The 57,671-nt window shown below is 43.1% G+C and carries 48 protein-coding genes and 1 pseudogene; 36 read left to right on the top strand and 13 right to left on the bottom strand.

All coding sequences use genetic code 11. The features are described from left to right. The first annotated feature begins 207 nt into the window (after nt 1-207). The 4 genes from HUJ21_RS04865 (at nt 208) to HUJ21_RS04880 (ending at nt 4,640) form a co-directional block, all read left to right on the top strand. A complete protein-coding gene (locus tag HUJ21_RS04865; RefSeq protein ID WP_291367831.1) occupies nt 208-1,128 on the top strand; it encodes an SMP-30/gluconolactonase/LRE family protein in 921 nt (306 codons plus the stop codon). A 6-nt stretch (nt 1,129-1,134) separates the two neighbouring features. Next, the gene (locus HUJ21_RS04870) at nt 1,135-2,400 is read left to right on the top strand and encodes a mandelate racemase/muconate lactonizing enzyme family protein (protein WP_291367832.1); all 1,266 of its coding nucleotides are present in this window, start codon (nt 1,135-1,137) and stop codon (nt 2,398-2,400) included. Between the two features lie 433 nt (nt 2,401-2,833). Continuing rightward, nucleotides 2,834-3,088 (top strand): DUF2442 domain-containing protein, encoded by a 255-nt coding sequence (locus HUJ21_RS04875; protein WP_291367833.1) that lies wholly within the window; start codon nt 2,834-2,836, stop codon nt 3,086-3,088. Between the two features lie 493 nt (nt 3,089-3,581). Then, nucleotides 3,582-4,640, top strand: coding sequence for a tartrate dehydrogenase (locus HUJ21_RS04880; RefSeq protein ID WP_291367834.1), 1,059 nt, complete (start codon nt 3,582-3,584; stop codon nt 4,638-4,640). A 397-nt stretch (nt 4,641-5,037) separates the two neighbouring features. On the opposite strand, the gene HUJ21_RS04885 is transcribed toward HUJ21_RS04880, so the two are convergent. After that, on the bottom strand, nt 5,038-5,166 hold the full coding sequence (locus tag HUJ21_RS04885) for a hypothetical protein (protein WP_291367835.1): 129 nt from the start codon (nt 5,164-5,166) through the stop codon (nt 5,038-5,040). A 704-nt stretch (nt 5,167-5,870) separates the two neighbouring features. Here HUJ21_RS04885 and HUJ21_RS04890 point away from each other — a divergent pair. From HUJ21_RS04890 to HUJ21_RS04935, 10 genes and pseudogenes are all read left to right on the top strand, one after another. Further along, entirely contained in the window at nt 5,871-7,124 is a 1,254-nt protein-coding gene (locus HUJ21_RS04890; RefSeq protein ID WP_291367836.1) for an APC family permease, read from the top strand. A 316-nt stretch (nt 7,125-7,440) separates the two neighbouring features. Further along, nucleotides 7,441-7,584, top strand: a pseudogene (locus tag HUJ21_RS04895) (phage tail protein); the annotation flags it as partial. Nucleotides 7,585-7,922: 338 nt separating this feature from the next. Then, a complete protein-coding gene (locus HUJ21_RS04900) occupies nt 7,923-8,513 on the top strand; it encodes a LemA family protein (RefSeq protein WP_291367837.1) in 591 nt (196 codons plus the stop codon). 11 nt (nt 8,514-8,524) lie between these two features. Then, a complete protein-coding gene (locus tag HUJ21_RS04905) occupies nt 8,525-8,959 on the top strand; it encodes a TPM domain-containing protein (protein WP_291367838.1) in 435 nt (144 codons plus the stop codon). Between the two features lie 6 nt (nt 8,960-8,965). Then, nucleotides 8,966-9,766 (top strand): YgcG family protein, encoded by an 801-nt coding sequence (locus HUJ21_RS04910; protein ID WP_291367839.1) that lies wholly within the window; start codon nt 8,966-8,968, stop codon nt 9,764-9,766. 355 nt (nt 9,767-10,121) lie between these two features. Then, nucleotides 10,122-10,688, top strand: a complete 567-nt coding sequence (locus HUJ21_RS04915; protein ID WP_291367840.1) for a dihydrofolate reductase family protein — start codon at nt 10,122-10,124, stop codon at nt 10,686-10,688. A 2-nt stretch (nt 10,689-10,690) separates the two neighbouring features. Further along, entirely contained in the window at nt 10,691-11,008 is a 318-nt protein-coding gene (locus HUJ21_RS04920) for a metalloregulator ArsR/SmtB family transcription factor (protein ID WP_291367841.1), read from the top strand. Further along, nucleotides 11,008-11,517, top strand: a complete 510-nt coding sequence (locus tag HUJ21_RS04925) for an SRPBCC domain-containing protein (RefSeq protein ID WP_291367842.1) — start codon at nt 11,008-11,010, stop codon at nt 11,515-11,517. Before HUJ21_RS04920 ends, HUJ21_RS04925 begins: the two co-directional genes overlap by 1 nt. 27 nt (nt 11,518-11,544) lie before the next feature. Next, entirely contained in the window at nt 11,545-11,922 is a 378-nt protein-coding gene (locus HUJ21_RS04930) for a DoxX family membrane protein (RefSeq protein WP_291367843.1), read from the top strand. Nucleotides 11,923-12,136: 214 nt separating this feature from the next. Further along, nucleotides 12,137-13,192 (top strand): linear amide C-N hydrolase, encoded by a 1,056-nt coding sequence (locus HUJ21_RS04935; RefSeq protein WP_291367844.1) that lies wholly within the window; start codon nt 12,137-12,139, stop codon nt 13,190-13,192. Between the two features lie 251 nt (nt 13,193-13,443). On the opposite strand, the gene HUJ21_RS04940 is transcribed toward HUJ21_RS04935, so the two are convergent. From HUJ21_RS04940 to HUJ21_RS04950, 3 genes are all read right to left on the bottom strand, one after another. Continuing rightward, nucleotides 13,444-13,854, bottom strand: a complete 411-nt coding sequence (locus tag HUJ21_RS04940) for a GxxExxY protein (protein ID WP_291367845.1) — start codon at nt 13,852-13,854, stop codon at nt 13,444-13,446. Between the two features lie 374 nt (nt 13,855-14,228). Continuing rightward, nucleotides 14,229-15,737 (bottom strand): M56 family metallopeptidase, encoded by a 1,509-nt coding sequence (locus tag HUJ21_RS04945; protein WP_291367846.1) that lies wholly within the window; start codon nt 15,735-15,737, stop codon nt 14,229-14,231. Further along, entirely contained in the window at nt 15,734-16,105 is a 372-nt protein-coding gene (locus HUJ21_RS04950; protein WP_291367847.1) for a BlaI/MecI/CopY family transcriptional regulator, read from the bottom strand. The genes HUJ21_RS04945 and HUJ21_RS04950 overlap by 4 nt, the downstream gene beginning before the upstream one ends. A 161-nt stretch (nt 16,106-16,266) precedes the next feature. On the opposite strand from HUJ21_RS04950, the gene HUJ21_RS04955 reads away from it, so the two are divergent. The 4 genes from HUJ21_RS04955 to HUJ21_RS04970 all read left to right on the top strand — a co-directional run bounded on the left by HUJ21_RS04955 (nt 16,267) and on the right by HUJ21_RS04970 (nt 19,531). Further along, nucleotides 16,267-16,632, top strand: a complete 366-nt coding sequence (locus HUJ21_RS04955) for a BlaI/MecI/CopY family transcriptional regulator (protein ID WP_366483669.1) — start codon at nt 16,267-16,269, stop codon at nt 16,630-16,632. Beyond that, nucleotides 16,629-18,035: a M56 family metallopeptidase gene (locus HUJ21_RS04960; RefSeq protein WP_291367848.1), complete on the top strand. Its 1,407-nt coding sequence runs from the start codon at nt 16,629-16,631 to the stop codon at nt 18,033-18,035. Before HUJ21_RS04955 ends, HUJ21_RS04960 begins: the two co-directional genes overlap by 4 nt. A 250-nt stretch (nt 18,036-18,285) precedes the next feature. Next, nucleotides 18,286-18,453, top strand: coding sequence for a hypothetical protein (locus HUJ21_RS04965; protein ID WP_291367849.1), 168 nt, complete (start codon nt 18,286-18,288; stop codon nt 18,451-18,453). 268 nt (nt 18,454-18,721) lie between these two features. Next, nucleotides 18,722-19,531 carry a TIM barrel protein gene (locus tag HUJ21_RS04970; protein WP_291367850.1) on the top strand — a complete coding sequence of 270 codons (810 nt, stop codon included), beginning with the start codon at nt 18,722-18,724 and terminating at the stop codon, nt 19,529-19,531. A 6-nt stretch (nt 19,532-19,537) separates the two neighbouring features. Here the strand turns inward: HUJ21_RS04970 and HUJ21_RS04975 are convergent, their stop codons facing one another. Next, nucleotides 19,538-22,006: a carboxypeptidase-like regulatory domain-containing protein gene (locus tag HUJ21_RS04975; RefSeq protein ID WP_291367851.1), complete on the bottom strand. Its 2,469-nt coding sequence runs from the start codon at nt 22,004-22,006 to the stop codon at nt 19,538-19,540. 283 nt (nt 22,007-22,289) lie between these two features. On the opposite strand from HUJ21_RS04975, the gene HUJ21_RS04980 reads away from it, so the two are divergent. From HUJ21_RS04980 to HUJ21_RS05005, 6 genes are all read left to right on the top strand, one after another. Then, entirely contained in the window at nt 22,290-25,100 is a 2,811-nt protein-coding gene (locus tag HUJ21_RS04980; protein WP_291367852.1) for a DUF6797 domain-containing protein, read from the top strand. A gap of 26 nt (nt 25,101-25,126) precedes the next feature. Next, the gene (locus HUJ21_RS04985; protein WP_291367853.1) at nt 25,127-26,032 is read left to right on the top strand and encodes an isochorismatase family protein; all 906 of its coding nucleotides are present in this window, start codon (nt 25,127-25,129) and stop codon (nt 26,030-26,032) included. 189 nt (nt 26,033-26,221) lie between these two features. After that, nucleotides 26,222-29,320 (top strand): TonB-dependent receptor, encoded by a 3,099-nt coding sequence (locus HUJ21_RS04990; protein ID WP_291367854.1) that lies wholly within the window; start codon nt 26,222-26,224, stop codon nt 29,318-29,320. Between the two features lie 81 nt (nt 29,321-29,401). Continuing rightward, complete coding sequence (locus HUJ21_RS04995) at nt 29,402-31,060, top strand: RagB/SusD family nutrient uptake outer membrane protein (RefSeq protein ID WP_291367855.1); 1,659 nt, start codon at nt 29,402-29,404, stop codon at nt 31,058-31,060. A gap of 281 nt (nt 31,061-31,341) precedes the next feature. Further along, complete coding sequence (locus HUJ21_RS05000; protein WP_291367856.1) at nt 31,342-31,785, top strand: Hsp20/alpha crystallin family protein; 444 nt, start codon at nt 31,342-31,344, stop codon at nt 31,783-31,785. Nucleotides 31,786-31,830: 45 nt separating this feature from the next. Next, entirely contained in the window at nt 31,831-32,028 is a 198-nt protein-coding gene (locus HUJ21_RS05005) for a hypothetical protein (protein WP_291367857.1), read from the top strand. Between the two features lie 269 nt (nt 32,029-32,297). Here HUJ21_RS05005 and fdhD read toward each other — a convergent pair whose 3' ends face one another. Both fdhD and HUJ21_RS05015 read right to left on the bottom strand, forming a co-directional pair. Beyond that, nucleotides 32,298-33,170, bottom strand: a complete 873-nt coding sequence (gene fdhD, locus HUJ21_RS05010; RefSeq protein ID WP_291367858.1) for a formate dehydrogenase accessory sulfurtransferase FdhD — start codon at nt 33,168-33,170, stop codon at nt 32,298-32,300. A 2-nt stretch (nt 33,171-33,172) separates the two neighbouring features. Beyond that, the gene (locus tag HUJ21_RS05015) at nt 33,173-35,440 is read right to left on the bottom strand and encodes an FdhF/YdeP family oxidoreductase (protein WP_291367859.1); all 2,268 of its coding nucleotides are present in this window, start codon (nt 35,438-35,440) and stop codon (nt 33,173-33,175) included. Between the two features lie 488 nt (nt 35,441-35,928). On the opposite strand from HUJ21_RS05015, the gene HUJ21_RS05020 reads away from it, so the two are divergent. Genes HUJ21_RS05020 through HUJ21_RS05035 form a run of 4 tightly spaced genes read left to right on the top strand, consistent with a single transcriptional unit; the run spans nt 35,929 to nt 41,986 of the window. Beyond that, nucleotides 35,929-37,080, top strand: a complete 1,152-nt coding sequence (locus HUJ21_RS05020; RefSeq protein WP_291367860.1) for a DUF4856 domain-containing protein — start codon at nt 35,929-35,931, stop codon at nt 37,078-37,080. Then, nucleotides 37,070-38,194 (top strand): imelysin family protein, encoded by a 1,125-nt coding sequence (locus tag HUJ21_RS05025; protein ID WP_291367861.1) that lies wholly within the window; start codon nt 37,070-37,072, stop codon nt 38,192-38,194. Before HUJ21_RS05020 ends, HUJ21_RS05025 begins: the two co-directional genes overlap by 11 nt. Nucleotides 38,195-38,207: 13 nt before the next feature. Then, complete coding sequence (locus HUJ21_RS05030; RefSeq protein ID WP_291367862.1) at nt 38,208-39,563, top strand: HTTM domain-containing protein; 1,356 nt, start codon at nt 38,208-38,210, stop codon at nt 39,561-39,563. Beyond that, nucleotides 39,533-41,986: a TonB-dependent receptor gene (locus HUJ21_RS05035; protein WP_291367863.1), complete on the top strand. Its 2,454-nt coding sequence runs from the start codon at nt 39,533-39,535 to the stop codon at nt 41,984-41,986. Before HUJ21_RS05030 ends, HUJ21_RS05035 begins: the two co-directional genes overlap by 31 nt. 78 nt (nt 41,987-42,064) lie before the next feature. On the opposite strand, the gene HUJ21_RS05040 is transcribed toward HUJ21_RS05035, so the two are convergent. Further along, nucleotides 42,065-42,217 (bottom strand): hypothetical protein, encoded by a 153-nt coding sequence (locus HUJ21_RS05040; protein WP_291367864.1) that lies wholly within the window; start codon nt 42,215-42,217, stop codon nt 42,065-42,067. Between the two features lie 378 nt (nt 42,218-42,595). Between HUJ21_RS05040 and HUJ21_RS05045 the strand changes: the two genes are divergently transcribed. From HUJ21_RS05045 to HUJ21_RS05060, 4 genes are all read left to right on the top strand, one after another. Next, the gene (locus tag HUJ21_RS05045; RefSeq protein WP_291367865.1) at nt 42,596-43,978 is read left to right on the top strand and encodes an FAD-binding oxidoreductase; all 1,383 of its coding nucleotides are present in this window, start codon (nt 42,596-42,598) and stop codon (nt 43,976-43,978) included. Nucleotides 43,979-44,049: 71 nt separating this feature from the next. Further along, on the top strand, nt 44,050-44,193 hold the full coding sequence (locus HUJ21_RS05050; RefSeq protein ID WP_291367866.1) for an SDR family NAD(P)-dependent oxidoreductase: 144 nt from the start codon (nt 44,050-44,052) through the stop codon (nt 44,191-44,193). A 91-nt stretch (nt 44,194-44,284) separates the two neighbouring features. Beyond that, nucleotides 44,285-44,686: an SDR family NAD(P)-dependent oxidoreductase gene (locus tag HUJ21_RS05055; RefSeq protein ID WP_291367896.1), complete on the top strand. Its 402-nt coding sequence runs from the start codon at nt 44,285-44,287 to the stop codon at nt 44,684-44,686. Then, nucleotides 44,687-44,830, top strand: coding sequence for a hypothetical protein (locus HUJ21_RS05060; RefSeq protein ID WP_291367867.1), 144 nt, complete (start codon nt 44,687-44,689; stop codon nt 44,828-44,830). Between the two features lie 282 nt (nt 44,831-45,112). Here HUJ21_RS05060 and HUJ21_RS05065 read toward each other — a convergent pair whose 3' ends face one another. From HUJ21_RS05065 to HUJ21_RS05085, 5 genes are all read right to left on the bottom strand, one after another. Next, nucleotides 45,113-45,436 (bottom strand): DUF2442 domain-containing protein, encoded by a 324-nt coding sequence (locus HUJ21_RS05065; RefSeq protein WP_291367868.1) that lies wholly within the window; start codon nt 45,434-45,436, stop codon nt 45,113-45,115. Further along, nucleotides 45,417-45,656 (bottom strand): DUF4160 domain-containing protein, encoded by a 240-nt coding sequence (locus HUJ21_RS05070; RefSeq protein WP_291367869.1) that lies wholly within the window; start codon nt 45,654-45,656, stop codon nt 45,417-45,419. Before HUJ21_RS05070 ends, HUJ21_RS05065 begins: the two co-directional genes overlap by 20 nt. A gap of 437 nt (nt 45,657-46,093) precedes the next feature. Continuing rightward, complete coding sequence (locus HUJ21_RS05075) at nt 46,094-46,627, bottom strand: VOC family protein (RefSeq protein ID WP_291367870.1); 534 nt, start codon at nt 46,625-46,627, stop codon at nt 46,094-46,096. Nucleotides 46,628-46,819: 192 nt separating this feature from the next. Further along, nucleotides 46,820-47,104, bottom strand: a complete 285-nt coding sequence (locus HUJ21_RS05080; protein ID WP_291367871.1) for a helix-turn-helix transcriptional regulator — start codon at nt 47,102-47,104, stop codon at nt 46,820-46,822. Nucleotides 47,105-47,155: 51 nt separating this feature from the next. Next, nucleotides 47,156-49,708, bottom strand: coding sequence for an ATP-binding protein (locus HUJ21_RS05085; RefSeq protein WP_291367872.1), 2,553 nt, complete (start codon nt 49,706-49,708; stop codon nt 47,156-47,158). 809 nt (nt 49,709-50,517) lie between these two features. Here HUJ21_RS05085 and HUJ21_RS05090 point away from each other — a divergent pair. The 4 genes from HUJ21_RS05090 (at nt 50,518) to HUJ21_RS05105 (ending at nt 57,244) form a co-directional block, all read left to right on the top strand. Then, nucleotides 50,518-51,537 (top strand): glycoside hydrolase family 43 protein, encoded by a 1,020-nt coding sequence (locus HUJ21_RS05090; RefSeq protein WP_291367873.1) that lies wholly within the window; start codon nt 50,518-50,520, stop codon nt 51,535-51,537. A 402-nt stretch (nt 51,538-51,939) separates the two neighbouring features. After that, on the top strand, nt 51,940-53,436 hold the full coding sequence (locus HUJ21_RS05095) for a sulfatase (RefSeq protein WP_291367874.1): 1,497 nt from the start codon (nt 51,940-51,942) through the stop codon (nt 53,434-53,436). A gap of 14 nt (nt 53,437-53,450) precedes the next feature. After that, on the top strand, nt 53,451-54,965 hold the full coding sequence (locus HUJ21_RS05100; RefSeq protein ID WP_291367875.1) for an arylsulfatase: 1,515 nt from the start codon (nt 53,451-53,453) through the stop codon (nt 54,963-54,965). A 143-nt stretch (nt 54,966-55,108) separates the two neighbouring features. Continuing rightward, on the top strand, nt 55,109-57,244 hold the full coding sequence (locus HUJ21_RS05105) for a PQQ-binding-like beta-propeller repeat protein (RefSeq protein WP_291367876.1): 2,136 nt from the start codon (nt 55,109-55,111) through the stop codon (nt 57,242-57,244). Nucleotides 57,245-57,671: the final 427 nt, after the last annotated feature.

Genomic DNA, 57,671 nt, shown 5'->3' on the forward strand with positions numbered 1-57,671 from the left:
CTGATCGGGACAGAAAAGAAGGAGGGTTAAAGGTTAAATATCTGCATATAGGTATATGATGTAAAAAAAGTAAACCTATTTTATTAGGAATACTACCATCTCCGAAAAACAAGGGACCTTTGAATGATAATCCTGAAACGAAATTCCGTTTAAATCTTAGCCAATTAATCGTATATTGAAGCTTTCAATAAATAAACCCGAAAGACCATGAAAAAATTAATATTGCCCATTTTGTGTTTGCTTACCACGCTTTCCATGTCCCAGACAATCACCCAAAATGATGCCAGACTAGGCCGGTTGGTAGACCAGGACGCAGAGGTCAGGCAGCTTGCCGAAGGCCTTAAATTCACTGAAGGACCGGTATGGGACAAAAATGAAAATGTCCTTTTGTTCAGTGATATTCCCGCCAATATCATTTATAAGCTTGATACAAATGGGGAATTGGTAATTTATCGCAAACCTAGCAACAATGCCAACGGACTTACCTTTGATGCGGAAGGCAATCTCCTGATTGCGGAACACAGCGGAAGGAAAATCGGCCAACTCAGTCCTGATGGTGATTACCGTGCTGTAGTGGAATCCTATAAGGGAATCCGGTTTAACAGCCCCAACGACGTGATTATAGACAGTAAGGGAATTATTTATTTTACCGATCCACCCTATGGATTGCCAAATGATGCCACAGATACATTGGGATTCAATGGGGTATATCAATACCGGAACGGCAAGGTGACCTTGATCAGCAGGGAGCTTGACCGACCCAACGGTCTTGCCCTTTCTCCGGATGAAAGGACCTTATATGTGGCCAATTCGGGATCACCAAAAAAGTACATTAAATTTCCTGTCAGTAAAAATGGCAAGGTTGGGAAAAGCGAGCTATTTTACGATGTATCGGGAATCGATAAACCCGGAAATCCGGATGGAATAAAGGTGGATACAGAAGGCCATCTGTACGCCACCGGACCGGGCGGTGTTTGGGTGTTTTCTGCCGATGGCAAACATTTGGGAACCATAGCATTTCCGGAAACGCCGGCTAATATTGCCTTTGGCGGCCCTGATATGAAGACTCTTTTTGTGACTGCCCGGACAGGGCTTTATGCGGTTGAATTGAAAGTTCCGGGTAAATAGTGGAAAATGAAAAACAGTAGAAGGAATTTTATCAAAAAATCAACATGGGGAGCGGCAGCAGGCATAACAGCCTTTTCCCTGGCTCCACGAGCCCATGCGGCAGACAAAAGCCATCAGGATGAGGCATTGGACCGGGTGCTGGCCGAACCGGTACTGAGGATAGCTGACTTAAAAGATCCGGTTTGGATAGATAGCGTGGAGTTGTTGAGGAAGGGAGATAATTTTTTGTGCCGGGTAAGGTCAAGAGATGGTGCCGAAGGCATTTCAGTAAGCAATAACATGCAGATGGTACACCTGTACCCTATTTTTGTAAACCGAATACAACCGTTTTTTATCGGAAAAGATGCCCGGGATTGGGAACAGCTCCTGGAAGAAGTGTATGTGTACCAGAGCAATTACAAGCTGCAAAACCTGGCTTTTTGGGTGCCTTTAGCCACGCTGGAATTTGCCATTCTGGATTTGCTGGGGAAGCTAAGCAATAAAAGCCTTGGCGCTTTAATCGGGGATATCCATCATCCGGAAATTGCCGTCTATCAGGCGAACAATTACCGGGGAAAATCCGCTGCAGAATCCATAGACCTGATCGAAAAGCATGTCCGGGAAACGGAGGCCAGGGCGTTGAAATTCAAAGTTGGTGGCAGAATGAGTCACAACAAGGATTATCCGCCTGGCAGGACAGAAGCGCTGATCCCTCTGGTCAGGGAGCGGTTTGGAGATGATATGGTCATATATGCCGATTCCAATGGCTCATACACCGCTGAGGAAGCCATCCGGATTGGGAAGATCATGGAGGAATACCGCTATGATTTTTACGAGGAGCCGGTTCCCTTCGATTGGTACGAAGAAACGCTGGAAGTCACCAAAGCGGTGAATATCCCGGTGGCCGGTGGGGAACAGGAACCCAGTATGCATGGCTTCCGCTGGCTAATCAAGGAGGATGCGTTGGATATTGTTCAGCCGGATATCTTTTATTTTGGGGGCATGGTGCGCTCTATGAAGGTGGCGAAGATGGCCGCCCTGAAAGGAAAACCCTGTACCCCGCATATTTCCGGTTCGGGCCTGGGTTACCTGTACATGATGCATTTTGTGGCTGCCCTTCCCAATGCGGGACCCTTTCATGAATTCAAAGGCTTTAACAAGGAAATACCTCTGGATAGCCCTACTTCAAGCCTCAATAGTGAGGGCGGAAAAGTAACTGTGCCCACAGGACCGGGGCTGGGGGTAATACTGGATCCGGAATTTGTGGCTGCGCATAGGGTGGTAAAAGAGTAATTCCGGTAAATTGTTGAAACAGACAAGGTGCTGATCCGGCAACAGAGGGAACCCCGCCTTTGCGAGATTATAGACTAGATTTTATAAAACATTTCAGATGTGGTGGTTTCCTGATCCGAAATGTTTAATTTAAACAATAAAAAGAAAATGTTAGCTAATGGTAAAGATCCTAGTTGGCTTCGTTATATATTGTCTTCTTCAAATAATAGATATCCTCATGTCAATTACTATTTTGCCTATGACCAGCTGCCAAGTATATGCCATCAGTATTGCCAATAGGTCCTTTCCGATTTTTCTTCTTCAGCAATGAAGGGCATGCCAAATTTTGGCTGGGACCAGTTGAATTAGCTAATTCTACAAATTTTAGTGGCCCTGAATTAATAAATTACGTAATTTACAGAAGAACACATAGCGTTAATTCTAAATATGTGGCATGAGTACTTTAACAGATAAAAAAATCAATAGAGCCAAAAAAGTCTGGTTTACGGAAGAAATGCTTTATGTCCTATTGGAAGATGGAAGAGAAATCGGTGCTCCAATTGAATGGTTTCCCAAACTTCGGCAAGCTTCAAAAGAACAGTTGAGTATTGACACAGTGGGTTTGGTTTTTGGGGCTTCAATGAAAGGTAAAGGGCATGGATTATTTCATATTTATTCCTTATTTAACACTTTATTTCAAAAATATTAAATTAATCATACCATAATTAATTACCTATTTAATGTGGTAAAAAATAAACGGAGTAATTTAAAAAACAAATTTTTGTTGTGTTTTATAAGTTTGTGGCTATTTTTCTTTGAGGTTTTACGCCTCCATCAAATTTAAATCTTTGTCAACCGGTATTCTTCCTACTTTTTTATCCCTTCCTGGGCAGGGGGTTACCCTAGGGCCCAATCAAATCTTACAGACCGGAAAAGGAGCTGTTCTTAAAAATAGCCTGGCTCAGAAGGTATGTGTTTTACGCGATAGCGATGGATATTCCTACTTACCGGAAAACAGGAAACATTCTTACTTGATTTTATATCCGGAATCCTTAATTTGTCCAATGAAAACTGCGAGTCAAGGGAGGTGCATAATCCATATCCAAATACATGGCCTTTCAAAACTTCGCTTTATATGAATGTTCTATCGCATTTGAGCCAAAAATGAAATGCGTGTTTAAATTTTTAACCAAATAGCGTATATGAAATCTTACGAAATAGCTATCGTACCAGGCGACGGAATCGGAAAAGAAGTTATTCGAGAATCAGTAAAAGTGTTGGATGCCATAGCTGCCCAATGTGGTTTTTCCTTCAAGTTTGCAAACTATGATTACGGTTGTGAGTATTACCTTAAAAATGGTAAAATGATGCCCGATGATGGTTTAGATCGACTAAGAGATAGTGACAGCATATTTTTGGGAGCTGTAGGCTATCCGGGAGTCCCCGACCATGTTTCGTTATGGGGATTATTGATTCCAATTAGAAGAACTTTTCAGCAATATGTAAATCTTCGCCCAGTACGACTGTTAGATGGGATTTCGTCCCCTTTGAAAAACCCCGGTAAGGTGGATTTTTATATCGTACGTGAAAATAATGAGGGAGAGTATTCATCCGCTGGGGGCAAAATCTACGAAGGCACGGAAAATGAAGTGGTCATTCAAGAAAGTATTTTCACCAAAAAGGGTGTTGATAAAGTGATGAAATTTGCTTTTGAATTGTCCAATACGAGAAGAAAGAAAATTACAAGTGCCACAAAATCAAATGGTATAATTCATACAATGCCATTTTGGGACCAACGATTTCAAGAAATTGGAAAGGCTTATCCTCAGGTTGAAAAGAACCAATTTCATATTGATATTCTTACAGCTCATTTTGTCCAGCATCCTGACTGGTTTGATGTAGTGGTTGCCAGTAATTTATTTGGCGATATTTTGTCCGATTTAGGACCAGCGGTGGTTGGAGGAATGGGTATTGCTGCAGGTGCTAATATCAACCCGGAACGCGATTATCCAAGTATGTTTGAACCCGTCCACGGCAGTGCCCCTGATATTGCGGGACTCAACATTGCTAACCCTATTGCTTGTTTCTGGACAGCCAAAATGATGCTTGATCATTTGGGTGAGTATGAAGCTGCCAACTTGCTGATGCAGGCTATCGAAACTAACATAAAAGAGGGAGAAATACTTACCAGAGATCTAGGAGGGAAAGCATCTACCCAGGAGGTGACCACAGCCATAATAGATAAAATATTGAAAAAATAATTGCCCTGTTAAAAGATCCTAAAACTAGCCATAAAACGTTCATTGCCAGTAAATACGAACTATACCATGTGTTTGTGGCGTTTGTGCACAGCGGCAGGGGATACAACAATAAGTAAATTTTTTTAATGATGATGATCAATTGACATTTTATTGTCGAATTGCCAGAACACCGGAAATCAGTTAAAATTCCTGGATTTAAGCCTGCCGCTAATATTCTCATTCTCTGCGAAAGAATTGACCGGGTATTTTTCGATTGGGGTTGCTGCTGATTATTGCTTCACCACCACCCTCACGCGGTCCAAATTAGGAATGCGGGTAATGGGGGTTTCTGTATTTCCATTCCGTTAGGAAATGGCCCTAAGGGTAAAAAAGAAGTGCCGGGTTTTTCGGAAATGATTTAGGGAATCTTTTTTTCTACGGCTTCTTTGTCAGCGATGTTCAGTGCATAAGTTGAAAGCGAACCATTATTCGACCCGGCCAAAGCCATGGTTTCATCCAGCCCTTGTTGATTGATGTTTACTGTCACTTCCCTGGCTCCCTATGCCAATAGGGCTAATACCAGGCTACGCCCTTTGCCGGCTCCACCTCCCGAACCAGCCATATTTTGTCGGCTATTTTCGTCCTTGTAGTTGAGTTATAGGTTAGAAAAGGTCAAAAACAGGATGCTTTTGGGTGGCATCACGAACTCTCCGGCCTGCACATTCTTGCCCTGAATTCCAGGGTTTTTCCGGTCTTTGTTTTTTTAAGCTGGAAAGCGGGTGGTTTCAGGCTGTACTTTTTGCAGTGGGAAAAAATGCGTTCGACTATCGAGAGGTGTATTGACCAGAAACCAAGTGCAAGGGCTGGAAATCATAATTGGAACAGGTTTTTAGAATGTTTGTTAGCAACATCGTTTCATGAATCACCTTGATTCAATATAGAAGATAGTGGCTTGGTCGTTAGTTAGGGAAAGAGTATAAACAGCCTTCCGCTACAGTCAAAATTTAGGAAGATCCTGACCAACCCAAGATCCTGGACAAAAAAATAAATTTTCGCCATTGATGGATTTACTGGTTTTCCAAGATCCACGCATTCTTTATGTGAGAAAGGAACCGTTCAGGCTTGATTTTTGCGCCGAATTAGTTAATCCGATCATCGGATTTGGAAGTTAAGAGGCGGGTAGGTGCCGTATTCTCCCATATCAGCTTCCCCAATAAATTTTTATATGAATTTTGCAAAAGATAATAGGAAATGGCTGATGACAAAATGAATTTTAATGCCACCTGGGCAATGGCAGTCGGAGGTATGGTTGGAGGCGGGATATTTTCAGTTTTGGGTGTTATTATTCAGTCTGCAGGAGAATGGGCCTGGTTGAGTTTCGTAATTGCAGGTCTTATTGCATTAGTATCCGCCCATAGTTACAACCAACTCTCTATCAAATATGGTGAAGGTGGTGGCGCGTTCACATTCTTAAGAAAAATCAATCATCAAGGATTTGCAGGTAGTCTCTCATGGATTTTAATTTTAGGCTACATCTTAACACTTTCTGTGTATGCTTTCACTTTTGGACATTATGTGGCGCACATTTTTGAATTAGGTTCATGGCTGCCCAGAGTATTGGGAGTTGCAATCATTGCCTTACTTACGTTTGTTAACTTAAGGGGAGTCAGCAATACTTCGACATTTGAAATCATCACAGTTTATGGCAAATTACTCGTTTTGTTGGGGCTCGCAGTCTATGGATTAGCAGAATGGATGCCAGAACAATTAACCAAAGGGATTAGTCCAAAACCTTGGCACGCAGCTATTATGGGAGCAGGTACGATTTTTATGGCTTATGAAGGTTTTCAGCTTTTATCCTATGATTATAATGATTTAAAAAACCCGGACAAAACACTCCCCAAAGCTACTATATGGTCAGTTCTAACAGTAATTGCCATTTACGTATTGGTAACCCTCGGAACCACAATGATTGTGGGTGCAGATACAATCATTGAAGAAAAGGAAGTCGCACTTTCCATCGCCGGAAAAATGGCTATGGGGACGATTGGACTCGTCATTGTTACTATCGCTGCGGCATTTTCAACTGGTTCAGCAATAAATGCTACGTTATTCTCAACAGCAAGATTGATGGAAAATGTAGCTGAGAAAAAAGATTTGCCACACTTATTTGTTAAGGAGAATGACGAAAACATTCCTTGCTATGCCATACTCATAATAGCAGCATTGGCCTCAGCCCTCGCTATCATTGGAAGTCTTAGTAGTTTGGTTGATGCAGCAAGTATTATTTTTTTGTTCACATTTGGAACCGTGAATTTCATTGCTTTTCAACAACAAGTCAAATATAAATGGATTTGTATCACAGGCTCAATACTTTGCGGGCTTGCAATTGTAGCGGATATTATTGAGAAAATTGAAAAAATTCCTTTTTCTTTAATAGGGCTAATAGTAATCTCTGTTTCTCTATTTGTATTCAGGCCTTATATTTTGAAGAAGATTAAGTAAGGGTTTATGGCAGGTGGCATAGGAAAAGAGAGACACTAAATCCAACAGTTAGATAACCCTGTAATCTTAAATTCTACGATCATGTCAGAAGAAAACCAGGATAATGAATGGCCAATACCTAAATTTAACTTTACCGTTTAATTCGATACTCAGGAAAATACAGTGTTATTTCAAGAAATTGCCGGCTTAGATATCGAAAATCAACGGATTGAATTTCGATCCCGGCAATTTTCAACGATCAAAATGCCTGGAATAGTACGGTACGGTATCGCTCAAAAAGGGCGTTCTTCGTAAGGATAATGATTTCTTTTCCTGGTTTTATGCCATTAAAATGAATACAATCAAGCGAGAAATGGTAGTCATTCAATTGATAGATGAGCAGGGTAGCCCAACAATGACCTGGCGTCTGCTGAATGCATGGCCGACAAAAATTTCCGATACGGATTTAAAATCCGAGTGAAATGAGGTTTCCATAGAGACTTTGGAGATGGCGCATGAAGGAATTACGCTTGAAAATGAATCGCAACCTTTACCAGCTATAGTCTAGCTACGTTTGTTATATCAATGGGAGTCAACATATAAGTGAAACGCATGAAAGAACAATGGTAGTAGCTACAATTGCTTCGATCTCTACCCATTCGTATTTTTGAAATTTTGAGGTAAAAAGATTTTCATTTATCTATTCCACCTTCCGATCCCTAAATGGCGTTTGAAATCTGTGAAAAAGATCGGTTTTCACAACCCTCCGGCTTAACTTTACGTCCAATACCTGCAAAGTTTTTTAAAAACATTTACATTATGAAAAAAGCATTAATTCCCATTGGAATCATCCTCTTGATTGGCATCTTTGTGTACAGCAAAGCCGTAGGGGTTTACAATACCTTCGTCCAAACCGAAGAAACCGTTAACGGCCAATGGGCTGAAGTGGAAACCCAATACCAGCGCCGGGCCGACCTGATCCCCAATCTGGTGAATACTGTTAAGGGTTATGCTGATTTTGAACAGGAAACCCTGACGGGAGTAATCGAAGCGCGGGCAAAGGCGACTTCCATCAACTTGCAGGCAGATGACCTTACCCCTGAAAATATCGCCCGTTTCCAGGAAGCACAAGACCAACTGAGCGGATCGCTCAGTAGACTGCTTGTGGCAGTGGAAAGATACCCTGACTTGAAAGCCAATCAGAATTTCCTGGAATTGCAAGCTCAACTCGAAGGCACGGAAAACAGGATTGCTGTAGCAAGAAGAAACTTCAACCAATCTGTTCAGGGCTACAATGCCAATCTCAGAACCTTTCCCAATAATGTTTTTGCCGGTTGGTACGGATTTGAGACCAAGGGCTATTTCGAAGCTGCAGCAGGTGCTGAAAATGCCCCAACGGTAGAATTTTAAATAAAAATCTCATGGCCGAAAAATTATTCAGTACTGCAGACCGGGCCATAATTACGGAGGCTATCCGGAATGCAGAAAAGGAAACTTCCGGAGAAATCCAGGTGCACATCGAAAGCCATTGCAAAGGAGAGGTACTCGACCGGGCGGCACAGGTTTTTGAGAAACTCAAGATGCACAAAACCAAATACCGCAATGCGGTGCTTTTCTATCTTGCAGCAGAAGACCATAAATTTGCCATCCTGGGCGATGCCGGTATCAACCAGGTAGTCCCCGAAAACTTTTGGGAAAATATCAAAGAAGAAATGCTGGTCCATTTCAAGAGCAGGGATTTCACCGAAGGGCTTAGAAAAGGCATAGAAATGTCCGGCCAGCAGCTTCAGCAACATTTTCCTTACGACCAAAAAGGGGACATCAACGAACTACCCAACGATATATCCTTTCAATAGAACACCATGATCCAAAGACAGCTTTTCACTTTATTACTTATAGGGGCATTTTCTTTATCCGGCTGGGCGCAAGGGGATTTTCCCGAAAAACCCAACCCTCCCCGGCTGGTAAATGATTTTTCGGAAACCCTTTCAGACCAGGAGGTGAGACAGCTGGAAAGTAAGCTTTTGGCCTACAATGACAGCACCTCTTCGCAGGTCAGTATCGTTATGATCAATTCCGTAGGGCCCTATGCCATCAGTGATTATGCGTTTCAATTGGGAGACAAGTGGGGGATAGGTAGAAAAGACAAGGACAATGGGGTACTAATCCTTGCTGCGATGAAAGACCGGCAGGTGTTTATTGCTACAGGATATGGCATGGAAGGAGCGATCCCGGATGCCCTGGCCAAGCGGATAGTCGAACAGCTTATTGTGCCCAACTTCCGGAAGCAAGACTACTTTACAGGCCTGGACCAGGCCACGGACATGATCTTTAAGCTGGCTTCAGGTGAGTATGATGCGGAGCAGTTAAGCTCATCGGACCGGCCAGGGGGCCTCTTGCCATTTTTATTGATTTTTGCCATCGGCTTTGTGATTTTGAGCCTGATCAAAAACCGGAAGGACAACAACAACCACATGGGGGGAAAACGTGGCGGTGTGGATTTCTTCACTACCATGATGCTTGCCAGTATGCTTGGCGGCAACCGGGGTAAGTTTGGAGACTTCTCCTCAGGAAGCGGAGGCTTTGGCGGCGGTGGAGGAGGATCCTTCGGTGGATTCGGCGGCGGTAGCTTTGGCGGTGGAGGTGCAGGCGGAAGCTGGTAACTTTTGCAACATCGCTCATATGGGTTTTTTCGCCAAGGTCTCAAAAAGTCATCTGGTAAAAGTTGATATTCCCGTTGATATATTCTGCTGAATTGGACCAGGTGCGTAACCTGTGATTTCCCCATGTACTAAGGAAAGGATTAATAGCTTGAATTCGTACAATTTTTTTTGAACTCAGGTTTCCCGATTTGAATCATCCCTAACAACAACACCGGATCCTCTCCTGCAAAATCAGATCAGCCTCCCTGACGATCAACAGCAATAAACCTAAAAAAAAACAATAAAAAATTGAGAAACTGAATAGTTGCATATATATTTGCAACCATATAGTTTCAAGATTCTTTAAACAATTTTCATGAGGAAATTAAAATTACAAGTGCAGCTAACTGTTGACGGATTTATAGAAGGGGAGAAGGGAGAAATGGATTGGATGACAATGAATTGGTCTGATGACTTAAAAAGCTATGTCGACGGATTGTTGCAACCTGTTGATACCATATTACTTGGTAGGCATTTAGCAGCGGGTTTTATTCCTCATTGGGAAGCTGTTGCTAATGATAAGGAGAATCCTGAGCGGGAGGCAGGGATTAAATTTACTGAAATACATAAAATTGTTTTCAGCAAAACATTGACAAAATCTTTATGGGAAAACACAGCCATAGAGAATGGGGATTTTGTGGAAGCGATTAAGGCACTTAAACAGCAACCCGGTAGTGAAATGATTGTATATGGCGGGGGCAAATTCGTTTCGTCTTTAATTAGAGAAAAATTAATCGATGAATTGCATTTATTCATAAATCCGGCAATCATTGGCAAAGGGATGTCAATTTTCAAGGAAGCAGAACCAAGCCAAAAGCTGAGTTTGCTCGCTTCCCGGCAATTTGCCTGTGGAATAGTTGTCCTTGTATATCAGACCGGTTAATCATGCGAAGAGATGTGTTTCAGGCGATAGCGGACCCCACCCGGCGAGCAATAATCATGCTTTTGACAGTGGGTGCATTGACACCTAATGCCATAGCAGAACATTTTGACAGCAGCAGACAGGCCGTTTCAAAACATTTAAAAATCCTTACCGAATGTGATATTGTAAAGCAGGAGCAACAAGGCAGGGAAATTCATTATCACCTCAATGCGGAAAAAATGGCAGCAGTAGAAGACTGGTTGAAGCAATTCAAGCAATTGATTGGCCAAAGATTCAAGCAGCTGGACGAGGTATTGGACCAATTAAAATTTAATAAATAATGAGCAAATCGATTTTATTCAATTTCGAGGTTGACAAATCAAATCAACAGATCCATGTAACAAGATCCTTCCATGCACCTGTCGATCTGGTCTGGTCCGCCTGGACGAAAGCCGAAATTCTTGACCGATGGTGGGCACCCAAACCTTGGGTCGCCAAAACAAAATACATGGATTTTAAGGAGGGAGGGCATTGGCTTTATGCCATGATAAGCCCTGAAAATGAGAAAAACTGGAGCAGGGTTGATTACCTCAGCATTGAGCATCAGAAATCATTTTCTGCTTTCGATGGTTTTTGTGATTCCGAGGGTAAAATTAATACCACGCTACCACGAAATAAATGGGAAAATAATTTTGAGCAATTTGGCGAACAGACCCTAGTCAATATTCGGTTGACATTTGATTCTTTGGAGGACCTTGAAAAAATAGTTGAAATGGGTTTCAAAGAAGGTTTCACGGCAGGTCTCAAAAATTTAGACCAATATATTGCTTCTCAAATCAGCTTAGACTAAAAATTATATAAAAAAACCCTAAAAAAGATGAAACAAAAAGCATACAACGTAATTTCTATCCTCTTTGGGTTGCTACTTATGAATGGGGGATTGAACAAATTTTTCAATTATATGCCAGTGCCAGAAGGCTTGCCTGAAGCCCTGGTCAAAGATAATTTGGCCCTTATGGAAATCGAATGGCTAATGCCGCTGATAGGATTTGCAGAGGTTTTGGGTGGACTTCTAATTTTCTTCCCAAAAACAAGAGCGTTGGGAGCTTTGGTGGTATTTCCGGTAATGGTGGGCATTCTGCTTACACACATTTTTGTAGCACCAGAAGGGCTTGTAATAGCACTAATCATTTGGGCAATTCTTCTTTGGATACTATTTGAAAACCGGAGCAAATACCTCAATTTATTAAAGTAAATTTCTTTATTTTTTACCGTTATTTATTGAATAATTGATTTAAAAAATGTAATTTAATCAACATACTGCTTTTCAAATTCCCTAATTTGGTCATGCATACCTATTGGAAAACTGATTGTTTACAATAAATATCCATAGACACCAAAGTTGACCTATAGCGGGAATGAGCATGCTTGGGAAGATTAGATAAAATCAGACAATAAACTTTTATAAAATGATATTGCGAAAAAAAATCCTTTACCTCTCTCTGACCATGCTGGCCAGCTTTGGATTTATCCCTGCATCCAAAACCTGTACCCGCCTGGTGTACAAGGGTCCCAATAATACCGTTCTCACGGGAAGGACCATGGATTTTTCTCTGGAAATTCCGGCCAATCAGTGGATTTTTCCCCGTGGTATGAAGCGGAATGGGGAAGTGGGTAGAAATTCCATCGAATGGGTATCCAGGTATGGTAGCCTGGCGGTTAGTTCCTGGGACATTTCCACCACCGATGGCATGAACGAAAAGGGTCTTGTGGCCAATATGCTCTGGCTGGTGGAGTCTTCCTACCCTTCTTTCAACAAGGAGGGAAACACCAGGGGACTGGCCATATCGCTCTGGGCCCAGTATGTACTAGACAATTTCGCCACCGTTGCAGAGGCCGTAGCGGAAATGAGGGATGCCGATTTTGCCATTGTATCGGATTTTATTCCGGGCACGGATAAATTTACCACAGTACACCTGTCTATTTCCGATGCCAGTGGCGACAGTGCCATATTGGAATACATTGCGGGAAAACTGGTCATCCACCATGATGCTTCCTATCAGGTAATGACCAATGATCCTCCCTACGAGCAACAAATGGCCATCGGCAAGTATTGGGAAAACATTCCAGGCAAGACTTTTTTGCCGGGATCGGTGACTTCCTCCGACCGTTTTGTGCGTGCCTCATTCTTTCTCAATGCAATCCCTCAGACTGATAATACCCGTGTAGCGGTCGCCAGTGTTTTTAGTGTAATCCGGAACGTTTCTGTACCTTATGGTTTTGAAATAGAGGGTTACCCCAATCTGTCCACCACCCGCTGGCGGATGGTAGCCGATCAGAAAAATCTCGTCTACTATTTCGAAACGGCCTTGACGCCGAATGCCTTTTGGGTGGATTTGAAAAAAATCGATTTCAGCGAAAAGGCTCCGGTACGCAAACTGGATTTATCCAATAACCGCACCTATTCGGGAGAAACTTCAGATAACTTTAAAAAATCAGCACCTTTCCGTTTTATTGGTTTGTAGGTTTTTTATTTATTAATAAAGCCCCCTATGTGAACTATGCAACTATGTGGTTAAGGAATTACCAGGTAGGTTTTTGGTATGGAATTCCAATTGTAATAATATTTTAAAATCTTACCACATAGCACATATAGGGCACATAGTTTTTCTGTTGTAACCGAGTATCGTTTAAAAGGGTGTATTTAAAAGCGAAGCCTGCTAAGTGAACTATTCAACTATGTGGTAAAAAAATATCACCATCTACCATAATGATTCTATAAAAGCTTTTTGTAATTTTCGTTTACGAATGTTTTTTGTCCTTCATGGAAAACATTGGTCACATTAAAATTTATCAAAATTCCTTTTGGTGCGCTGAGTAACTTCATGTATCCCAGAATTTGAGCGTAGAATATAGGCGTAAATTCCTTAGCAGCTTTTATTTCTACCACTAAACAATCCTCTACATAAAAATCGAAGGTAAGGTCCAAATCAATTAATTCCCCTTTATAGTCAAATGGCATTTTGACCTGCTCAATAAAATTTATTCCCCTCAAGTTTAACTCTCTTGAAAGGCATTTTTGGTAAACTTTTTCCAAAAGCCCGGGTCCTAAAATCTTATGAACTTCTATTGCAGCACCAATTACCTCAAAAGTTAATTTATCTAAATACTTTTTCGACCGTTCCATGAATAAAAATTTCAAGGCTTTTTAAAACATTTATGTATTTAGTAAATCTTAATTTATACAAATTATTTTCCTTTTCAAACTTAAAAGTAAAAACTGTCATGGAGGCACTTAGAAGGGATTTGCTATCATTATTAAATTTCCAAACGGTAACAACCCAACCACATATTACACATAGGATACATAGTTATTTGTTACAAAACCATGATATGGAGTAGGTTTCTTATTTAAAATAAAGCCCCCTATGTGAACCATGCAACTATGTGGTTCAATAGGCATCACCGTCAACAATATTAAGGGAAGGCCAGCTACATGGAATAGGATATATCTTCTTTAAAATCAAAGCCAGATAATAATTTAGTTTAAATCCATCTTTTTTATTTTCCTAACAATTTCACACTTTCATACCCAACAAAACTGATGGTAAGGGGTACTGATTGTGCGATTTTAAATGAAAACTGCCCATTTATATCCGTTACTGTTCCCAAATAGGGGTCCTCTGTTACTATTGTTGCCCCAGGAAGGGGATACCCTAATGGGTCTCGGACGGTACCCTTCCAGAGGCCATCTGAGTAGCTCGCATCAACAATAAGTTGGCCGTTTCTCTGCTCTACTCCCTCTACGGTAATTTCACCTGATGGAAGCTTGTCCGGATTCGATTGGTTAAGGCCAAATAAAATGGGCAAAACCATTTGGACACGTACGGGTCTGCCTCGCTGTTTACCCGGGTGGAAAGCAGGCCCATTTTTTATTACCCTTTCGGCCTCCTCATCACAGCCGAAACCAATTCCTTTTATGGCCTTTATGTTTGATAGAGAACCGTCTTTTTCAACGATAAATTGTACTTCTACCGCCCCTTCAATCCCTTTCCGGCGAGCCTCCAGCGGGTATTCCAGTTCTGTTGCGATATAGTTGTAATAGGCTGCCATTCCTCCCTGAGCCATGGGTTGGGACGCTGTTTCACCAGACTGCTCCCATCCGGATTGACCTGTTTTTGCTTTTGTCGAAAGTGATTGCCGGGCATTAATTTGCAGGGAAAACCCGGCAATAATCAATAGGGATAATAAACTGAAACTGAAGATTCTCAACTGCATCGTCTTTTTGGTTAATGGTTTGTTCATCATGATTAGTCGGTTTTTAAGAGAGGAAGATGCCATGGAAATAGTCCAGGCAACCTGCTGGGTTCGAACAGTTAGTTCAAATAATAATTTTTTGTAGGCTATGGCTTGTGTCGTATGTTGCACTTTTTGGTCTGCCAGGTACTCATGGTTCAGTACCATGGCTTTTTTTACCAGATAAACTATGGGATTAAACCAGCAAATAACCGTCAAAAACTCCATTAGGATCAGGTCAAGATGGTGTTTTTCCCTAATATGAACCAATTCATGCTCAATGATCATCGCTGTTTTTTCATTGGTTTCGCTATAGTCCGAAGGATGCATGAAAATGTACTTGCCAAAGCTGAAAGGAGTATGTACATCCGCAGAAAGGACTAAAAATGCTCCCTTTATGCGGCGAAAGGACCTTTCCTGTGTCCATGTGATAAGGTTGGACAAAGCCTTCAATTTTTTGACCAGCAGAAACAGAAATACCAGCAGGTAAACTGTTATTAATAGATGTAATAGAGAAAAATTCTGCGGAGATGGTTCCGGATTGGTACGGTATATTTCCGGATTTTGAACAAGTTTTATATAGGTTGACTGAACCGGAACTTCCTGCGGCAGGAATACCGGGAGACTGAGGAAAGGAATAAGCATGGCACAGGGAATAATAAAAATTAGTACCCACCGGTTTAAAAGAAATGATTTCTCCTTCCCCAGAAAAAGATGGAAGAGCAAGTAGAGGATAGCAGAAGAGGCGATAAACTTTAACAGGATCCACATCATTTTTTTCTGCGTTTGATTTCAGTTTCGACCAGTTCTTTAATTTCTTCCAACTCCCTGGTGCTCAGGTCTGCTTTTTTGGTAAAGAAGGAAGCAAACTGAAGCGGACTGTCGGAGAAAAAGTCTTTGATAATCGTATTCACCTGTCCGGAAAAATAATCCGGTTTTTCTACAAGGGCATGGTATTGCCTGGAATTTCCATAAAGCTTGAATCCAACGAAACCTTTTTTCTGCATGCGCATGAGTAAAGTGGCTACGGTACTGGGGGCAGGTTTGGGTTCCGGATGAATTTCCAGGATTTCTTTCATAAACAAAGGCTGGTTGGACCAGATTAAGTTCATTAGTTTTTCTTCAGATTTGGATAACTTCATTCTACATTTAGATATTTGTTTCTACAAACATAGAAATAATTTTTAAACAAAAAAAATATTTCCTGTTTTTTAATGGTTAAAATTTTTTATGATATAATTTGTTAGTTTAAATATTTACTCTACATTTGTAGAGATTGATATTAAAACATAGAGATATTCCCTTGTCTAAAACCGAAGAAAAACTCATGGAAATTATTTGGAAACAGCAAAGGGTTTTCATGAAAGACATTATTGATAAGTATCCTCACCCAAAACCTGCGACAACCACTATCGCAACCTTATTAAAAAGGATTCAGGAAAAAGGTTTTGTGGCCTACAATACTCTTGGCAACTCCAGGGAATATTACCCCTTGGTCAATAAAGAAAATTATTTTTCCAGCCATGTTAATGGATTGATTAAAAACTACTTTGACAATTCACCTATGCAGTTTGCCTCATTTTTTACCACTGCAACAAATCTCACCACTTCAGAATTGGAGGACTTGACAATGATTGTAGACAAAGAAATTAAACAGAAGCAAAAATGATACTTTACCTCATTAAGATAATGCTATGTTCTGCCTTATTGATATTGGTTTACAAAGGATTGTTGGAAAAAGAAAAAATGCATCGATTCAATAGGGCCTACATATTGGGTAGCTTGACATTTTCCATACTTGTGCCCTTTTTTACTTTTAACCACGGCACACAACATCTTCCTTTTGCAGGAAGTATGGTCAAGGAGACAGCATTTATTCTTGATAATGGGGTTCCTGAACAAACTATTGACGCAACAACAAATATTAATTATCCGCCAATTATTTTTTTGATAATTTATTTATCCATTGCAGTACTGTTATTTTTAAGGTTTGCTGTGAACCTGAAAATCCTATTGCAAAGGGCCTGGAGAAATCCCAAAATTAAGTATAAAAATTCCGAAATTGTCCTCATTGACCAATATGAGACTCCGCATAGTTTTTTAAATTATATATTCGTTAATGCAGACGATTACCTCAAAGGAAATATACAAAAGGAAATACTGTTGCATGAATTTACTCATGTCAAACAAAAACATTCATGGGACATTATATTTTTTGAAATCATTCAGGTTTTATTCTGGTTCAATCCCGTGCTTTTCATTTACAGAAAAGCCTTATTGCTAAACCACGAATTTTTGGCCGATGAAGCGGTAATCGGTGTAAACAATGATGTCAGCGCATACCAACGACTGCTGCTTGAAATAGTATGTCAGCAAAGGAGTTCATTTATCACCAGTCAGTTCAAATATTCCATCACTAAACAAAGATTGCTCATGATGACCAAAACAAAATCATTCAGAAATGCCCTGTGCAGGCAAATAGCGGTTGTTCCAATTTTGGGAATTTCATTAATTTTATTTAGCACAAAAATCAATGCTCAAGAAACAAAAAAGGTTGAAGAATCAAATAAAATGGAGGTTCAATCTACAAAAGATGGCATAACCGACGAGCAACTCTCCGAGTTTGATGACATAGTAAGCAGCATAATGAATGATAAAGGCCGGCCTGCTTTCTACAAATTGACTGAGGAGAATAGAAATAAATTGGAGAGCTTATACCTTTTAATGAGTAAAGAGCAGCAAGAAAAGCAACTGGTAGTATTTAGGCTAGCACCAGAACCCCTACCAAAATCCACTCCAACCCAGGACCAAATTAAATCCTGGAAAGATCCCAATATGTATGGTGTATGGATAGATGGGAAAAGGATAAGCAATACCAAATTGAATGATTATTCTCCGGCTGATTTTGACCAGTTGTTTGTAAGTAAGCTAGAAAAGAATGCGGTTAATTATGGAAAACATTATTATCAGGTGAACCTAATGACAAATGAATACTACGAAAGCTATTACAAAAAGATGAAAGAAAGCTGTAATAAATATTTTATGGGTTACCGCATGCCACAAAATCAATAATTTCAGTTATCCCTGGCCCTGAATTTTTGGGGGTCCGGTTTATTAAAACCATTAAAAAAGCGAATGGACTAGCAAGCATAAACCGATTTATTGAATTTGGCGGTTAACCAATAACTCTTATTTAGTAACACAATACCCTTGGAGAGGCATGTCTATTTTGAATTCTGGCAAATTTCTCCTTTTATTTTAGTGAAAAAGGCTCTGGATAATGGTATTGATATTAGAAAGCTGATCCTAAAATTGTAATCATATGATAATTTATAAATTCATGCCAACACTTCCTCAAAAGGAGATAGCCCATTTTAAAAAAATCGGAATAAAAGATACAGCGGTTTTAGCTAAAATTATTGAAATAGAAGGGCAATGGTGTAGACAATCCCCTATTGTCGATCCCTTAAGTATTAGGCATTTGATTTAAATTTCATGCCTGCCTCAATAGGAATGCGGCTTTAGCCCATTCCAATAAATAGGATTCCAAAACCCGGGCTTTAGCCAAAAATAGTGAATTGTAGGGCTTTGTTTTGGCTAAATTCAACATAGGATGCGAGATCAGATAATTATCCCCATCATTCAATTTGCCGCATGAAACACATACCCTTCAAATAAAACACCTCAAAGTTTGTTTTTACGCAGCAATTTAAGAGATTAATTGCTGAAGCAATTATCCTTAAATAAACAGACCTGCCATGCCAATCAAATTCTATGCGCCCCTTTGGGGTAATTTCCTTCCCTTTGCTGCCTTTTGCGAAAATGTCAAAGAGGCGGGGTATGATGGAATAGAAATGGAACTGCCTCAGGAGAAGCCTGAAAAAGACAAAGTGCTCAATATCCTGAAAGATCACCAACTTGAGCTTATAGGCCAATATTACCAGTCCTTTGAAGCTGATCCTCTGGAAAATCTCCAAAGTTATGAGCGGTATCTCAGGCATTTGATCGCTGCTGATCCTGTGCTGATCAACTGCCAGACGGGAAAGGATTTTTTTGATTTTGAAGCCAATGCCCGTCATTTTGGGCTTGCCGCAGAATTATCGGCCCAATCCGGCATTCCCATCACCCATGAAACACACAGGGGCAAATGCCTGTACGCTGCTCCGATAGCACAAATGTATTTTCAAAAGCTGCCTGAGCTCAGGATATGCCTGGACATTTCTCATTGGTGCAATGTGCACGAATCGCTTTTGGAGGACCAAAGGGAGGCCGTTGAGTTGGCCATTTCCCGTACAGACCATATTCACAGCAGGGTAGGGCATCCGGAAGGTCCCCAGGTCAGTGACCCAAGGGCTCCGGAATGGTCCTTAGCTTTGCAGGCCCATCTGGAATGGTGGGACCGGGTGGTCCAACGGCACCGAAAGGAGGGAGGTACCCTGAGAATAACCACTGAATTCGGCCCCTCTCCCTATATGCCTGCCCTAGCCTATACACAGATGCCTGTTGCCAACCAATGGGACATCAATGTGTACATGATGAACCTGCTCAAACAGCGTTACCTGGATTGATTGGATTTAGAAATCTACCTTGTAGTAAAATATGGGTAAAAAGCCCAATTGGTAATTTTGAATGATGGACTTTTCCGGGTCAGGATTTTCCAATTCATCCGGTGCCCAGGTGAGGTTCAGGATATTTTTGGTGTTTAGGATATTGATCAGATCCAGGGCGATTTCGTGGCTCAGTTTTTTCCTGTTGATTCGGTAATTGACCCTTAAATCCATTCGGAAGTAGGGGTCAAACCGCAGGGAGTTTCTGCTTTCATCCTGATAGATGATTTCCTGTTGCTCCTGCGTTCTTTCTACATCCACCGGTCCGTATCTTCTTCCACCAGCGGTAGTGATATTGGTACCAATGCCGATCAGGCCATTTCTGGTTTGAAATTCCCTAGTGCCCAGGAAATTGAAGGCATAATTTCCATTAAACTCCGTATCCCTCCAGATCCCGTCGCTGCCTTGGTAACGGGCCTCAAAAAGGGAGCCGGTGACCAAAAAAAGATACCCTTTGCTGTAATATTTTTCCAGGGTAAGCTCCAGTCCGTAGTTTTCCCCGGTTCCCTCATTGACCAGGCCAACTTCCGGAAAAATCCGGTTGAAACTGGCACCAGAATTCAAAAGGGAAAAAGAGGAGGCCCGATTTTCAACGGGTACCCGGGTCAAATGCTGGTAATAGGTTTCCCACTTCATCCGGATCTGATTGCCCAGCATCCGCTCATAGCCCAGCACCAGGTGCTTGGAACGCGTAAAATCCATTTCCCTGTTAAATGCCTGGAAGCCCATGTCAGGCCTTGATTGGTCCGTAAATTTGTAAAAATAGGTATAGGCAGGCTGGATTTGGCTATGCAAACCCATTCCCATATTCAGGTTTTGCATTTCATCCAGTTTCCAGTTTATTCCCAGACGAGGCTCAAATGGAGACCAGCTGTCTGTAAGCGAAAAATACTGCTGGTGCAATCCCATCACCAAAGAAAGGGCTTCATTGGGCTTATGCTTCCATTGCAGGTAGGGTTGGGCCAATACGGCCATTGTGCCATCCTCATTCCATCGGTTTAGCCAGGCGGTGCTTTGGTATTCTAAGGGAGCGTTGGGATCATTTTGGGGTAAAATACTCACCTGCCGGGCTGAGTCCATCAGGTTGAAGCCGAATATATCATTTTGAAACCCATAATTCAGGGTGTTTTTATTGTCAATTTTTTTAAAAAAACTCAATACCTGGGAGTACTTGTTGGTAGTAAAGTTATAGCCAAGTATGGCCGGCAAATCCTGGACACGGATAAAACCATCGGGCTGTACCCGACCCACAATGTAGTAATGTTCTGCCTGGACCCGCTCCTGGGAACCTGCCAGGGTAGCTTTCATATAGGTCTGGTTTTTCAGGACTTTTTCATAGGATATGCCCATTACAGCCATTCTGGAACCAAAATACTGGTCCCTGTCCTTTTCCCCATACAAGTTTCGGTCTTCGGTACTTTCTTCTGAAACCTTGATATCGATGTTGCTTTTTCCTCCTACAGCAAAAACAGAGAGGTTCCCTTTATTTTTCAGGGGGAAATTAAATTTAAAGGCCAAATCCTGGTATCTGGGAACGGCTGTGGTGCCTACATCTATTCCCAAAGCTGAAAAAAGTTGCAAGCTGGAATAGCGGTATCCCACCAGAAAGGCGGAACGGGAAGTTTTACGAAGAGGGCCTTCAAGGAAAAGCTCAGCTCCCATAAAGCCCAATTGAAAGCTCCTTTCATGCTTTTCATTATTTCCCTTTCGGAACTTCAGGTCAAAAACCCCGGAGACGGTATTGCCAAACTCGGCAGGAAATGCCCCGGTGTAAAAATCGGAATTGGCCAATATCTTGTTGTTGATGATATTTACCGGACCCCCGGAAGTTCCGGAGGCACCGAAATGATTGGGGTTGGGGATATTGATCCCTTCCAGTTGCCATAATACCGATCCGGGAGCATTTCCCCTGATCACAATATCATTTCTGGAATCATCTGCCCCCTGCACCCCCGCAAAATTAGAAGCCATTCGGGCAGGGTCGCCACGGCTACCTGCATACCTGTCGGTTTCTTCCACGGTAAATGCACGCGCACTGACGATGGCCATTTCATTTTGGGCTTCACCGGTGCGGGTGGCCCGAACTTCCACATCAGCAAGGGAAATTGCCATTTCTTCCATGGCTACCTCAAGGATCAATTCCTTTGAGGAGGTCAGGATTAGGTTACTTAACATCACCTCCTTGTATCCCATAAAGCTGAATTTCAGGTTATGCCTTCCCAAGGGAATTTGCTCAAGCCTGAACTCTCCCTGCAGGTCTGTAGTGGTGCCTACCAAATCTTCTGCCTCATCATTTACCAGTAGGACGGTAACCCCTGTCAGTGGGTATTTGCCATCCGCATCAATGACTTTACCACGTATGGTTTGGGTAATGTTTTCCTGGGCTTGCAGTGAGGTAGCCACTAAAAATATAAGACAACTCAGGTATTGTTTCATCTTGTCCTGTTGATTTGCATGAATCGGATAGATCAGTAGCCCATGGGATTTCATCTATTCCTGTTCAATTTTGCAGTTTTTGTTGGTATCAATTTATACACAAATATTGGCTAATGTTCGGCTATATTTAATAATTCCCAAAAGAATTTTAGTTAAAATTAATAATGGAATGAATCAGTATGATCTCTTTCCAGGTTTACCCTTTTGATTTGATCTTATTTAGTTTTGTACTTACATCTTTTGCCCGTATTTTGTGCCTTCAATAAATTCAATGACAATAACAATGACAAATTCCTTCCGATTGAACGAGGCGCTGCAAAAGATCTTCGGGCATTTTAAAATTAAAGCCACAGTTAAAACCCTGATCTTATTTGCTTTCCTTTCATCTTGTGGAAAAGAGGAAATCAAAATTACTGAAGTGGACTTTGAAAAGGAGGAATTTGCCGGATTTGTGGAGCCTGGGTTTCCTTTTATTGCCACCTCAATGGATGCCAGAGAGTTGGGTCAAGGTTTTCCGGAAAACAATATTTCTGCCAGGGTGCTGGCCTTGCAATTGGGAAATGAGGCGTATGCCTGCTTTGATACGGATATGTTGCGCTGGACAGTCGCCTGGACGGGGGATTTTATGCCCATGGTGACCATGGCCCAGGTATCCTACGATGATTTTCACAATAAGGGCAATCAACTTCCTACCATAGGAGGTGAACCGAAAATTGCAACCGGCACCTATCCGGGCTGGTCTGCGGGAAACCCTGTGCATTCTGATCCCAGAAGGCCTTCGCCCCATCCCCAAAGTCCTCCCTGGGGACCAATATCTCCGGAGCTGGGCAGGTGGAATGGGATCTACACCCTGGAGGATAAGGTAGTATTGTCCTACCAGGTAGCTGGTATTGAAATCAAGGAATATCCGGGCAGCCTTGTCCGGGATGAGAATAGCTTTTTTACCAGATCATTTGCTGTAGCCCCATCCGCAGAAAAATTATACCTGTCCGTTGCCGAGGTAACCAATGGCACCCGAACTGAAGTAAAAGATGACATGGTTTTGGTTTATCAGGGAGAATCCGAAGAGAATGTCACCGCTTTGGCATTGTCTGCGGGCTCCGGCGGAGTAAAACTACTAGTGGAAGATGACCGGTACCTGCTGGTAGAGGTGAACTCCAGACAAGAGGAACTGCAATTCGGATTATTGATCTGGAAGGGTCAGACTGCTGAACTCAGTTCATTTGAAAATGCCCTCCGGGAATTTGAAGTAGCATTACCTGATGAGCGTGAAGGAGGCAAGCCCTATTGGACTGAAGAAATTCTTACACAGGGGAAAATATCTCCCGATACGGCTGCTTTTGTCACAGACCAACTCACTTTACCTGTTCCCAATCCCTGGAAAAGAAATGTCCGGTTGGTGGATTTGAGTTTTATGGGAGGTGAAAAGGCAGCCATGGTCACATTTGAAGGAGATGTCTGGATGGTAGATGGCATAGATGATGGGTTGGAAAGGCTTTCCTGGACCCGGTATGCTTCAGGGCTGTATGAGCCCCAGAGCATAGAAGTGGTAGGTGGGGACATTTATGTTTACGGAAAAGAGGGCATTACCCGTCTTCATGACCTGAATGATGATGGTGTTGCTGACTTTTATGAAAACTTTTCCAATCTGATGGCGCAATCCATAGAAACCAGGGAATGGGCCAGTGACATGGTGGCTGCCCCTGAGGGTGGATTTTATGTGGCTAAATTTGGGGCGCTGGACATGGGACCGGAAACTTCCTCACCCAAGTCCCTGATGGGGTTCAGATCTGCCTCCCACCACGATGGGTCGGTCTTAAAGGTTTCGGCTGACGGCCGCAGCATCAGTACCTTTGCCAGTGGTTTCAGGGGACCCTATCTGGGCATTCATCCGGAAAAGGGCTGGCTGACCGGCTCTGATCAACAGGGGCATTACATGCCATCCACACCAGTGATGTTGATCAGGAAGGACGATTATTTCGGTGTGCCGGCGACTGCCCACCGTGATCCTATTCCGGATGTTACCCCACCCATTACCTGGATTCCTCATAACCAGGACCGTTCGGGAGTAAGTCAGGTTTGGGTAACCAGCGATCAAATGGGTCCTCTCAATGATCAAATGATCCACCTTTCCTATGGCAGGCCAGGTCTGTTTTTGATAAAAATTGATAGTGCCAGCCAGGTGGTTCAGGGCGGGGCTTCCGTCATTCCAGGTACCTATCCTGCACCAACCATGAATGGAGCAGTCAATCCGGAAGATGGTATGGTCTACATCACAGGATTTTCCTTGTGGGGCCATAATTCAGAAACATTAAGTGCTTTTTTACGGCTCAGGTATACCGGAAAGGAAAGTTTGCTGCCCACAGATTATAAAATTAGGGATGGGGGAGTGGTTTTGAGGTTTGAACAGGAACTAGATGAAGCAGTTGCAACTGATTTGGCCAATTATCAGGTGAAAAGATGGAATTACCTACGGACAGAAAAGTATGGTTCCGGACATTACAAGCTGGACGGTGCTGTAGGTGAAGAAAACCTTCCGGTTTTGGAAGCTTTTTTATCGGATGATAAAAAGGCAGTTTTTCTTTCGGTTCCCAACATATCCAAAGTGATGCAAATGGAAGTTGCCTATGATTTGACCACCGCAACAGGTACCTCCTGGTCGGATAAGGTTTGGATGACAGTCAATGAGGTGCTGATGCCCAACTTATTGGCAGAAGGCTTTGTTAATATAAACCAGGAAGACCTCAATAAGGAATTCGATCCGGCTATGCTAGCCGAAAATAATGAAGCAGCTCCGGATGCGGTCAAAGGCAAAGAACTTTTTATGAATTATGGCTGCATTGCCTGCCATGCCATAGACGATAATAATGAAGGGAAAATAGGTCCGGGAGTAAAAGGCCTTTATGGAACAGAGCGGGAATTCAAAGATGGTAGTACTGCCAAAGCCGATGAGGCCTACCTGAAAGAATCGATCGTTGATCCGGGAGCAAAAGTGGTGAAGGGCAGGGAAGGGGAAATGCCTTCTTTTCTTGGAGTTCTTTCTGATAATGATATCGATTCCATTATATTGTATTTTAAAACATTAAAAAATTAAAGTATCTTACCGAAAAATCCGGTAAGATGAACTATATCAATTGTACACTATTTGTCCTGGTATTGTTTTCCGCATGCCAGCAGCGGGATCAAAGTACAGCAAATGAAGAAACATCGCAAAAGTCCGAACTGATTCAAGTAAATCTGAGAAAACAGGTGCGAATCAACAACGAAAACATGGCTTGGGAATCCAGGGAATTTCAGGAATCCTGGGATCCTTCAAAAACGGCTTTTATCATCACAGACATGTGGGATGAGCATTGGTGTGAAAGTGCTACGCGAAGGGTGGCTGAGCTGGCCCCTAAAATGAATGAAACGATCAAAGCAGCCAGGGAAAAGGGGGTGACCATTATCCATGCTCCCAGCGGAACCATGGATTTTTACACTGATTCGCCTCAAAGGAAAGCGGCCAGGGCAGTTGCCCACCATGCGGCTCCCGAGGCTTTTCCCATTAACGATTGGTGCTACCTGGATCCTGAACAGGAAGCAGCTTTACCCATTGATGACAGTGATGGGGGTTGTGATCAGCCCTGTTCGAATGGTGAACCCTGTATTGAACGGGAGGCCTGGTCCCGGCAAACGCCTGAGATTGAAATTGAAGCAATGGATTTTATTTCCGATCAGGGACAGGAAATCTTCAATATCATTCAATCCAGAGGCATAGACAATATCGTCGTCATGGGGGTGCATTTAAACATGTGCGTGTTGGGCAGACCTTTTGCTATCCGCCAAATGGCCAATCTGGACAAAAATGTCGTTTTGATGAGGGATATGACCGATACCATGTACAATCCGGAAATGCCCCCATATGTAGACCATTTTAAAGGGACCAATTTGGTGGTGGAGCATGTGGAAAAGTTTTGGGCTCCCACGATGCTCAGTACGGATTTTGCGGAAAAGCCGATGTTTAAATTTGCAGGAGATAAGCGTTAGCAATTATCCCCAATTGGATGTGGAGATGTGTTCGCAATTGAATTAGCTGACCAGGTTTGAAGACCTGGTTATTTTTTCATTAAAAAGTTGTTGTATTTTTTTTTAAATGTTGACAAACAGATAACCTCTATTTTACCATTGTTTAGGATTCATTGTTGAGTTTTGCAGCTAAAACCAACTGAATCAAACATGCGAAAAAATTTACGTTTACTTGGCGTATTGTTCCTGCTGTATAGCGGGATGGCTAATGCGCAACAAAAAATCGAAGGAATTGTATACGACGATGTTGAACAACCTTTGATTGGAGCAGCTATTACGGTTAAAGGATCTACTTCAGGCACCATTACGGATATTGATGGTAAATTCAGTCTCTTTCTTTCGGGTGGAGAAAACCAGATATTGGTTTCCTATGTAGGTTTCATTCCCAGAGAAATTTCTATCGAGAACCAAAATTACCTGGAAATCCGCATGCAGGCAGACGATCTTTTCCTGGATGAGTTTATTGTCACCGGGTATACCTCCCAGAAAAAGAAGGATGTTACCGGTGCCGTTTCCACCATTGATATAGAGGAAATAGCCAATATCCCTGCTGCTGGTATTGATGGGATGATTCAGGGCCGGGCACCTGGAGTAAATGTGGTGTCTGACAATGCCCCTGGAGGAGGAGTAGCCATCAGGGTAAGGGGATTTAGCACGATCAGAAACAACGATCCACTGTATGTGATCGATGGGGTACCGACTACTTCCGGAATCAACATGATCAACCCCAATGATATTGCTACTTTTCAAGTGCTAAAGGACGCTGCTGCGGCTTCTATTTATGGATCCAGAGCTGCCAATGGTGTGGTCATCATTACCACCAAAAGAGGCCGTACCGAAGAAACCAAAATGAATTTCAACAGCTATGCAGGAATTCAAACCGCCTTTAATCTTCCCCGCATGCTCAATGCAGCGGAGTATGGAGATCTATTATGGGAGGCAACGATCAACGATGGGGGGCAACCTTCAAGTGATGTTTATGGATCCGGATCCGAACCGGTCATTCCTACCTGGATAGATCAGGAAGAAACTGTTCCATCTGCAGATGTGGATTGGGTGAGGGAAATATTCAGGCCCGCATTGATACAATCTTACAATCTTGATTTTTCCAAAATCACAACAGATGCCAATCATTTTCTTTCTTTCAATTATTTTGATCAGGAAGGTTTGATCAAGTATACTGGCTTCAAGCGTTTTGCAGCAAGGTTTAATTCAGAATTCAAAGTTTTTGACCGACTGACCATTGGGGAGAATGTCACGGCTGCCTATACCTGGAACACGGATGTGACCACCAATGCCGCTTTGGGAAGTGTGGTTTATGATGCCTACCGGTTCCCTTCCATTTCTCCGGTTTATGACATCAATGGAGATTTTGCAGGTTCAGCTACCAGTGATAACCAAAATCCACTCGGAAGATTGTATAGAAACAAAGACAACGTCCGTAAAAACCTGAAAATCTTCGGCAATGTGTATGCCAATCTGGAATTGGCTGAAGGATTGAATCTGAAAACCAATTTGGGAATTAACTTCGAAAATAACAATTACAGGAGGTTTAATCCCAGTTATGAAGAAATTTACACCCAGCGGGTGTTAAGTGATCTCAATACCTCTAATCAGTACCAATATGAATGGGTATGGTCCAATACTTTAAATTACAACCGTAGTTTTGACCAGCATCAGGTGGGCTTACTGGCAGGAATAGAAGCCATTTCATTTTACCGGGAAGGCTTTTCAGCCAGCCGCTTTGGCTTTCCCTACGACGATCCAAATTTCAGGTATCTGGATGCCGGTGATGGCGCGGATCAGCGAAACTCCGGGTCAGCTTCAGACTGGTCTTTATTTTCCTATTTGGCAAAGGTGGATTATGCTTATGCTGACAAGTACCTGGCTTCCCTCACCATGCGAAGGGATGGCAGCTCCAAACTGGCCAATAACCGATGGGGTACATTCCCCGCATTTTCGGCAGGGTGGAGGATCTCAGGCGAGGAGTTTTTTGATTTGTCTATGGTTGATGATCTGAAATTAAGGTTGGGCTGGGGTGAAACCGGTAATCAGGATATTCCTCCTTACTCTACCTTCTCCAGTTACAGGAGCTATCCCAATTACTCCAATTACCCCATTTCCGGCTCTCAGAACAGTGTAGCCTTGGGTTTGACTGAAACCAGAAATGGAAATCCTAACCTTAAATGGGAATCCACTACCCAAACAAATTTGGGGGTAGACGCCACCTTATTCAACCACCGCCTGGGTCTGAACCTGGATTATTTTGTCAAAAAAACCAGTGACATGCTCATCGAAAGGCCCCTCACGCCCCTGCTGGGAGGATCCAATATTTCAAGTTGGGATAATGCCGGAGAAATGAAAAATCAAGGTGTAGAATTAAACCTTCAATATTTTGGTAAACCGGAAGGTGATTTCAATTATTCCGTTGGTCTGAATCTTACAGCACTTAAGAATGAGTTGACGGCCCTGCCAGATGAGGTGGATTATATTGCACTTCCCAGCTCCTTGTTACATACGGTCAACTTTGGCCAGGAGGTCACCAGGTCTGCGGTAGGGCAGCCCATCGCTTCTTTTTACGGGTTTGAATCCCTGGGGATTTTTTCAACACAGGAGGAGATTGCAGCCCATGCTACCCAGGCAGAGGCTCAGCCTGGAGACCTGAAATTCAGAGACATCAATAATGATGGTATCATTGATAATCAGGACCGTACATTTATAGGAAGCCCGCATCCGGATCTTACCCTCGGCCTGAATTTTTCCGGCAACTACAAACAGTTTGATGCAGCATTCTTTTTCTATGGAAGTTTTGGTAATGAAACCTATGATTTGACCCGTTATTACCTGGATTTCTTCAATCTGAGTGCCTACAACAAGCATGAGCGGGTACTGGATGCCTGGCGACCTGACAATACAGGATCTTCCATACCCAGGTTATCCCTCAATGACAGAAACAACAACATCCGCCCCAGTTCCTATTTTATCTCGGATGGTTCTTTCCTGCGTTTGCGCAATATCCAGGTCGGCTATTCTTTGCCGGAGGTAGTGTTGGATAAGCTGAGCCTGACAAAGTTCAGGATATACCTGCAAGCCCAAAACCTATTTACCATTTCCGGGTACGAAGGATTGGACCCCGAAATCGGATTGCAGAACTATAATTCTGAATTGAGAAACCTGGATATAGGGGTTGATAGGGGGATTTATCCACCCAACCGGAATTTTACTTTAGGTGTGAATCTAACCCTGTAATTTATCTGTATACCATTTGAAAAATTCGGAATGTTAATTCCGGAGAACATAATTACTACTTGAAAATAAAGCAATTGTCAAATGAAAAATACCATATATATTTTAGGATTATTGTCCTGCCTATTGTTGGCATCCTGCTCTGAAGCTTTCCTTGATGAGGAACCGGTCGGGGAAATTTCTCCGGATCAAATCCTCCGGCCTGAAAACCTGGAAGGGGCCATTCTCTCAGCCTATAGTATCCTAAATGGACAAATGGACGATGCATCCAGTGCATTTAATTCTCCGGCCTCCAACTGGAATTTTGGAGATGTGGTTTCAGATGACGCCTATAAAGGCGGAGGAGGCACGGGGGACCAAAATCAAATTCATCAGATGGAGCTATTTCTGACCAATCCCACCATTCGGGATGTAGAAAGAAAGTGGCTGGCACTATATGAAGGTGTCAAACGGGCCAATCTGGCTATTCGGCTGATCCAGCAAAGCAGTGAAATGGCTCCTGAACTGGACCAAACCCGACTGGCAGAGATGCGGTTTTTGAGAGGCCACTTTTATTTTGAACTGAAGAAAATCTATAACAGAATACCTTATGTGGATGAAACAGCAGAAACTGCAGAAGACTATTATGTTTCCAATACCAGCTTGAGTAATGATGAACTTTGGGATAAAATAATAGCTGATTTCGATCAGGCTTATGATGTTCTGCCAGATACGCAAACCGATGCGGGAAGACCAACCAAAATGGCTGCAAAAGCTTACCTGGCCAAGGTATACCTCTTTCGTGAAGACTGGGCAGCAGCTGAAGCGGCGGCTGATGAGGTTATCAACAGTGGTAACTATGAATTGATGCCGAATTTCAGGGATGTTTTTTTACCCGAAAACGACAATGGCCCGGAAATTATATTCGCTGTACAGCATGCTATCAATGATGGATCACCCAACAATTATAACGGATCTATTGGAGACAGGCTGATGGCTCCGGGAGGACCTTTTTATCCGCAATATGGTTTTTTAAGACCTACTCAAAATTTGGTCAATGCTTTTAAAACCAATGCAGCCGGTATGCCGGTTACGGATAACCTGGATCCTGAAGAAGATCAAAGGTTTGATCCCCGAATTGACCACACATTGGCCAGACCGGGTATTCCCTACCTTGACCTGCAGATCAATTACGATCCTTCCTGGGCCAGAGATTTGTCTACTTATGGGCCATATGGTCCCAAAAAGCGAATGGTTTCGGCCAATTCTCCGCACCATCTGCAGATTTGGCCTTATGTCAATAGCCTCAATTATTACATCATCCGATATGCTGACCTGCTTCTTTGGAAGGCCGAAGCAGCAATTCAAAATGGAAAATTGGAAGAGGGAAGGGAATACATTAACAGGGTCAGGGAAAGGGCTCAGTTGGGGAGTAAGGTAATGAATCTTGAAGGGACTTCAGAAGCGGACAACTATCAGATTCAGCTTTATTCTCAGCCCTTTGCCAACGAAGAGCAAGCTTTGGAGGCATTAAGGACTGAAAGAAGGCTGGAAATGGCCCATGAAGGGCATCGGTTTTTTGATCTGGTACGATGGGGTTTGGCGGATAAAGTGCTTAACGCATATTTTGAGGTTGAAAAGACAAGGAGACCTCATTTATCCGGGGCAAACTTTGTTGCAGGTAAAAATGAGTATTTCCCTATCCCTCAAAATCAGATTGATCTGGGAAGAGATTTAATCAGCCAAAACCCCAATTACCAATAGTTTAACTTGCTTACCCTGATTTAGCAGCATCATTTAGCTTCTGGTAAATAATGCACAGTCACAAATGCCTTGACAATTTGTCAGCCATCCAATGACAGCAGGTTTTTAAGTCCCTTTAGGTGCTGTCAAACTGACTTTGGAAGCACCGGCCGCTTTTAATTGATTTAGAGTTGGCATGGGCTTTGAAGATCGGTAATTAGTGGTTAATAGTTGTTGTTTGATCGACAATTTGTAGCCCATTGAATGTAGTTATTTGATGTTTTACTTAAAACTTACACGCCATGGAAAATGTGATCAGTAAAAGCGGAAGAAAACAGCGTCCGCAATTCTTTGAGGACATGTTGTCCAGAGAGTTACTAAGTTTAAACAGGTCAGGCTGGAATACCGCATACGTGCCTATGGTCAACATTATCGAGACCAATGAGGAATTCAGGATTCAGGTTGGATTGCCAGGAATGGAAAGAGAAGATATTAAAGTGGAGCTGGACAACCAGGTGATCACTGTAAGCGGTAATATGGACCAGCACCAATCTAGGGATGCTGAGGGCAATCAGTACGTTTTGAAGGAATTTAACTACCACTCCTTCAGTCGCTCCTTTCAATTACCGGATACCGTCAATTCGGAAGGGATTGATGCCAGTTTTAATCAGGGCATGCTAACTCTATTTTTGCCAAAACGCGAAGAAGCAAAAAGAAAACCAATAAAAATCATTGATATTTCCTGATCAGGATTTCTGGAGAATAGTTTTTTAAAACCAAAATGAATACACATGAAAACATCTTATTTGGATTATTACAAAATGATTTTGGAAAAAGTTAGCTTTGATTACAGTTTATTAAAAAAAGAGTTGACTAAAGCCAATCAAATACTAACGAAAGAAGAGAAATCCAAATTGAGAAAATGGATGTTGCAAAATGGATTGTTCACCGAGGTATCCGGAGATAACCAAAGGTTTAACATGTCATGATGGCTTTGGAAACCCATCAGGTGGTTTGAATTTCAAACTTATTTCAAAAGGCCCGATTTATTGGGCCTTTTGCATTTATAACTTAAATTTGATTGCGATTGCATGACTTTTTTAAACCCTGAAGTATACCATGGAAAAACCTAAAATACCTGAAAATGTATAAAAAATACCCCGAATCGGGTATTTTTAAGACCTCGCCAGTACCTACCTTTGTTTCAGGTGATAAATAAACTTTTCAAAATGGATTTTTCCATTGCAAATGGTGGGTATTATTTCAGTGATTTTTTTACCCACTGTTTTATCCTTTCCTGACCGGTATAAACGTTAAAACCATCATTTTTCAAAAAGCCGATTAAAGTCATCTTTTTATCTCTTGCCAGGTCAACTGCCAGGCTGGTTGGTGCACCAAAAGCCATCAAAAGAGGGATACCTGCTGTGACTGATTTCTGAACCATCTCAAAACTCACCCTTCCGGAAAGTAAAACCATCTTTCGATGGTGAACGGGGATATTTTCCCTTAATGCGCCTCCGATTAATTTGTCCAGGGCATTGTGCCTGCCCACATCTTCTCTGATCAATTCCATTTTTCCCGTAGCATCATACAATACCGCAGCATGCAAGCCACCTGTGTATTTAAAGCCTGTTTGGTGCTCGTAAAGCTTACCAGACAGGGACATCAGGGTCTCCGGATCTACCTGCCATTCCGGATCCTCTGATAGGCTTGCTGCCTTACATTTGACAGCTTCAATGGCTGTTTTTCCGCATACTCCACAACTGGAATGGGTATAAAAATTTCTATCCAGCCCCAATAAATCCATATCCGGGTTGGGTGCAAGCCGGACCAGCAATACATTTCCTTTTTCTTCCTCCTTTACCTGCCGGCAGTAACGCATCAGCAAAATGTCCGTTTCCTTACGGATAATTCCTTCTGAATACAGAAAGCCAGAAGCCAAATCAAAATCAGCACCAGGACTTCGCATGGTGACCAAAAGGTCCTTTTTGTGCCATCTTCCCGACTTTTCAAACTCCAATCTGATTTGCAGGGGCTCTTCCCTGGCCATCAAATCCTGAATGGATTTTGTGCTCTCCTTTTCATATTTAACGACCGAACCATGTACTACCAAACTGTTGCTACCCATCATGCCTACAATTTTTCCAAAAAAACCTCTATATATTTGGATGCAGGACAGTGACTTTCATCAGATTTATTGTTCAGGGCCACCAAAACATTGCCTTCAGGAAAATATACCGCCAGGCAACCCCTGCTAATATCATAGGGGACTACCTGAAAACCTTCCAGAACCCTTTTTTCTCCTTCAAAAACACTGGTGATTTTCACCAGATCACCGGATTGGCATCCCGTATTTTTCATGTCCTCCCGGTGCATCATGACCACCTCTCTGCTGTTTTGAATGCCCCTGTACCGGTCGTCGTACCCGTAAACGGTGGTGTTGAACTGGTCATGGCTTCTTACCGTCATCAGAACAAAGGGCATTTTTGAGGCCGGTCTACTGGCCAGGTAGTTGACCGTGAATTGGGCTTTGTTATCAGTGGTATTAAATATACCCTCCCGGGCTCCATTGGGTAGATAAAATCCTCCGGGAACCCTGATTTTTTCATTGTAGGCATCAAATCCGGGAATTACCGCTTCGATTTTTTCACGAATAAGGTCATAATCGGCTGCCATGCCTTCCCAATCGGTGGCGTTGTCCGGACCCAATACCTTTCTGGCAAGGGTACAAATAATTCCAACTTCGCTCTTTAGTTCTCTGGAGGCAGGCTCAAGGTCCCCTGAAGACATGCGGATGCGACCAGCGGTATCTTCTGTGCTAACAAATTGAGGTCCTTTGGCTGATAGGTCTGATTCAGTTCTACCCAAGCAGGGAAGGATCAGGGCTGTTTTACCATGAACAAGGTGGCTGCGGTTTAATTTGGTGGAAACATGGACCGTAAGGTCACATTGTTTCATTCCTTCAAATACTTTATGGGTATCCGGAGCTGCTAGGACAAAATTGCCCCCCATACCAAAAAACACTTTTGCCTCACCAGTGGCCATCGCCTGCACAGCGCCAACAGTAGGAACACCGTGTTTCCTGGGGGGGTGAAAGTCAAAAGCCTTTCCCAATTTATCCAGAAATGCATCTGGTATTTTTTCCCAAATTCCCATGGTCCTGTCACCTTGTACATTGCTATGGCCACGCACGGGCAGCGTGCCGGCTCCTTTTCTGCCGATAGACCCTTTTACCAACAACAGGTTGACAATTTCCCGAATGGTGTTTTCCGCATTGCGGTGTTGGGTAATTCCCATGGCCCATGCAATGATGATGTTTTTATTTTCAGCCAACATTTGCACAGCCTCTCTAACCTGATCTTCTGAAATTCCACTTGCTGCAATGAGCTCATTTAAGTTGCAGGCTTCCAGGTGTTGGAAAAGGGCCTCATGGCCACTTGTGTTATCTGCTATAAAAGTGTGGTCAAGTATTTTGCCTTTATTTTTCTTGTCTGCCTCCAGGAGTAATTTTAGCATGGCTTTTAGCAGAGACAGGTCTCCATTGACTTTTACCTGCAGGTGCAGGTCATGCAAAGTGGTGGGTTTGCCCAACCATTCCCAGGGTTTCTGGGGGTTCCTAAACTGTATCAGCCCGGTTTCTGGCAGGGGATTGACCGAAATGATCTTGCCCCCATTTTTCTTGAGTTGCTCCATGGCAGTCAGCATTCTGGGGGCATTGGTGCCCGGATTCTGACCCAATACCAGCAGCAGGTCTGCATGCCGGATATCGTCCAGAATAACAGAAGCTTTGCCTATGCCCAATGTTTCATTCAAAGCCTTTCCGGAAGCCTCATGGCACATGTTGGAGCAATCGGGCAGGTTATTGGTGCCAAATTGCCGGACAAAACACTGATAAAGAAAAGCAGCTTCATTGCTGGTACGCCCGGAGGTATAAAAAATGGCCTGGTCCGGATGATCCAGTTCCTGAAGTTTTTCTGCAACCAGCGCAAAAGCGGCATCCCATGAAATGGGTTGATAATGGGTTTTATTGGGCATCAGCACCATGGGTGACGTGAGCCGGCCCTGCTTTTCCAGCCAGTGATCGGATTGCTCCAATAATTCAGCGATGCTGTGATTTTGGAAAAAGTCGGCATCTATTTTTTTAGAAGTGCTTTCCCAGGCCACAGCCTTGGCCCCATTTTCGCAATATTCGGCAATTTTGGATACCTCTCCAGGGTCAGGGTCCGGCCAGGCACAACTGGGGCAATCAAAGCCTTTGGGTTGGTTAAGTTTGAATAGCGTTTTCACCCCTCTTCCCACATGCGTTTCCTCCCAGATAGCCCGGGCTACGGATTGGATGGATCTGGGCCCGGCCGCAATTTGGCCGGTAGGGCTTAGTTTAACTTTTCTTTTTGGGTTCATACTTTAAGGTCAATTTAGGGTTAGGGAAATCTTTACTGCTACTACTTTTACATTTAAAGAAACGTAAACTTTATAGCATTACCATTTAATACCTTAAAAAATACTATTCTACCTGCAAACCCGATCATTTTCCCATCGGGTTAAAATCGACGTCATAGAGCATTATCTGACGACAGTTTTCAATTCATGAAGTTCCTGTAATAATATCAATTTTTTTCTTACCGTTACGCTTTGTTTTTAATGTTCCGTAATTTTTGGCAGGAATAAGGGAAATTTTTGGGCGGCATAATGAAAAAAAAGAATTTCTTTCTGGAACTGCTGTATCTGATTTCTTTTTCAGCAGCACAGACAGCTAAATACTGCAAATAATAGCCTGGATTTTATTTACAATTAATCTAAATAATGTTTGTATTTAAATATTCTGAATTTAACTTTGTGTCATCTTATAATTAATCTAAATAAAGCTCGATCTCGTAAATCTAATTTAAATGAATTACAAACAAGCTTCACTCATTGCTTTTTCCGGATTGATGGCCTTTTCCTGTATGGAAGAAGATGTGCCGGATAATGTATCCATTAATCCTCCTGCTACTTATGTTTTTGAAAGAGATGGAGCCTCTACAGTCAATTATCAAGGGCAGACAGATCGCCTGAACATGCTTTCTGAAATGAAAAGTTACCTGGTATCCGGAGACCGGGGAGAAGCACTTTCGTTCCAGAAATTGCTGGACATGTATTCCAATACCAATGCCCCTTTTTCCAGTGAAGCACTGAATGAGGCTATAACCAAACAACTTGAAAATAAAACCAATGCAGCCCAGATTGATTTTTACAGGAGTTTGATGTCTGATGCGGCTGAAGTCAGCCAGGATGTTGCCGCTAACAATACCGCTGCTGCCGATGGTATAGCAGGAAGGATAGAAAGAGGTAATACAGGAAATTATGTGAATGTAAACGAAAAAGGTTGGGAATTTACTCAATTTATAGAAAAGGGTTTGATGGGAGCTGTTTTTTACGATCAGATATTTAATTCTTATCTCAGTCAAGCCAAAATCGGTGAGTCAGTAGATAATGAGAATCTTGTGGAAGGAAAAAATTACACCACTATGGAGCACCATTGGGATGAAGCATTCGGTTATTGGGGCGTACCGACGGATTTCCCGAATGGTGATCCGGTTTTAACCCCTGAATACAAAAGGTTTTGGGCTAACTATACAGATGGAAGAGATGGGTTGCTCAATGTAAGTCAACCATTAATGGATGCCTATATCCTTGGAAGAGCAGCGATCGTCGCCAAAGAGCATGCAGTGAAAAGCGAACAGATTGAGATAATAATTGATTTGCATGAATTGGTATCTGCTGCCACGGCAGTACACTATATCAATGATGCCATGGGTTATTTATCATCTGGAGATCAGGGTAACCTGCTGCACGTTGTATCTGAGGCATATACTTTTGTCCAGGCACTTCAATTTAGTCCCCGTAAAAAGATCAGTCAAAGTGATATTACAGCAATTTTGACAAATGATCTTGGAACGGATGGAAATTTCTGGAAAGTAAGCAGTGAAAGCCTTCAAAATGCCAAAGACAAGTTAATAACCGCCTATCCGGAATTAAATGACCATGCTGATGCGCTTTAAACACTTACTCGGGTCATTGATTTTGGTAACAGGCCTTATTGGCCTGTTACCTTCTTGTGTTGAAAATTCGGGGGAGGAAAACCAGGAGGTTACTGCTCGAAAACCTGTGCTTGAGAATCTGGCAAATACGGTGATCATACCCGGGTATGAAAACCTCCTTGCCCAAATGACGCTTCTGGACCAGGCGGTAAATAATTTTACAGGCGAACCGAATCAAGCCCATCTGACGGCGCTGCGGGCGGATTTCGAAAATACCTATTCCCAGTGGCAAAAGGTATCATTTCTTGAATTCGGCCCTGCATTTTCCCAGACGCTAAGGGCGGAGTTCAATACCTTTCCGACCGATAATTTTTCCATTGACAATGCGATTGAATCCGGCGAGTTTTCCCTCACAGGTTTTAGCACTACAAATCGCAGGGGTTTGCCTGCCATGGATTATTTGATTTATGGCCTGGCAGATTCAGATGAGGAGGTCATCGAGAAATACAGTACTGACGTCAATTCCGGGAACCGCAAAGAATACCTGATGGCTGTGAGCCAACTTATTTTGAATAAAATTGATTTGGTCTATAACCAATGGGTTCCTTCAGGCGGAAACTATCAGGAAGAATTTATCCAAAAGGACGGTACCGATGTAGGCTCTTCATTTGGGGAAATGGTCAATGCGCTTTCCCAGTATCTCGAAAGGTTCAGCAGAGATGCCCGGATGGGGATTCCTCTGGGCAAAAGATCTCAGGGGGTGATTATTCCAAGAAATGTGGAGGCCTATTACAGCCAGAAATCAATTCCTCTATTAAAAGCCCATATTTCAGGAATGAAGGATTTTTACCTTGGGAATAGGGAGGGAAACGAAGGAAAAGGTTTTTATGATTTTCTCATTGAAATCAAGACTGGAGAAGACGAAGGCCTGGCCCAGCGGATTTTAGACCAATTTGACCTGATTCTGAGCAGACTCGATCAGGTACCTTCACCGCTTTCTGCTACCATACAGAATAACCCTGCCCCTGCGGAAGCGGCACATCTGGAATTGCAAAAGCAGGTTATTCTAATCAAAACAGAATTTTCCTCCGCCCTGGGCGTGCTGATTACCTATCAGGACAATGACGGTGATTAACTAATTCAATAAAGTGAAAGCACCTATAAATACCTGTTTCAACAAGCCAATCTCAATAGCACCATTGATTCATTTCAGGGTGCTTTTTGGTTTGATCATGTTTATCAGTGTACTCAGGTTTGTCTTCAATGGTTGGATAGCAACTCAATATATTGAACCTGAATTTCATTTTACCTACTATGGATTTTCTTGGGTTAGCAATCCGGGTGAAACAGGCATGTACCTTCTTTTTATCACCATGGCATTGTCGGCATTAGGTATTGCCCTGGGCTTGTATTACAGGCTATCAGCTTTGCTTTTTTTTCTTTCCTTTACCTATGTGGAATTGATAGATGTCACCAATTATCTCAATCACTATTACTTTGTAAGCCTGGTTGCATTTTTGATGCTCTGGATGCCCGCTCATTTAGCTTTTTCAGTTGATTCAAAAAGGAAAGGTTTTTCGATTTCCCTGATACCAAATGGGTATGTGCTCATTATCCAATTGCTGTTGAGCATGGTCTATTTTTATGCCGGATTGGCGAAATTGAATCCGGCGTGGATGATGGAGGCACTTCCACTGAAAATTTGGCTTCCCATGTTTAATCATTTGCCACTGATAGGTGGATGGATGAGTGAACTTTGGCTGGCTTATGCATTCAGCTGGTTTGGGGCCATCTACGATCTCAGTATCCCGTTTTTACTTTTTTATGGCAGGACAAGGCCCTATGCCTACATTGCAGTATTGGTTTTTCACCTATCCACCTGGCTGCTATTTCCCATAGGGATGTTTCCCTTTATCATGATTCTGGCCACCACTATTTTCTTTTCCCCGGAAAGCCATTTAAAAGTAGCCGATTTTCTCAGGAATATTTTTCGAAAGAAAAGCGACACTGCATACAATTCTTCGAATATGCTGTATAAAGCTCCCTACCAAAAGCTGATCTGGAGCCTTTTTGCAGCATTTTTGGTGTTTCAACTCCTTTTGCCCCTGCGGGCTTATGCTTATCCGGGTAATCTTTTCTGGACGGAGCAGGGTTATCGCTTTTCCTGGAGGGTGATGTTGATGGAAAAGGCCGGATATGCCATTTTTCATATCAGGGACAAAGTTACAGGAAAGGAATGGGAAGATTATGCCAGTGATTACCTCAGTCCCATGCAGGAAAAACAAATGGCAACCCAACCGGATTTGATCCTTCAATTTGCTCATTTTTTAAAGCAAAAACTGGCGGATCAGGGATATGAAAAAGTGGAAATCCGGGCTGAAGTATATGTCAGTTTAAATGGTGGAATGAACCAGTTACTGATAGATTCCAATACCGACCTGACTCAAATCGAAGACGGTTTCGCTCCTAAAACATGGATTTTACCTTACAAGAAAAGTTTATGAAAAGCTTGCTGACCATATTGCTTTTGACTTTATTTTACCTTCCTTTACGGGCGCAGGTTACGGTGAAGGGAACCGTTGAAAGCTTAGGAGAATCTCTTCCCGGAGCCTATATTTTTTTGAGGGGAACAGGTTTTCAAACGGTAAGTGACCAGAATGGAGAATTTTCCCTTTTTGCTGTCCCTCAGGGAGATTATATTCTTCAAGTGTTTTTTTCCGGAAGAAAGACTTTTCATAAGGAGCTGTCTATCAGACCTGATGAACAGGTTATTCAGCTAAGAATAGAGATGGAGGAAATCAGTGGTGACCTGAATCAGGTTACGGTCATTGGTGACCATTCCGATGCTTATGGCATTCGCAGGTTAGGAGCGGTCGAAGGAACCGCCATCTATGAAGCTAAAAAGAATGAAGTCATTCAGCTCGATAATATGACCGCCAATCTGGCGACCAACAACAGCAGACAAATATATGCCAAGGTTCCGGGTCTTAACATTTATGAAAGTGATGGAGCTGGATTGCAATTGGGGATAGGAGCAAGGGGTCTTGATCCCAACAGGACATCCCACTTCAATGTACGCCAAAACGGCTATGACATTAGCGCAGACGCTTTAGGTTATCCGGAAAGTTACTATACCCCGTCCACAGAGGGGGTGGACCGGATTGAGGTGGTACGTGGTGCGGCATCCTTGCAGTATGGTACTCAGTTTGGCGGTTTGCTGAATTTCGTGATGAAGGAAGGAGCTGAGGATAAAAAGCTCAATGTGGTACTTAGAAATACGGTCGGTTCTTATGGATTTCTGAATACCTTCAGCAGTGTAGGCGGGAGCTCAGATAAATGGAATTACTATGCATTTTTTCAATACAAGCGGGGTGATGGATGGAGAGCCAATAGTGAATTTGATTCTAAAATGGCGTATACTGCGCTATCTTTTAAGCCAAATGATCGGTTCAAGGTGAAATTGGAGTACACCATGATGGATTACCTTGCCCGGCAGGCAGGAGGACTTACCGATGCCCTTTTTGAAGAAAATCCACGCCAATCCATCCGGTCAAGAAATTGGTTTAAAGTCAACTGGAATTTATTGGCTAGCCAGTTGGATTATAAAATCAACAATCAGCTCAAAATTAATCTCAGAAATTTTGGCCTTATCGGGGGGCGGGATGCCCTGGGTAATCTGGGCCGTATTGACAGGATTGACGATGATTTGGAGCGAAACCTTTTTGTAGATGATTTCCAGAATTTCGGTTCAGAGCTCAGATTGATGTATAATTATCGCCTGGGTAAACAAGAAAATGCCTTTTTGATCGGAGGCCGTTATTACAAAGGATTTACCGACAGAAAACAAGGTTTGGGATCGGCAGGTGACGATGCGGATTTTAGGTTTCTTAACCCCGGTAACCTGGAAGATGCAGATTATGATTTTCCCGGAAATAATATTTCTTTTTTTGCCGAAAATGTCTTTAATCTCAACGATAAAATCAGCCTTACACCAGGTGCTCGGTTTGAATATATTCAGACCGCAGCAAGTGGTTATTATGGCGGATCAACATTGATTCCTGATCCAGTTACCGGATTTGCAAGAGATTCAACTTTTCAGGTATTTGAAACACTGGACAGGAAAAGGAGTTTTGTTTTCGGAGGTTTGGGCTTTAGCTATAAACCTAAAGAAAATCATGAATTCTACGCCAATTTTTCACAAAATTACCGCTCTATCAATTTCAACGACATTCGGGTAAATAATCCCAATTTGGTGGTCGATGAAAATATTCAGGACGAAAGAGGCTATAACTTTGATTTGGGCATCCGTGGCAATCGCGACAGGAAATTCAATTATGATATCAGTTTATTTTATTTGAAGTACCAGGACAGGATAGGGGCTATATTGCAAACGGACCCGGAGAGCTTCCGGATCTATCGCTACCGAACCAATGTGGCTGATGCCTACAGTATGGGATTGGAGGCTTTTGGGGAAATGGATTTGCTTCGGGTTTTGGATTGGAATGAAAAATACAGACTTAATTTCTTCACTAATATTTCTGTGATCGATGCCCGGTACCAAAGTTCGGATGAAAAGGTGCTGGAAGGCAACAGGGTGGAACTGGTGCCTCCCTTTAGTATTCGATCCGGTGTTACATTTGGCTTGGGTGCTTTTAATATGACCTATCAGTATTCCCATGTGGAGGAACATTTCACAGATGCTTCAAATGCTGTAAGGACCCCTTCCGCAGTGGAAGGCATCATCCCGGCTTACCAGGTAATGGACCTTTCGATGAGTTATTTGTATAAGTTTATTAAATTGGAAGGAAGTGTCAATAATCTGACGGATAGCCATTATTTTACCAGGAGGGCTGCAGGGTATCCCGGACCAGGAATTATCCCCTCTGATGGCAGGACTTTTTTCCTGACAGTGGAATTTAATTTTTAAAAAGCAATTGGACAGGTAATACTTTTTATTTTTAATTTTGAGCAGGATTAATCAACATTATCATTGCTCCAAGCGCATTTATTCCAAATTACCCATACATTTTAATTTACCTTTAAGATCTTTGATCTTTTCCTGTTGATTCAATGCAAACCGGCTACTACGGTGGCTTTTTTGGTTTTGAGCCCGGATGTTTTCATCGCCTTCTCCAATAATATCAATATTGGATCGCATGATGTCTTCTTTTTAATTAAATAAACAAAATGAATCCAAAAAAATAATGGATTTGAGTAAAAGACGTAAAATGGGGGTTTTTATCGTTAGGGATTAATGTATTTTAGAATCAAGCAAGTAGTATCATTTTTCAGTAGCAAATAGTCTTCAAATAAGGCAAAAAAATATGTAGCGCAAAGAAAAAGCAGAAGAACCAGATGCTGTTGAAATCTTTGCTTAGGAAGCAAAATGAATAGAAAGATTGCTTCTTTGATCAGAATGATACATCTGTACTATGATCTGAAACATTTGTACTAACTCCTTAAGGCCATTTTTTAATAGATTTAGCAGTAGTTTTTTACCTGATTTCAACCAATCTCTCACTTAAACCCAATCCAAATGGCCAATCAAACCATCATTTCGCAACATCCCATACCTACTAAAACATGGGGAAAATTAAAAAACGCTTTAACCGGGGAGCTTCTATTGCCCGATTCCAAGGGATATGATGAATCAAGGATCATTTGGAATGGCATGATCGACCGTAAACCTGCTTGTATCATCCAATGTGCCGATGTCGACGATGTAGTTGCCGCCGTTAATTTCGGCAGAAAACATGAAATGCTGGTGGCAGTAAAAGGCGGAGGGCACAATGCAGCAGGTTTTGCCATCTGTGATGAAGGGATGGTCATTGACCTTTCCAAAATGAAAGGAATTGAGGTGGATCCAACCACTCAAACGGCAATTGCCCAACCCGGAGTATTGTGGGGAGAATTTGATGCTGCAACACAGGAGCACGGCCTGGCGGTGACCGGCGGGGCAGTATCCACTACCGGTATTGCAGGACTGACATTGGGAGGGGGAGTAGGCTGGTTGATGGGAAAATTCGGTGCCACCTGTGATAACCTGCTTTCCGCACAATTGGTAACTGCTGATGGAGAAGTTTTGCAAGCAAACCCAGAGGAAAACCCCGACCTCTTTTGGGCTATCTGTGGTGGTGGAGGAAATTTTGGAATTGTCACCTGCTTTAAATTTCAACTGCATAAACTCGGCCCCATCATAGGTGGAATGGTTCTGCATCCCATGGATAAAATTGAAGAAATGCTGAAGTTTTTCCGAAGCTTTACCGAAAATGCGCCGGATGAATTAACCACCTATGCATTCACCATGACAAGTCCTGACGGTATGCCAATGGCAGGCATGGCCTTGTGCTACTGTGGCCATGACCTGGAAGAAGGTGAAAAAATAATTGCTCCACTGCGTGCATTTGGCCCCCCTTTGGCTGATATGATCTGCCCCATGCCCTATCTTCAGCAGCAGTCCATGCTCGATGCAACGGTACCCCATGGACAATTCAGCTATTGGAAGGCAAACCAGCTTGATTCATTAAGCGATGAGGCCATATCAACCTTTAAAAAGCAAATTCCATCGGTTACTTCTCCCCGGACAATGGTCCTCATTGAACACCATCATGGAGCTATCAACAAAGTTTCGCCAGATGCCACAGCTTTCAGACAAAGGAAGTCTCCCTACGATTTTATCATTATTTCCTTGTGGAATCAACCAGATGAGTCTGACAAGCACATTAAATGGACCCGGAATTTCTTTGCGGCCATGAAGCCTTTTTTCAGCAGTGGAGTTTATGTAAACGCCCTTCACAATGATGAAGGCAATGATCGGGTCCGGGCTGCGTATGGGGATAATTATGAAAAATTGCGGCATATAAAGCAAAAATACGATCCCGATAATTTCTTCAGGTGGAACAATAACATTGTGCCCTGATACAAACTGCCCGAATGGCTCACCAAAAGTTTCTGAGGATAGAATTAATTTAACCCAAACTAAAAATAACCATGAAAAATGTATTGATTACCGGAGAAAGCAGGGGTATCGGGAGGGAGACGGCCCTGGCCTTTGGCAGGGCAGGCCACAATGTTTTTGCTACCATGCGAAGCCCGAATAAAGCTGCTGACTACAGGCAGCAAATCAAGGATTAAGCTTTATCCATCCATATAGAAAAATTGGATGTAGATTCTGATAAATCCGTTATGCACTGCATCGATACCATCGTCCGGGGGGCATGGCCCTATTGATATTCTGGTAAACAATGCAGGAATTGAGCGGCATGGTTCGGTAGAGGAAATGCCCTTGTCTGAAATCAGGCGAGTAATGAAAATCAATTATTTTGGTGTCATCCGCTGTATCAAGGCGGTTTTGGCCAACATGCGGCAAAATAAAGAAGGTTGCATCATAAACGTAAGTTCAATGGCTGGTAAAATTGTATTAAGTCCACTTGGCCCCTATAGTGCCAGCAAATTTGCATTGGAAGCCATTACAGAGGCTTTGGCGCAAGACCTGACACCTTATAACATTCGAGTATCTTTGGTGGAGCTGGGGATCATCAATACTGATCTGGCTACAGATATTACAAACAATGATCCATCCGTTTATCCACAAGTTCGTCGTATCGGACATTTTTGGACTGAATAATTGAAATACCCGGTACCTCCCTCACTGGTGGTAGATAAAATCCTGGAAGTGGCGGAAAGCAGCTCCTGGCAATTGAGATATCCTGTGAGACCGGATTCCATACCGTTTTGGGATTGGCGATCATCCATGAGCGATGAGCAATAGATGGACTGGAACGATCAGCCGGATGAGGATTGGTACAATGCGGTGGAGTCCACCTTCGGGATGAACTGCAGACCGGAGAAAGTGGAGAAGTAAAAGTTAACCGACCCTTGAGGTTTCCAAAACCTCGAGGGTCTTATCCCATATACAAACGAAAAAACCGTCGAGGTCTCAAAGACCTCAACGGTTATCGGGCATGTAAACTTTTGGTGTTTTCTGAATGCCGAAGGACTAAACCGGTGCGTTCACGAAAAAACTTATGGGTCCCATGCCCAAAAGGTTGGCCTATCTGACTGACAAAGGCGTATCCATTTTTGAAAGTTCATATTTCAGGAAGCCACGTAAACTTAAGTCTTCATCTAAATCATGCCAATGGATATCTATTCCATTATTTACAAATCGGTTCAACTGTTCCTCTTTTGCCTCAAACAGACGTTTAAAATCAGATAAGGGCCGTTTCAAGAGTTTTTTATTATTCAATAATACAATGATCAAATCCAGCTCACGGTCAAACCATATGCTTTTCATACGTAACCCCTTTTCGAAAATAAGCTGATCGATAGGGTCACTGGCTCTTTTATTAACGACTTTATCTTTGGAAGTATTCATACCATTGGTTTTTTAGAAAATCCTGATGTTCAAAGATCAGGCGTTTAATTTGCCTCCTTTCTTGGAGTGTAAATCCATATGCATATTCTTCTTCTATTGCCGGCACTAACCACCATTTTCCCCTTCCTTCTCCCTTTTTAATGTGGACATGGGCTGGTTCACTGCCTTCATCTGAATAAAAGAAAAACGTAAAGCCTTTTTGGACAAGTACTTTAGGCATAGTGTAAATATAACTATTTAGGCTAATTGATTTACTCTTGAATAACAATTTCCCTGGAAAGCAGGATGATTTCAGGTACCGAAATCGAAACTTTCTTTCTAAACGAATAAAACATTCTTCAACACGTGAATTGTCCTAGCGCTCAGACCATTTTAGGGGATTGGAAGATTTCGATAACAGCTGAGTAATGGCTGGGTTAGAATGCCCAAGAGCATATAGAATGGTATAATGCCATGGAATCCATTTTTCGGATGAATTGCAGACCGGAGAAAATGGAAAGGGAAAAGTAAAATGACTGAGACCCTTGAGGTTTCCACAACCTCGAGGGTCTTTTCAGAAACGAGAACGTAAAAACCTTCGGGGTCTCAAAGACCCCAAAGGTTTAAGAATTTTGAGGCCTCCAAACTCCGTATTTTTCCCTGCAGTTAAACTAAGTACTAATAATTCCCTGAATTGAGTTGTTCTATAAGTTGATTGCCGGCTTCTGTCAATCCAATAATCTCAGTAGCTACACCTATTTCTTTATAAGTATCAAAATAGACAACGCGGGCCACCGGTAAAACGAGGCTTTGAATTATCCTGCTTCCTTTGTTCTTCAACTGTAAAACTGCTTCCTCAAAATCTGCAACTTGTAGGGAATAGGCAATATGTTGAATGCCACCATCTTTATGACGGTCCAGGAAATCGGTATAGATGTTTTTGCCGGATACCGGCTGGATCAATTCCAGCATGGTGCCCCCTGACATGGCCAAATACAGGTGAAATTCAAAATCGGCAGCTTGGCCCATATAAGTGCCTTCCAAATCCCGGGATCGTAAATTTTCCATTTTCAGAAAATGGGGAACGCCCATGTTCTCCTGAAAAAAATTCGCGGTTTTCTCTATATCCGGAACTACCCAGGCCACCTGCTCAAAATGAGTTCCGAATAGCGTAGTACTGGTCTTTGTCTTGGTTTTTGGTGTTGCTTTCATGGTTGATTGGGTTTAATGTATGGTAAAGCTAAATAATTGTTTTCATGTCTGGTTAATACATTTGTTCCAGCTTTTGATACTGCTGTTCCAATAATTGTTGAAGTTTCCAGAATTAGCTATGCCTCTTTCTGTAAAAAAACGTCCCCGGGTGAATGTAAGAATGTAAAGATTTAATACATTCAAATTTCACACTCAAGAAGAAATCAGTTCCGATGGTGTCTTTCCAAAATGTTTTTTAAAACACCTGTCGAAATATGATACACTATTGAATCCGACGGCATAGGCAATTTCAGAGACATTTCCGGCTTTTTGTTCCAGCAGGCGCTTCGCTCTTTTCAACCGGAAAACCCGGATAAATGCCGTGGCTGAAAAATCAGTCAAGGCTTTCAGTTTCCGGTGGAGGTTGGTCCTGCTCATTCCGATTTCCCTGCTGAAGACTTCCACATCAAAATCCGTGTTCATGATGTTTTCTTCCATGATAGTCAGGGCTTTGTTTAGAAATTTTTCATCGATGGAGCTAACCGCAATTTAGGAGGGCTGCAATGTGATAGAGCGGCTGAATTTTTCCCGGAGTTTCTTCCTTCCTTCGATCAGGTGATGGATCCGCACCATCAGTTCTTTCATTTCAAATGGTTTGGTGAGGTAGGCATCCGCACCTGTTTCCAGCCCGGAGATTTTGCTTTCTGAATCAGCCCGGGCGGTAAGTAATATAAGTGGGATATGGCTTGTCCTTTCATCGTTTTTGACCTTGTGACTCAGACTTACTCCATCCATTACAGGCATCATTACATCGGAAATAATCAGGTCCGGCATTATTTCAGTAGCAACTTTGAATCCTTCCATCCCGTTCCGGGCTTCATAGACATGATATGATTCTCGTAAATTTTGGGAGATAAAATGCCTTAATTCCAGATTGTCTTCCACAATCAAAACTGAGGCCAATGTACCATTTGTGAACACCGGTTGTAACTGGGAATTTGTGTTTTCATCATAATTTTCCATGTCAACCCATACAGGAGTAGAAGCACCCTCTGGATCTCTCCATTCAGCCATTTCTTTAAGTTTAACGGTTTTCAGTGTCAGATTCACAGTGAATGTTGTCCCTGTATCAGGGCTGTTGTCTACCTTGATGTTTCCCCCATGCAGTTCGATGAGTTCCTTGACCAATGCCAGGCCGATACCCGTACCCTCATATGTCCGGATGGCAGATGCATCTGCCTGGTAAAAACGTTCAAAAATATGCGGTACTCTTTCAGTGGGAATGCCGATTCCATTGTCCTTCACTTGAAATTCCATTTGCAAGCCGGAATCATTTTCAGCTATCAGGGATGCCGTGAAATGGACCTGTCCCCCGAAAGGAGTGAATTTATAGGCGTTGATCAGCAGGTTCGATAATATCTTTTCCAGCTTATCCGGATCAAATTTCAGGTAAACAGGACCATTTGGCAGATCGGAACGAAAAGCAATATTCTTACTCTCAAACTGTGCGGCAAATGTTCCTGCCACTCTTTTTAAGAATCCGGTGATTTCCCCCGCTTGTTTTTCCAGGTGTAATTTACCTGCTTCCAGTTTGGAAAGGTCCAGCAATTGGTTGACCAATTGGAGGAGCCGGTTGGCATTTCTTTTGATCAGGTCAATTTCCTGTTGTTGATTTTGTAAAGGTTTCCGGGGATTTCCTAACTGATCAGCGGAACCTGAGATCAGCGTCAATGGGGTCCGGAACTCATGGGAAATATTGGCGAAAAAATCCGATTTGGTCCTGTCGAGTTCCTGCATTTTTTGGGTTTCAAGACGCTTTACCTCCATGTCCAGGAGACTGGTCTGAAGGGATCGTTTGGTTTGTGCATATTCGATGGCCAATAAGACAGAAAAGGAAATGGCAGCACAAAATACGGCCAAATCCAGTGTGATGGCTATATCATGGTGGAAGCGTGGAAGCGTGTTGGAATGAAATAAACAAAACAGGCTCCAAAAAAGGAAATTTCCTGACCAACCTAAAAAGACAATCCATGCACCCTTGATTTTTTTCCGGACGGCTCTCCAGCTGACCAAAATCGCAACAATAGGCCCTGAAAGCAAGAAGTAGGGCCAATAATAGTTGGCCGCTTCATAGGGCCATTTCCACGAGGGAATAAACAGCAAAGCTGAAACGGTGGCGAACCAAAACAATCCATCCAGCTTTTCCCTGGCAAAGGAATACACAGCTAATATCGCCCAAATAATGAAGGTGCTGAAAAACAGGCAACCGATCAATCCAATCACAAAATAGGAATCCCCTTCCCTGGGCATAAAACGGAAAACATGTTCTAAAAAGTAGCCTAATGCCAGACTAATGGTGAACAAGCTATAGTAAAGATTGGTTTTATTGCTTGGATAGGTGATGAAAAAGAAGAGATGTAGCAATGCCAGAAATAGCAAAAAAGTAGCTTTTCCTACCAGTCTGGAGGTAACGATTGCCCTGTTTTGCAACATGTTTTGTATAGCATTATCCATTTGGTCCAATTGAATGATCAAGGTTGGATTTCCACCCCAAAGCCCTAGAAAATTCATATATGGATTTCTTTCTGTGAAAGAAAAGCGAACCGACAGGACCTGATCGGTTTGGTCTTCAAACTGAAAACTGTAAGGACTGAAATTTGGATTGAAAATCACTTCTTCATTGGGGTTTTGGCTCACCTGGCCCAGGGAATGGATCAACTTACCATTCAGGTAAATCTCAGAAGCTCCTCTCTGGAATATGATCATGGCCAGAGGAATATTTAACAATGAAGTATCAACATCCAGATGCAAGCGAAACCAGCCAATTTCTGCGGCTCTCAAATCGGTTAAATAATGAATATCGGTCGTAGGGTCAATCGGCTCCCAATTGCTGTCGTCAAAATTCGGGTCTGCCCAGGAGGGATTATCACCAGGGTGAAATTTCCAGCTTTGGTTAAGGGTAATCGTTTGTCTATCCTGGTCATTCAAGTTGACCACAGAAGAAGAATTAGAAAAGCAGGCATGATTGACCTGGAAAAACAAAAGAAGGGAAAAATATCCTTTCCATAAGATAAAATCGTTTTGGTATAAAAAAGGCCACATATTTAGATGGGGAAGTGACTAATATTCAGTTGAATATTAATAGTAAATATAGCTAATGAAAGGTGTTTTACACCATGGTTTATATTTATTTTCCTTTGGCCATAATCCGACCCATACAGTAGGTTGGGGTAGCCTGTCCTTACCAGCTCAGGATTCGTTTTAGAGAACCCCACTCGGGAGAATCTCGCTAATGATAACCAGCCTGTTGGGTGCATTCCCCCTTATGTTTGATTTAATGATCAACTCATTATCATTACCCATAGCCTTTTCAATTCCAGAATGAGCATGTTGTAGAGTGGTAGTTAAATTAAAAAATTGATATGCCAGGTGTTTGTACATATGTTTCAAATTGTAGCACCGATGTTTCATTTTTTACTATCCAAAAAAAGCTGTTCTTAACACCTTCAGGATCCCTAAATCTGAGCAGTGCTTCAGCCCGGTTTTTTATCAAAATGAAGAAACGACCAAACCACACACCTGCTGTCATAAATAATCTCAACTTTTTCGGCGGAATCTTACCTTGCATTAACTCACAATCCGTATTGTAATTGCATTATCTTGGTAATTGGCATAAATGTCCGGTGGAATATGTTCTTTTGGTCCATAGTACATTCTAATAATAATTCCGAAAAACATTGAAATTGTTGGCATTTTTAATTACAGATACAAATTGTTAGTAATTATTGTACTTTCAACAAATTGCTTGCAATGAATGGATTCGATTTACTACTGTTATCAAAATACGATGGAAAATATTGCACTTCTCCCCTATAAATCTACTATTTTTAGTTTTTAAAATCTGTTGTACTATGAAAATCAACTTTGCGCTGTTTCTTTTCTTTTTGACTCTGGCCTGCTCTCCCAAAAAAGAAAAACAGGATGCTTCTCCACAACTGTCCGGCAACCCCATTTTCGAGGGCTGGTATGCCGATCCGGAAGGGGTGGTTTTTGGAGAGGAATACTGGATTTATCCGACTTTTTCAGCCCGCTTTGAAAACCAACTTCATTTCGATGCTTTCTCGTCCAAAGATTTGGTCAACTGGGAAAAGCACGAAAGGATTCTCGATACTGCCGCCATCAAATGGGCAAGGCAAGCCATGTGGGCGCCTTCGGCCATTGAGAATGAGGGGAAGTACTATCTCTTTTTTGCCGCAAATGACATCCTCACTCCCGACCGGCCGGGATATGATCCCAATAATGACATCAACCATACCGGAGGAATTGGGGTCGCTGTCAGTGATTCTCCCGGAGGACCTTATAAAGATTATATGGGCAAACCTTTGCTGTCGGAATTTTATCATGGTGCCCAGCCGATAGATCAATTTGTATTTAAAGACCTCGACGGAACCCATTATTTCTTTTATGGAGGCTGGGGGCATTGCAATATGGGAAGGCTCAATGCGGATTTTACCGGATTTATCCCCTGGGAAGACGGACAGCTTTTTCATGAAATAACTCCTGAGGGTTATGTTGAGGGACCTTTTATGTTTTTGAGAAATGGTGTTTACTACCTGATGTGGTCTGAAGGAGGCTGGACCAACGAAAGCTACAAAGTGGCCTATGCCATGGCCGACAAACCAACGGGTCCCTTCGAGCGTATCGGTACCATTTTAGAAAAGGACAGTATCGCAACTGGAGCGGGGCATAATTCGGCGATAAATAAACCCAATTCAGATGAATGGTATATAATCTATCACCGCAGACCCATCCCCAATGAAGACCGGGATCACCGCGTCACCTGCATCGATGTGATGGAATTTAATGATGACGGCACGATCAAACCAATCGTAATGACTTTTGAAGGTGTGGCAGCTAATCCTGTAGAATAAGGATAAGTGTATACTGAGGAATTTATGATACCGGGAAACATGCACTATGTTGGCCTGAGATGCAGAAGGTAGTCCGTTAGACAATGATTAGATAGATTGATCATAGTTTGATCCGATTTAATCCACTGATTATCAATAGTTTTTGCTTCATAAAAGGCCCATCATTGCCCTTCAGTGATCCCGGGGATCCGATACCCAAAAATTTAAATTTAGACCAATCCGGTTATAAAAATTCCCGGAGACCTGGTCCTGCAATACGAGCTTATCATTTTAAGAAGGTGCAGGTCTGAAAATTGAAACTTAGAATTTCCCCGTTTAACACAGCATTATTTTAATTTTACTGATTTCCCCCTATATTTAACCCTGTACTTCACCCTTATTTCAGGATTAATATTCATCCCAATGACCAAAACCTTTGTATTTGCCCTCTGCTGTTTAAGTTTTTTCATTTTATTTTCCTGTAACGAGCCAGACACTGAAAAGAAAACTTACAATGTTCTTTTTATTGCCATCGATGACTTGCGCCCCGAATTGGGCATTTATGGCAATGACCTTATCCAGACGCCCAACCTGGATGCCATCGGCCTGCAGGGTACCATTTTTGAAAATCATTATGTGCAGGTGCCCACCTGTGGGGCCTCACGTTGCAGCATATTGACAGGTTTATGGCCCCGGTCCAGGCAGCACCTGCAGAATTCCGCAATAGAACAGTTCATGTCCAATGAACCTGAAGGGGAACGGCCGGAAAGTTTTGTGCATCACTTTAAAAGGAATGGGTACTATACCGTAGGCATCGGGAAAATAAGCCATTCGGTAGATGGCCTTTGGTATGGTTACGAAGAAAGCCCGGAAGGGGCCAAAATGGAAATGCCCCATAGCTGGGATGAGATGCTTTTTGATCCCGGAAAATGGGAAACCGGATGGAATGCTTTTTTTGGCTATGCAGACGGCTCCAACAGGCAGGGGAAAAACAAGCAGGTCAAACCCTATGAAGCCGGAGAGGTAGATGACCTGGGTTATCCGGATGGCCTTTCTACCCAACTGGCCGTAAAAAAGCTAAAAGAACTTTCGGGTAAGGAGCAGCCCTTTTTTATGGGATTGGGTTTGTTTAAGCCCCATCTGCCCTTTACAGCACCCAAAAAATACTGGGACTTGTATGTTAGGGAGGATATCCCACTTTCACCTTTCCCTGAATTGCCGGAAAACGTACACCCCAACAGCCTTCAGGAAAGCGGGGAATTCAATTCCTACCAATTGGGAGAAGAGAAGGCAGGCCTGGACCAAAAACTTTCGGATGATTATGCCAGAAAACTCCGGCATGCCTACTATGCCGCTGTCAGCTATAGTGATGCATTGGTGGGGAAAGTTCTGGAGACCCTGGAATCAGAAGGGCTGGCGGACAACACCATTATCGTGGTCTGGGGAGACCATGGCTGGCACCTGGGAGACCACCGGATTTGGGGCAAGCACACCAATTTTGAAATGGCATTGCGTAGTCCCCTTCTGATCAAAGTTCCCGGAATGATCCCCAGAAGAATTGGAGCAAACATGCCGGTAAGTAGCATTGATCTGTATCCCACCCTAATGGAACTTACCGGAATTTCTTTTGATTTCCCGCTGGATGGGCAAAGTTTGGTTCCGCTGATCACTGTTGGGGAGGACGGTGCCAGAGCCACCCAGGCTTTCAGCTACTTCAAAAACGGGATCTCCATGCGTACAGAGCGGTACCGGCTCGTTAAGTATTTCAGGGAAGCCGAACCTACCATAGAACTTTATGATCACCAAAACGATCCCATGGAGACGGTAAATGTGGCAGCTGAACATCCTGAAATCCTTGCCGAATTGATGCCCCTCATGGAAAAGGGAAATACCGGCTTGTATGCCAATTCCTCCAACTAAATCAATAACCCAAAATGGAAAACCAATTGCATCAAATAACTGCTAAATTTCTGGCATTTGCCCTGCTATCAGTAGCGTTGGCTGCCTGCGGCCCGGCGACCGAAGAGAAAGAGGAGCCGGATAAAAAACCCAATATCATTTATATCCTGGCCGATGACCTTGGATATGGGGACCTGAGTTTTTTGGGGCAGAAAAAATTCCAGACGCCCCATATTGACCAACTTGCGGCCCGGGGAATGGTTTTTACCCAGCATTATGCCGGAAGTACAGTTTGCGCTCCTTCCCGCTCAGCCCTGATGACAGGTTTTCATACCGGACATACCCAGGTCAGGGGCAATCGTGGCCTGAACGGAGGGCAGTTTCCGCTGGCTTCGGATACCCAAACCATACCTAAGGTTCTCAAAAAGGCAGGCTATGTCACGGGTGCTTTTGGCAAATGGGGATTGGGCTATCCCGGATCCACCGGAGATCCGCTAAAGCAGGGTTTTGATGTCTTTTTTGGCTATAATAGCCAGACCATCGCCCACAATTATTACCCCAGGGAGCTGAAGGACAATGATGCCATTCTAACTTTGGAAGGAAACCAGGGAACCGATGAAGGGCAGTATGCACCACTTTTGATTCAACAGCGAAGAATTGAATTTATAAAAGACAACAGGGATACGACTTTTTTCCTGTATATGCCATCCATCATACCTCACGCGGAGCTGAAAGCACCCCAGGAATATATGGAGAGGTTTCTTAAAAGAACTACACCGGAGCCACCCTACCAATATGAAAGTTTGCTTGGCCCCGAAACCCCTTACCAGGGCCTGGATGACCCGGAACACCCCCGGTACAAGGCGGGTGGCTATGGCTCCCAAACCTATCCCCATGCAGCCTTCGCCGCTATGGTTACTTTACTGGACAATCAGGTAGGGGAGATTGTAGCCAGCCTTGAATCCCTTGGGATTTTAGACAATACCCTCATTGTACTGACTTCAGACAACGGGCCCCACCTGGAAGGCGGGGCGGATCCGGATTTTTTTGACAGTAATGGTCCTTTTCAGGGTTACAAGCGGGATTTGCATGAAGGGGGCATTCACGTGCCCATGATTGCCAGCTGGCCTGCAAAAGTAAAGGCGGGAAGCCAAACGGATCATATCAGTGCTTTTTGGGACATTTTGCCCACTTTTGCTGATCTGATTGGTGTTGAATTGGAAAAAAATGTGGATGGCATATCGTTTTTGCCTACGCTATTGGGAGAAGGCGAACAGGAATCACATGATCACTTGTACTGGGAATTTCACGAGCAGGGTGGCAAGCAGGCCATACGAAAAGGCAAATGGAAGGGGATAAAATTGAATGTTTTCGAAGGCAATGAAGACATCCTTTTATTTGACCTGGAAAGCGATCCCGGTGAAGAAAATGACCTGAGTGAAGCGCATCCGGAACTGGTAGCTGAAATGAAGGCCCTGATGGAGGAGTCAAGGGTGGAGGATCCGGAATGGCCCTTCGAAGAAAAAATCCAATCAGCGAATCAACCCTGACATTGATGGGGCTAATTACCCGGATTGCCGGAAAAAGGAAAGGAAGGCATTCATTTTATGTTATCCAATCGACTTAAATGCTGCTCCCTGACCCTGATGATAAAAATAGGTGCATTTGGTTTTGGTCACTAAATTAAAATATTATGAATACTATGCCCGTGAAAAGCGTTCTAATCCTGATTTTGGCCCTGATTGCTCTGGGCTGTTCCACCGGTAAGCAGGAAGATACCCATCAGACCTGGGAACACTACAGGGGGTCTAAAAGCGCTGTACAATATTCCGGTTTGCAAACCATCAACAAAGATAATGTACACCTGCTCCAGCCGGCCTGGACTTTCCACACCGGAGATAAGAGGGAACGCACCCCCATGGAATGCAACCCCATTATTCTTGGCAACACCATGTACGTGACCTCTCCCCAATTGGATTTAATTGCTTTGGAAGCATCGACTGGAAAAGAACTGTGGCGTTTTGACCCTGAGGCATTTGGAGTATCGGGTGGTGTCAACAGGGGAGTAACGGCTTTTACCGATGGGGGCAAAACCCGGATTTTTATGCCCGTAGGTCATTGGTTGTTTGCGCTGAATGCCGAAACCGGGAAATTGGTGGAGGAGTTCGGGGAAGGTGGAAAGCTGGATTTAAGGAAGGATTTGGGCAAAGACCCCGAATCTCTTTCTATTTCGCTAAACACTCCGGGAATCATTTTCAAGGACCTTTTGATCATCGGATCTGCTACCGGAGAGGGTTACAATGCCTCACCCGGCCATATCAGGGCCTATTCGGCCAAAACGGGTTCATTCCAATGGATATTCCATACCATTCCCCAGGAAGGAGAATACGGCCACGATACCTGGAGATGGGTGGAGGACGAAAACTATGGCGGTACCAATAACTGGGGAGGCATGAGCCTGGATGAGGAAAGGGGATGGGTCTTTGTATCCACCGGTTCCCCCACCTACGATTTTTATGGGGCAAACAGGTTGGGAGAAAACTTGTTTGCCAATTCCATTATTGCGCTGGATGCCGGTACCGGAAAGCGGCAATGGCATTATCAGGCAGTAATCCATGATGTATGGGATTATGATTTGCCTTGTGCGCCCAGCCTGGTGGACTTCCCAATGGACGGAAAGACCGTTCATGCCCTGGTACAACCCAGTAAAATGGGTGAGCTGATCCTGCTGGATCGCATTACCGGAGAGCCATTGATGGAGGTGCAGGAAAAGGCTGTTCCCCCTTCTTATGTTCCCGGGGAAGTCGCCCACCCAACCCAAAAGTTTGATCAGGGCATTACCATTGTACCACAGGGACTGGACAGCACCTATTTGACCAACATTTCTGAAGCCGCAGCCGAATATGCGGGGACAGAATTTAAAAAATACCGCAATGAGGGTTTTTATACCCCACCAAGCCTGGAGGGTACCCTGACGTTTCCGGCCACCAGGGGAGGCATGTTATGGGGAGGATTGTCCTATGATCCTGTCAATCAGATGATCTATGTCAACGCCAATGAAATTCCCATGATTTTGCAATTGAGGAGCCTGTCAGAAAATCAGGAAGAAGGGGCTTTCAATAGTTTAAGTCCGGGTCAGCGCATTTACCTGTCCAACTGTGCCAATTGCCACGGAGCTGACCGGCAGGGATTAGGTGAGGCTTATCCGCCACTTACCGGTTTAAAGGACAGACACAATAGGGAATCAGCCAGGACAATCATTACCGGGGGAAATGGGGTGATGCCTGCTTTTAGTGGCTTTGGTGCACCCGAGTTAGAGGCACTTTTGGATTACTTGCTGGAAGTAGAATCCAGTACTTCTAATCAGGAGCAGGTAGCCATTGAAGCGCCTTTGGACCGCTATGTTTTGCAGGGTTTCCGTATTTTCACAGATGAGGAAGGTTTTCCTGCGAGCAGGCCTCCCTGGGGCACGCTGAATGCGATAGATTTAAAAACCCAATCCATCAAATGGAAGGTGCCCCTGGGAGAATATCCCGAGCTAAAGGAAAGGGGAGTAGCCCCTACTGGTACGCAGAATTTTGGGGGTTGTGTGGCTACGGCCGGCGGGATAGTATTCATTGGAGGTTCCGCCGATGAAATGTTCCGGGCTTTTGATGCAGATACGGGAGAAGTGTTGTGGGAATACCAATTACCCGCCGGAGGTTACGCAGTTCCTTCGGTGTATGAGGTGGAAGGCAGGCAATATGTGGTGATCGCTGCCGGAGGGGCCAATCGCCTGGGCACCCCTGCCGGAGATGCTTATGTGGCTTTTGCGTTACCTGAGGAATGATAGAATTCCTGCCAATACAGGAGAATGAGTGGTAAAAAATGGTGAGTTTACTGGAAATCCTCCAAACAGTCAGGACTAACGCAAAACCAGTTACGATCTTCCAACTTTGAAAATCCAAACTCCCCCTTACGAAAGGGGGATCAAGGGGGATTTTTACGCAAATATTAAGAACCCGTACCTGCCAGGTAAACAAAATGTTTCACCACAGATGGACGCAGATTTGCACAGATTTTTTTCGGCAAGAATGGGAACCCATCAGCCAAAGGAACTGAAAACCAGGTTAGTAAATAAAAAGCCCTCTTCAGGAGCCGTGCTATTCGACATTTGCAATGTCGAATCCAGATAAACAGGGTTTGCAACCCTGATAACTGGCGCGATCGGTGGACCCCAGTTGTTTCACAAATGGGTATCAGGTTGAAACATTCCG

Source organism: Cyclobacterium sp., assembly GCF_014762705.1.
In the GTDB taxonomy this organism is placed as follows: domain Bacteria; phylum Bacteroidota; class Bacteroidia; order Cytophagales; family Cyclobacteriaceae; genus Cyclobacterium.

Excerpts from the sequence above, each read along its gene's own strand:
- HUJ21_RS04865 (WP_291367831.1), top strand. The coding sequence starts at position 208 with ATGAAAAAATTAATATTGCCCATTTTGTGTTTGCTTACCACGCTTTCC.
- HUJ21_RS04870 (WP_291367832.1), top strand. The coding sequence starts at position 1,135 with ATGAAAAACAGTAGAAGGAATTTTATCAAAAAATCAACATGGGGAGCG.
- HUJ21_RS04875 (WP_291367833.1), top strand. The coding sequence starts at position 2,834 with ATGAGTACTTTAACAGATAAAAAAATCAATAGAGCCAAAAAAGTCTGG.
- HUJ21_RS04880 (WP_291367834.1), top strand. The coding sequence starts at position 3,582 with ATGAAATCTTACGAAATAGCTATCGTACCAGGCGACGGAATCGGAAAA.
- HUJ21_RS04890 (WP_291367836.1), top strand. The coding sequence starts at position 5,871 with ATGGCTGATGACAAAATGAATTTTAATGCCACCTGGGCAATGGCAGTC.
- HUJ21_RS04900 (WP_291367837.1), top strand. The coding sequence starts at position 7,923 with ATGAAAAAAGCATTAATTCCCATTGGAATCATCCTCTTGATTGGCATC.
- HUJ21_RS04905 (WP_291367838.1), top strand. The coding sequence starts at position 8,525 with ATGGCCGAAAAATTATTCAGTACTGCAGACCGGGCCATAATTACGGAG.
- HUJ21_RS04910 (WP_291367839.1), top strand. The coding sequence starts at position 8,966 with ATGATCCAAAGACAGCTTTTCACTTTATTACTTATAGGGGCATTTTCT.
- HUJ21_RS04915 (WP_291367840.1), top strand. The coding sequence starts at position 10,122 with ATGAGGAAATTAAAATTACAAGTGCAGCTAACTGTTGACGGATTTATA.
- HUJ21_RS04920 (WP_291367841.1), top strand. The coding sequence starts at position 10,691 with ATGCGAAGAGATGTGTTTCAGGCGATAGCGGACCCCACCCGGCGAGCA.
- HUJ21_RS04925 (WP_291367842.1), top strand. The coding sequence starts at position 11,008 with ATGAGCAAATCGATTTTATTCAATTTCGAGGTTGACAAATCAAATCAA.
- HUJ21_RS04930 (WP_291367843.1), top strand. The coding sequence starts at position 11,545 with ATGAAACAAAAAGCATACAACGTAATTTCTATCCTCTTTGGGTTGCTA.
- HUJ21_RS04935 (WP_291367844.1), top strand. The coding sequence starts at position 12,137 with ATGATATTGCGAAAAAAAATCCTTTACCTCTCTCTGACCATGCTGGCC.
- HUJ21_RS04940 (WP_291367845.1), bottom strand. The coding sequence starts at position 13,854 with ATGGAACGGTCGAAAAAGTATTTAGATAAATTAACTTTTGAGGTAATT.
- HUJ21_RS04945 (WP_291367846.1), bottom strand. The coding sequence starts at position 15,737 with ATGATGTGGATCCTGTTAAAGTTTATCGCCTCTTCTGCTATCCTCTAC.
- HUJ21_RS04950 (WP_291367847.1), bottom strand. The coding sequence starts at position 16,105 with ATGAAGTTATCCAAATCTGAAGAAAAACTAATGAACTTAATCTGGTCC.
- HUJ21_RS04960 (WP_291367848.1), top strand. The coding sequence starts at position 16,629 with ATGATACTTTACCTCATTAAGATAATGCTATGTTCTGCCTTATTGATA.
- HUJ21_RS04965 (WP_291367849.1), top strand. The coding sequence starts at position 18,286 with ATGATAATTTATAAATTCATGCCAACACTTCCTCAAAAGGAGATAGCC.
- HUJ21_RS04970 (WP_291367850.1), top strand. The coding sequence starts at position 18,722 with ATGCCAATCAAATTCTATGCGCCCCTTTGGGGTAATTTCCTTCCCTTT.
- HUJ21_RS04975 (WP_291367851.1), bottom strand. The coding sequence starts at position 22,006 with ATGAAACAATACCTGAGTTGTCTTATATTTTTAGTGGCTACCTCACTG.
- HUJ21_RS04980 (WP_291367852.1), top strand. The coding sequence starts at position 22,290 with ATGACAAATTCCTTCCGATTGAACGAGGCGCTGCAAAAGATCTTCGGG.
- HUJ21_RS04985 (WP_291367853.1), top strand. The coding sequence starts at position 25,127 with ATGAACTATATCAATTGTACACTATTTGTCCTGGTATTGTTTTCCGCA.
- HUJ21_RS04990 (WP_291367854.1), top strand. The coding sequence starts at position 26,222 with ATGCGAAAAAATTTACGTTTACTTGGCGTATTGTTCCTGCTGTATAGC.
- HUJ21_RS04995 (WP_291367855.1), top strand. The coding sequence starts at position 29,402 with ATGAAAAATACCATATATATTTTAGGATTATTGTCCTGCCTATTGTTG.
- HUJ21_RS05000 (WP_291367856.1), top strand. The coding sequence starts at position 31,342 with ATGGAAAATGTGATCAGTAAAAGCGGAAGAAAACAGCGTCCGCAATTC.
- HUJ21_RS05005 (WP_291367857.1), top strand. The coding sequence starts at position 31,831 with ATGAAAACATCTTATTTGGATTATTACAAAATGATTTTGGAAAAAGTT.
- fdhD (WP_291367858.1), bottom strand. The coding sequence starts at position 33,170 with ATGATGGGTAGCAACAGTTTGGTAGTACATGGTTCGGTCGTTAAATAT.
- HUJ21_RS05015 (WP_291367859.1), bottom strand. The coding sequence starts at position 35,440 with ATGAACCCAAAAAGAAAAGTTAAACTAAGCCCTACCGGCCAAATTGCG.
- HUJ21_RS05020 (WP_291367860.1), top strand. The coding sequence starts at position 35,929 with ATGAATTACAAACAAGCTTCACTCATTGCTTTTTCCGGATTGATGGCC.
- HUJ21_RS05025 (WP_291367861.1), top strand. The coding sequence starts at position 37,070 with ATGCGCTTTAAACACTTACTCGGGTCATTGATTTTGGTAACAGGCCTT.
- HUJ21_RS05035 (WP_291367863.1), top strand. The coding sequence starts at position 39,533 with ATGGATTTTACCTTACAAGAAAAGTTTATGAAAAGCTTGCTGACCATA.
- HUJ21_RS05040 (WP_291367864.1), bottom strand. The coding sequence starts at position 42,217 with ATGCGATCCAATATTGATATTATTGGAGAAGGCGATGAAAACATCCGG.
- HUJ21_RS05045 (WP_291367865.1), top strand. The coding sequence starts at position 42,596 with ATGGCCAATCAAACCATCATTTCGCAACATCCCATACCTACTAAAACA.
- HUJ21_RS05050 (WP_291367866.1), top strand. The coding sequence starts at position 44,050 with ATGAAAAATGTATTGATTACCGGAGAAAGCAGGGGTATCGGGAGGGAG.
- HUJ21_RS05065 (WP_291367868.1), bottom strand. The coding sequence starts at position 45,436 with ATGAATACTTCCAAAGATAAAGTCGTTAATAAAAGAGCCAGTGACCCT.
- HUJ21_RS05070 (WP_291367869.1), bottom strand. The coding sequence starts at position 45,656 with ATGCCTAAAGTACTTGTCCAAAAAGGCTTTACGTTTTTCTTTTATTCA.
- HUJ21_RS05075 (WP_291367870.1), bottom strand. The coding sequence starts at position 46,627 with ATGAAAGCAACACCAAAAACCAAGACAAAGACCAGTACTACGCTATTC.
- HUJ21_RS05080 (WP_291367871.1), bottom strand. The coding sequence starts at position 47,104 with ATGGAAGAAAACATCATGAACACGGATTTTGATGTGGAAGTCTTCAGC.
- HUJ21_RS05085 (WP_291367872.1), bottom strand. The coding sequence starts at position 49,708 with ATGTGGCCTTTTTTATACCAAAACGATTTTATCTTATGGAAAGGATAT.
- HUJ21_RS05090 (WP_291367873.1), top strand. The coding sequence starts at position 50,518 with ATGAAAATCAACTTTGCGCTGTTTCTTTTCTTTTTGACTCTGGCCTGC.
- HUJ21_RS05095 (WP_291367874.1), top strand. The coding sequence starts at position 51,940 with ATGACCAAAACCTTTGTATTTGCCCTCTGCTGTTTAAGTTTTTTCATT.
- HUJ21_RS05100 (WP_291367875.1), top strand. The coding sequence starts at position 53,451 with ATGGAAAACCAATTGCATCAAATAACTGCTAAATTTCTGGCATTTGCC.
- HUJ21_RS05105 (WP_291367876.1), top strand. The coding sequence starts at position 55,109 with ATGAATACTATGCCCGTGAAAAGCGTTCTAATCCTGATTTTGGCCCTG.